The sequence below is a fragment of the Mesorhizobium norvegicum genome (assembly GCF_004919685.1).
GTDB lineage: Bacteria > Pseudomonadota > Alphaproteobacteria > Rhizobiales > Rhizobiaceae > Mesorhizobium > Mesorhizobium norvegicum.
Map to the genome: position 1 here is coordinate 1 of NZ_SMYZ01000086.1, position 57,519 is coordinate 57,519.

Here is a 57,519-nt window from a genome sequence, read left to right on the forward strand (position 1 = left end):
AACTCATCTGCTTACGACATGAAGCGCCACACGGCTTGCGTTTGTCGCGCATCCCCTCTATATGCGCGCTCATTCCACACACGGACTTTGGTGTCTGCCCGGGAGAAATCCGGCTGAAACCTCCGGTGGCGTTCGAGGACAAAGTCCAAAAAATGCCTGTGTCCGTGGAGGCTAACCGGAAAGGAACTTTGAATGGCACTGCCTGATTTCAGCATGCGCCAGCTTTTGGAAGCTGGCATTCACTTCGGCCACCAGACCCACCGCTGGAACCCGAAGATGGCGCCCTACATCTATGGCGCCCGCAACAACATCCACATCATCGACCTGTCGCAGACGGTGCCTTTGCTGCACCAGGCGCTGAAGCAGGTTTCCGACACCGTCGCCAAGGGCGGCCGCGTGCTGTTCGTCGGCACCAAGCGCCAGGCCTCCGACATCGTCGCCGATGCGGCACAGCGTTCGGCCCAGTACTATGTCAACTCGCGTTGGCTCGGCGGCATGCTGACCAACTGGAAGACGATCTCCAACTCGATCCAGCGCCTGCGCAAGCTCGACGAGATGCTGGCCGGCGAGGCGCAAGGGTTGACCAAGAAGGAGCGTCTCAACCTCGACCGCGAGCGCGAGAAGCTCGACAAGGCGCTGGGCGGCATCAAGGACATGGGCTCGACGCCCGACCTGATGTTCGTCATCGACACCAACAAGGAAGCGATCGCCATCCTCGAGGCCAAGCGTCTCGGCATCCCGGTCGTTGCCATCATCGATTCGAACTGCGATCCGGACAAGATCGACTTCCCGATCCCCGGCAATGACGACGCGGCCCGCGCCATCCAGCTCTATTGCGATCTGATCGCCAAGGCTGCGATCGACGGCATCGCCCGCCAGCAGGGCGCGCTCGGTGTCGACATCGGCGCTTCGGTCGAAGCTCCGGTCGAGCCTGCGCTCGACCCGGCCCCGGCCCCAGCGTCGGAAGCCCCCGAAGCTTGACAATCGAAGGCCGGTTGCGGCCTTCATCTTTCTCATATTTTGGCACGCTAAACAGACGCACCATCGAACACCGATGGTGCGTCGGTGCATTCTAGACAAAGAGGCGACAATGAGCATTTCGGCTGCACAGGTCAAAGAACTCCGCGACTTGACCGGCGCGGGCATGATGGACTGCAAAGCGGCATTGACCGAGACCAACGGCAACATGGAAGAGGCCGTCGACTGGCTGCGCAAGAAGGGTATTTCCAAGGCCGACAAGAAGGCTGGACGTACTGCGGCGGAGGGCCTGATCGGCGTTGATTCCGGCGTTCGCGAGGCGGCCGTCGTCGAGGTCAATTCCGAGACCGATTTCGTTGCCCGTAATGCCGCGTTTCAGGAAATCGTCGCCAACGTTGCCAAGGTCGCCCTGGCCTATGGCACGACGGAGGCTGTGGCTGCCGCAAAGTATCCGGGTTCGGACAAGTCGGTTGCCGACACCATCAAGGACGCTGTCGGCACCATCGGCGAAAACATGGGCTTCCGCCGCTCTGCCAAGCTGACCGTTCCGCACGGTGCCGTCGCTACCTACGTCCACAATGCGGTTGCCGACGGTCTCGGCAAGCTCGGCGTTCTGGTCGCCATCGAGACCACGGGCAACGAGCATGCGGCTAATGCCTTTGCTCGTCAGGTCGCCATGCATGTCGCGGCCACCAATCCGATGGCGCTGACCGCAGAGCAGATCGATCCGGCCGCGGTCGAACGCGAGAAGGCGATCTTCTCCGACCAGGCGCGCCAGTCCGGCAAGCCGGAAGCCATCATCGAGAAGATGGTCGAAGGCCGTCTGCGCAAGTTCTACGAAGAGGTCGTGCTCCTGAAGCAGGCCTTCGTGCTCAATCCCGACATCACCGTCGAGAAGGCGCTGAAGGATGCCGAGAAAGAGATCGGTGCGCCGGCCAAGATCACCGCTTACCTGCGCTTTGCGCTGGGCGAGGGCATCGAAAAGGAAGAGACCGATTTCGCGGCGGAAGTCGCGGCTGCGGTCAAGAAGTAAGCCGCCAACCGGCTTTTCGGCTCAGGCAACTCGGCCGGGCGCTCGCGAGGGTGTCCGGCCGATTTCTTGTGCGATGTCGACAAAGGCGCGCAGCTTCGGCGCCATCGCCGCCCGGCGCGGAAAGTAGAGAAACAAGCCTGGTTCCTCGATTGCCGACTGCGGCAGCACCTGGACAAGTCGACCGGCGGCCAGGTCGGCGCGCACCAGCGGCTCGAACACATAGGCCAGTCCCATCCCCGACAGCGCCAGGTCGATCGCGGCAAGGGAATCGGTGACGACGGCGGTGCCCCGCGTTTCCACGGCCACGTCCTTGCCGTCCTCCGTCAAATCCCAACGATAGAGTGCGCCGGATCGCACCAGGCGGTAGCCGATGCAATTGTGGGCGGCGAGATCGGCCAGGCTGCGCGGGCGACCACGCCGGCCGACATAGGCCGGCGAAGCGACGATGATCACTTGGAATGGCGGCGTCATTCGGATCGCGATCATGTCCTGCGCGATCATTTCGCCAAGCCTGATGCCGGCGTCAAAACCTTCGCCGACGATATCGACCAACCCTTCGTTGGCAAAGATTTCCACCGTCACATCCGGATAGCGCTCCGCCATGGCCGTCACCACCGGTGTCACCGCCATCGGGACGGCGACATGCGAAACGTTGATTCTGAGCAGTCCAGCAGGGCGACCCTTGATGCCGCGGATGCGCTCCATCCGCTCTGCGATATCCTGCAGCGCGGGCTCGGCTGTCGCGACAAGCGCCTGACCGGCCTCGGTCAGCGATACGCTGCGTGTCGTGCGCGCAAACAGCGGTTGGCCGATGCGCTCCTCCACCAGCCTGACCGCATGGCTGACCGCCGAAGGGCTCATGCCAAGCTCTGCCGCGGCAAGTGCAAAGCCGCCGCGCCGGGCCACGGCGACGATGACGGGAAGATGGCTGAGCAGATCGCGATCCATTCATGCATGATATCGCAGAGTCTATGCAGATAATGCAACATTATCAAACGAAGTGAGCAGGAGCATCTAACGCTGCATCAACGGCCGTTTGGCGAAGCAGCAAGGAGACGTTCCATGACCATGTCCTACTACACCCTTGGCAGCAGCGGGCTGCGTGTCACCCGGCTTGCACTTGGCACCATGACCTTCGGCACCGAATGGGGCTGGGGCGCCGACAAGGAGACGGCGCGCGCCATGGTCGATGCCTATGTCGAGGCAGGCGGCAATTTCTTCGACACGGCCGACGCCTATACCGGCGGCACCTCCGAGACTTGGCTTGGCGAGTTCATCGCCGAGCGCGGCCTGCGCGACAGAGCGGTGATCAGCACCAAGTTCAGCATAACTCTGGAGCAGGGCAATCCGAATGCCGGCGGCAACGGCCGCAAGAACATCATCCGCGCCGTCGAAAGCTCGCTGAAACGGCTCGGCACCGATTATATCGATCTCTATATCCTGCATGCCTGGGACAGGCTGACCTCACCGGAAGAAGTGATGCGGACGCTGGATGATCTGGTGCGCGCCGGAAAGATCCGGTATGTCGGCCTCTCCGACGTCCCCGCCTGGTACGCAAGCAGGGCGCAGTCCGTCGCCGAACACCGCGGCTATGAACCGGTTTCGGCGCTGCAGCTCGAATATTCGCTGGCCGAGCGCAATATCGAGCATGAATTCGTGCCGTTCGGCACGCGCTACGGCGCCGGCATCATGGTGTGGAGCCCGCTGGCCAGCGGCCTGCTGAGCGGCAAATATCGTTCAGATACAATCAGCAAGGCCGGCGGGCGACTGGAGACGATGCGCGGTTCGACCAATCCCGGTTTCCAGAAATTCACCGACCGCAACTGGGCCATCGTTGCCGAACTGGAAAAGGTCGCGGGCGAGCTTGGCCGCGGCATGGCCCAAATCGCCTTGAACTGGGCCGCGACACGGCCCGGTGTCGCTTCGGTGATCATCGGTGCGACGAGGCTCGATCAGCTCAAGGACAATCTTGGCGCGCTCGATTTCGAGATTCCCCAGGAGCTTCTGGCAAGGCTCGATGCGGTCAGCCAGCCGTTCACGCCGTTCCCGTACTCGTTCTTTGGTCCGGAAATCCAGGGCGGCCTCACCGGCGGCCAGGCGGTCGGCGACAAGCCGGCAGGCTACTTCCCGGACCTGCTCATGGAAGGGGCTTTTGCCGGCGTGAGTTGACAAAAGGCGAGAGAATTCCGGGTCGGGCGCCGCGTGACATCGCGGCGCCCTTCGTGTATCGGAACACGGCATCGCGCCATTGTTTCGGGGCGGCGCCTGCGCGAGGGTAGCCACCCGGAACGCGCCACATGCAAAATGAAGAGGCCCAGATGACGGCGAAGCCCCTCTACCGACGTGTCTTGTTGAAAGCGTCGGGCGAAGCATTGATGGGCGAACAGCATTTCGGCATCGACGTTTCGGTGGTCGATCGCATCGCAAGCGACATCGCTGAGGCGCGCGCACTGGGCATCGAGGTTGGCGTCGTCATCGGCGGCGGCAACATCTTTCGCGGCGTGGCCGTTGCCTCCAAGGGCGGTGATCGCGTCACCGGCGACCACATGGGCATGCTTGCCACGGTCATCAATTCGCTGGCGCTGCGCACGTCTCTGAACAAGATCGGTGTCGACGCCGTGGTGCTTTCGGCGATCGCCATGCCCGAACTTTGCGAGAGCTTTTCGCAGCGCCAGGCGACCGCCTACATGAACCAGGGCAAGGTGGTGATCTTTGCCGGCGGCACCGGCAATCCGTTCTTCACCACTGATTCGGCCGCCGCACTTCGCGCGGCTGAAATCGGCGCCGACGCGCTGTTCAAGGGCACTCAGGTCGATGGTGTCTACTCGGCGGACCCGAAGAAGGACCCGAATGCGACGCGTTTCGAGCGCATCAGCCATGGTGAAGTCATAAAACGCGGCCTTTCCATCATGGATACGGCAGCGATTGCACTTGCGCGCGAAAACAACATTCCGATAATCGTCTATTCGATCCACGAAAAAGGTGGTTTCGGCGGTATTCTGAGGGGCGGCGGCCGCTGCACGGTCGTCGCGGACGATTGATCGGGGGCCTGATCCCGAAAGGGGAAGCCGGTTTTCGACAATCAGGTTCGAACACGGCCCCGAAGCAGTGAACCCGCGTCAGACGGGTCGAGGAGATAAAGATGAGTGGTGAGTACGACGATCTCAAGCGGCGCATGGATGGGGCGATCGCCGCGTTCAAGCATGATCTGGCTTCGCTGCGGACTGGTCGCGCCTCCAGCAATCTGCTCGATGCGATCCAGGTGCAGGCCTATGGCACCACCATGCCGATCAATCAGGTCGCCAACGTCTCGGTGCCGGAGCCGCGCATGATTTCGGTGTCGGTCTGGGACAAGTCGATGGTCGGTGCGGTCGACCGCGCGATCCGCGAATCCAATCTGGGTTTCAACCCGATCGTCGACGGCACCAATCTCAGGATTCCGCTGCCGGAACTCAACGAACAGCGCCGCAAGGAACTGGTCAAGATCTCGCACACCTACGCCGAGAACGCTCGCGTCGCCGCGCGCCATGTGCGCCGCGACGGCATGGACTTCCTGAAGAAGGCGGAGAAGGACGGCGACATCAGCGAGGACGATCAGCGCAAGCGCTCGGACCAGGTCCAGAAACTTACAGACGAAACGATCAGCACCATCGACCACCTGCTTTCCGATAAGGAAGCTGAAATCATGCAGGTTTAGGGTCTTGGCCACCGGCTGACCCGAAAGCGAGAACATGGCAACGCCCGCGCATGTCGCGATCATCATGGATGGAAACGGACGCTGGGCCAAGGCGCGCGGCATGCCTCGTCTTGCGGGCCATCGTGCCGGCGTCGAGGCGCTGCGCAAGACGGTGCGCGCAGCACCCGGGCTCGGCATCTCCTACCTGACCGTCTACGCCTTCTCGTCGGAGAACTGGTCGCGGCCGAAGTCCGAGGTCAGCGACCTGATGGGCCTTCTGAAAATGTTCATCCGCCGCGATCTCGCCGAGTTGCATCAGAGCGGCGTGCGGGTCAGAATCATCGGCGACAGGGCAGGGCTGCAGTCCGACATCAGGGGCCTGCTCGACGAGGCCGAATCGCTGACCGCCGCAAATGAATCTCTGACGCTGGTGATCGCCTTCAACTATGGCGGACGCGACGAGATCGTTCGCACGGCGCAAAAGCTCGCGTCGGCCGTGGCGCGTGGCGAACTCGACAGCGAGGCGATCACCGCCGAGAGCTTTGCCGGCGCGCTCGACACGCAAGGCATTCCCGACCCGGAGCTGGTCATCCGCACCAGTGGCGAACTCCGGCTGTCGAACTTCCTTCTGTGGCAGGCCGCCTATAGCGAGCTCGTCTTCCTGCCTTGCTACTGGCCCGACTTCAGCCGCGAGCACCTTGCCGAGGCCTTGCGCGAATTTGCCAGCCGCGAACGCCGTTTCGGCGGAGTTGGGGGCCAGGACGTCGCTTCGCGACCGGCCGCAGGATGAGCAATCTCCAGCTTCGTGTCATTTCGGCGATCGTCCTTGCCATCATCACCCTTGGTTTGACCTGGCTTGGTGGCCTGCCGTTCCGGCTGCTGTGCGCCGTGATGGTGGCGGTGATCTTCTATGAATGGACCCGCATGTCGCGCCCGACCGGGGCCACGGGCCTGGGTTTCCTGCCGGAAACGCTGCTGGTTGTCTTCATTGGCGCCCTGATTGCCGGCCTTGCCGCCTCTTGGCTGCTGCCGCTTGTCGTGGTCACGGTTGCCGCAACGGCGATTGCCGCCTCGGTTCGCAAGGCCGGACAATGGGATGCGAGCGGCCTTGCCTATGCCGCGGTCTCAGGCCTGTCGCTCGCCTTGCTGCGCGATGGCGACCGTTCCGGCCTTGTCGCCATCCTGTTCCTGTTCGCGGTCGTCTGGGCCACCGATATCTTTGCCTATTTCGTTGGCCGTGCGGTTGGAGGCCCAAAGCTGGCGCCGGCGATCTCGCCTGGCAAGACACGCAGCGGCGCGCTCGGCGGTGCTGTCGGCGGCGTCGTCGCGGGGCTGGTCCTCGCCGCCGCTGCCGGTGTCGGCAATCTGGCATTGCTCGGCCTTGTGGCGCTCGTGCTGTCGATTGTCTCCCAAGCCGGCGACCTGTTTGAATCCTGGGTCAAGCGCCGTCACGGCCGCAAGGATTCGGGGGCGCTCATCCCAGGCCATGGCGGCGTCATGGATCGTGTCGACGGGCTTGTCGCGGCGGCTTTCGCCCTATACGTCATCGGTTGGATTTCGGCGACCGCCGATCATCCGGCGCAGGGTCTGTTTCCCGTTTGAATGGCACCATTTCTGGGTCCTATGCGCGGTGCGCCTTGGATTCGCCCGGATTGGTGTCACAGTCACGGCACACTCTGCGCCGTGGAAGAATTTGAGGGTTTGTCTTGAACGAGATTCTTCACGCGCTTTTCAGCACAGAAGGCTTTGTCCTCGGCACGCTCGTGCCGTTCGTGTTTGTGCTGACCGTGGTCGTGTTCGTCCATGAAATGGGCCATTACCTTGTCGGGCGCTGGTGCGGCATCGGCGTCAAGGTGTTCTCGATAGGCTTCGGCCCGGAACTCTTCGGCTTCAACGACAGCCACGGCACGCGCTGGAAACTGTGCGCGATACCGCTTGGCGGCTACGTCAAATTCGTCGGCGACATGAACGCCACCTCGAGCCAGCCCACGTCGGCAGAGATCGAAACGCTGACCGAGGCGGAGCGCAAGGTCGCCTTTCACACACAGCCGATCTGGAAGCGCGCGGCAACCGTGGTGGCCGGGCCGCTGTTCAATTTCCTGCTCACGATCGTCGTCTTTGCCGTGCTGTTCACCACCTATGGCCGTTATGTCGCGGAGCCCATGGTGGCCGAGGTGACCGCCGACAGCCCGGCGGCGAAGGCCGGCATCCTGCCCGGTGACCGATTCGTCAGCGTCGACGGCAACAAGGTCGAAACCTTTGGCGACGTTCAGCGCCTGGTCTCGGGCCGCGCCGACGACATCATCACCTTCGTCATGCTGCGCGACGGCAAGGAGGTCACGGTGACCGCGGCGCCGCGGCTGATGGAACAGGAAGACGCGCTCGGCAACAAGGTCAAGGTCGCCGTGATCGGTGTCGTCAACAACAAGGAACTCGGCCAGCCGCGGCTCATAACCTACACTCCGGTCGGAGCGGTTGCGGCGGCAGTCGAGGAAACCGGACACGTCATCCAGCGCACCGGCCAGTTCCTGCAGCGCTTTGTTGTTGGCCGCGAGGACAAATGTCAGTTGGGCGGCCCGGTGAAGATCGCCGACATGGCCGGCAAGGCGGCGAAACTGGGGTTCGAATGGCTCGTGCAACTGGTTGCGCTGCTGTCGGTTGGCATCGGGTTTCTGAACCTTTTGCCGATTCCCCCCCTCGACGGCGGCCATCTCTTGTTCTACGGGGTGGAGGCCGTCATCCGCCGTCCAGTGTCGGAACGGATGATGGAAATGGCCTATCGGGCCGGGTTGCTTCTGGTGCTGTGCTTCATGGGGTTCGTTTTTTGGAACGATCTGTTTGGGTGCTGAAATCATGAAGAAATTTGGCTTCTGCATGGACGATGTTGAGACGCCGTTTACCATGCACGGGGATATGAGTGACGCGAAAGCCACGCCGCAGGGTTAAGTAAATACAAATTAACCAGAAGCCTTGCGTGTAGGGAAAATCCGGTTAATACGGTAGGGGAAATTACCGCACGTCCGGTTTTCTCGCCGTGGGGACTACGAGAAAAGGTTATTAAGCCCGATGAAGGCAGCATCCAAGTTTCTAAGCGCCGCGTCCGCGGTGACCCTGTCCGCGGCTCTGGTCGTGCCAGGCGCGCTCGCAGTGCAGTTCGTTGCCACATCGGCGGCCGAAGCCGCTGTCGTCAGCAGAGTCGAAGTGAGCGGCAACCAGCGTATCGACGCTGATACCATCCGCAACTACATCACCATCAAGCCGGGCAAGGCCTTTTCCAGCTCCGATATCGACAGTGCGGTCAAGGCGCTGTTCGGCACGGGTCTGTTCTCGGATGTGCAGATCAACCAGGTCGGCTCGACGCTGGTGGTCAAGGTTGCCGAGTACCAGGTCGTCAACCAGGTGCTGTTCCAGAACAACAAGAAGCTCAAGGACAATGCGCTTGCGGCTGCGGTGCAGTTGAAGCCGCGCGGGACGTTCTCGCAGGCGACGCTCGATGCCGACGTCGAATCGGTCAAGGCTGCCTACAAGCGTATCGGCCGCGACGATGTGACTGTGACCACGCAGGTCATGCAGCTTGGCGACAACCGCGTGAACGTGGTCTTCAACATTGCTGAAGGCGACCGCACACAGATCGCGGCGATCAATTTCGTCGGCAACAGCGCCTATTCCAGCCGCCGCCTGTCGGATATCATCAATACCAAGCGTTCGTCCTGGCTTTCCTTCGTCCTGCGTGACGACGTCTATGACGACGACAAGCTGCGCGCCGACCAGGAGCTGCTGCGCCGCTTCTATTACAATCACGGTTACGCCGATTTCCAGGTCGTATCCGCTGTCGGCGAGCTCGACAGCGCGACGAACAAGTACACGGTCACCATCACCGTCCAGGAAGGCGACCGCTACACATTCGGTGACGTCAGCGTCGAAAGCACGATCCCGGAAGTCGACAGCAAGTCGCTGGAATCGGTGGTCGAGACCCAAAAGGGCGACGTCTACAACGCCAAGGACGTCGAGGATTCCATCATCGCGCTGACCGAGAAGGTGGCCGGTTCCGGCTACGCTTTCGCGCAGGTGACGCCACGCGGCGACCGCAATTTCGAGAACCACACCATTTCTGTGGTCTACACGGTCGACCAGGGCACCAAGGCCTATATCGAGCGCATCGAAATCCGCGGCAACGACCGCACGCGTGACTATGTCATTCGCCGCGAGTTCGACGTCAGCGAAGGCGACGCCTTCAATCAGGTGCTCATCCAGCGTGCGAAGAAGCGTCTGGAAAACCTCAATTACTTTGACAAAGTCGATATCTCGACGGTGCCGGGCTCGCAGCCCGACCAGGTCGTGCTGGTGGTCGACGTGGTCGAGAAGTCGACCGGTGAATTCTCCGTCGGCGCCGGTTATTCGACCGGTGGCGACACGGCCGGTCCGTCCGTCGAAGGATCGATCACCGAGCGCAACTTCCTCGGCCGTGGCCAGTTCATCAAGCTGTCGGCCGGCGGCGGCAAGAATTCGCGCGACTACAGCCTGTCCTTCACCGAGCCCTATTTCCTCGGACGGCGCATCGCCGCCGGTTTCGACATCTACAAGCAGACGAGAACTTACGACAACTACGACAGCGATACCTTGGGCGCGACGGTGCGCTTCGGTCTGCCGATCACCAACAGCATCACGACGCAGCTGGCTTACAACATCTCGCAAGAGAAATATAAGCTGGATGATGGTTGCGTGACCGGTGGAGTTTATGACCCTCTTAAGTGCGACGTCTCTGCGGCTATCCTGGACGGCATCGAACAAAGCCCGTGGATCAAGTCGTCGGTCAGCCTGGGGCTGGTCTACAACACCATCGATGACATGAAGAACCCGCATGAGGGTATCTACGCTAATACGACTGTGGAAGTGGCAGGCCTCGGCGGCGACGCCAAGTTCGTCAAGGTCACGGGACGTGGCAGCATCTATCAGACGCTGTCGGAGCAGTACGATCTCGTTGGGCTCGTTTCGGCCGGCGCCGGTCATGTCGAGGGCTACGGCAGCGACGGCGACCTGCGCGTGTTCGATCACTTCCAGAGCACCGATCGCATGATCCGCGGTTTTGCTTATGGCGGTATCGGCCCGGTCGCGTCCGGCACCAGCGGCGACCATCTGGGTGGCACCACCTATTTCAACGCCTCTGCGGAAGCACAGTTCCCGCTGCCGGTCATTCCGGAGAGCTTCGGCCTGCGCGGCGCGGTCTTTGCTGACGCGGCGACGCTTTACGGCAGCAAGGTTGCCACCGGCTTGGTCAATCCGGACTCGACCGGCATGAAGCTTCGCGCCTCGGTCGGCCTCGGGCTGATGTGGGCCTCGCCGTTCGGCCCGATCCGTATCGACTATGCGATCCCGGTCAAAAAGGAAGCGTCCGACGACGTGCAGGAATTCAACTTCGGCATATCGACCCGCTTCTGATCGGCGGTTAACGATGCTCCTGGGTCTTTCAGGCCCGGGAGAAATGTTCCGACCCAGCTGGATATAGCTTCTGGAATGACCGATCCGGTGTTCTTCGCGCCATCACGCCGGTATACGGCGGGCGAAGTCGCGAATCTGACCGGCTCGGTGCTTGTCGATTCCGGCCACTCCGATATTTCGATAGAAGCGCTCGCGCCGGCCAGCGAAGGCGGCGAGAATGCACTCGTCTTTGTCGACGGCAGACGCAATTCCGCGCTGATGCCGTCGCTGCGGGCGGCCGCGGTTCTGTGCCCGGCGGAATTTGCCGGCAAGGCGCCAGCCGGCGTTGCCGTTCTGGTTCATCCGCGTCCGCAACAGGCCTTCGCGTTTGTCGGACGCCTGCTGTTTCCAAGGGCGGCTACGCCAGGGCCGATGACCAGTGAAACCGGTGTCTCGCCGCATGCTCATGTCGATGCGACCGCGCATGTCGAATCCGGTGCCGTCATCGAGGCCGGCGCGGTCATCGGGCCGGGGGCTTCGATCGGCAGCGGTACCGTCATCGCGCCCAATGCGGTCATCGGACAATCCTGCCAGATCGGCCGCGACGGCTATGTCGGCCCGGGCGCCAGCATCCAGTATGCCTTGATCGGCAACCGCGTCATCATCCATGGTGGCGCCAGGATCGGCCAGGATGGTTTTGGCTTCGTCGGCGGCGCCAAGGGGCCTGAACGCGTGCCGCAGATCGGCCGTGTCGTCATTCAGGACGACGTCGAGATCGGCTCCAACACCACGGTCGATCGCGGCGCCATGTCCGATACGATCATCGGCCAGGGCACCAAGATCGACAATCTCGTGCAGATCGCCCATAACGTCCGCATCGGCCGCAATTGCATAATAGCCGGGCTTTCGGGTATTTCGGGTTCCGTGGTCGTGGGCGACAATGTCACCATGGGCGGCGGCGTCGGGCTTGCGGATCACCTGACCATCGGGGCAGGGGCCAAGCTTGCCGCCAGAAGTGGATTTATGAGCAATGTCCCTGCAGGCGAGATCTGGGGCGGTTATCCGGCACAGCCGATGGCGGAAGCCATGCGGGAGATAGCCATGCTGCGCAGGCTCGCCAGGACCCGCAAACAGGGCGAGGGAGGCAATGGCTGACATGATCGCGTCGACGACGCTGGAAGCGGTCGACATTATGGGGCTGATGAAGCTTCTGCCGCACCGCTATCCGTTCCTGATGATCGATCGCATCGTCGACATCGATGGCGACGAGTCCGCCGTCGGCATCAAGAACGTGACCATAAACGAGCCGCATTTTCAGGGCCATTTCCCCGAGCAGCCGGTCATGCCCGGTGTGCTCATCGTCGAGGCAATGGCGCAGACCGCCGGCGCCATCTGCATCCGCAGCCTAGGCACTGAAAAACCGTCGCTGGTCTATTTCCTGACCATCGACAACGCCAAATTCCGCAAACCGGTCGTTCCCGGCGACCAGTTGAAGATCTATGTCAAGAAAATCAAGAAACGCGGCAACCTGCTCAAATTCGCTTGTGAAGCCATGGTCGACGGCGCCAAGGCGGCCGAGGCCGAGATTTCAGCCATGATGGTCACCAGCGACTGACGATCGAATGCTTATGAAAATCAAGACATCCATCCATGCTTCCTCCGTTGTGGAGGAAGGCGCCCAAATCGGCCAAGGTGTGCGCATCGGGCCGTTCTGCCACGTCGGCGCCGATGCGGTGATCGGCGACGACGTCGAACTGGTCAGTCATGTCTCGGTGATGGGCGCGACATCAATCGGTGCCTCGACCAAGGTCTACCCGATGGCGACGTTGGGCGCACCGCCGCAGAACACCAAGCACAAGGGCGGCCGCACCACCCTGGTCATCGGCAAGAACTGCACGATCCGCGAAGGCGTGACCATGCATCTCGGTACCGATTCCAGCCGCGGCGAGACGACGGTCGGCGACAATGGCAATTTCCTTGCCTACGCCCACATCGCCCATGATTGCGTCGTCGGCAACAACGCCACGTTCGCCAATGGCGCGACACTGGGCGGCCACTGCGAGGTCGGCAACAACGTCTATATCGGCGGCCTGACCGCTGTGCATCAGTTTGTCCGCATCGGCGATAACGCCTTTCTGGGCGGCTGCTCGGCGATCGTCGGCGATGTCATTCCCTATGCCATAGCGGTCGGCAACCGCGCCAGTCTGCGCGGCCTCAACATTATCGGCCTGAAGCGCTCCGGCCTGCCGAGGTCCGAAATCCTTGTGCTGCGCAAGGCTTACAGGATGATCTTCGATCGTTCCCGCACCGTTGGCGAGAACATCGAATTCGCCAAGGCGGAGTTCGCGTCGTCGCCGACCGCCATGAAGATCATCGATTTCATCACCAGTCGCGGCAAGCGGCACTATGCTGTGCCGTCGCTCAAGGGCGGCGATGGCGACGATGTCGATGACGAAGACTGAGGCAGCGGCGGCGCGTCTTGATCTCTCGCCGGGCTCCAAAGTCGGCATCATCGCCGGCGGCGGCAGTCTGCCGGTCGAAGTCGCGGCCGGTTCGACCGAACAAGGTTATCCACCCTTCGTCATTCTGATGGAAGGCGAGGCCGACCGGATGGCGGAGCTCTCCCGATATGAGCATGAGAGCCTCGCCCTGGAAGGTATCGGCTCGCTGATACCGTTGCTGAGGCAGCACCGGATCACCCATCTGGTGCTTGCCGGCGAGATCAAGCGCCGGCCAAGACTGACACAGCTGCGTCCAAGTCTCAGCCTGCTCGCAGTGATACCGGTTGTTGTCGCGGCGCTGGCGCGTGGCGATGATGGCCTGCTGAAGGTCCTGGCACGGGGCCTTGAAGCGCGCGGAATAAAGGTTGTCGGGGCGCATGAAATCGTGCCTAACCTTGTCGCCGCCGAAGGTGTCCTGACCAAAGCCATCCCGCGGAAATCGGACTGGCGCGACATCGAAGCAGGCCTTGCAGCGGCAAAGGCCATCGGGGCGCTGGATATCGGCCAGGCGGCGATCGCGGTCGGCGGTCGAACGATCGCGCTGGAAGGCATCGAGGGAACAGCCGGATTGCTCGACCGTGCGAAGCTGTTGCGTGGCCACGGCCGTATTGCGGGCAAGACCCGCGGCGTGCTGGTCAAGTGTGCCAAGCCTGGTCAGGAACTGCGCGCGGATCTTCCTTCCATCGGCCCGCAAACGGTCGAAGCCGCGCATGCGGCCGGGCTTGCCGGTATTGCCGTGGAGGCGGGACGTTCGCTGGTTCTGGAAGGCCCCGAAACCATCGCACGCGCCAACGCACTCGGTCTGTTCGTGATTGGCCTGCCTGCCGCGACGGAGCCGCACAATGGCTGACAGGGCCTTGAAGATCGCGATCGCTGCCGGAGAAGAGTCCGGCGATCTGCTCGGCGCCGACATCGTGCGTTCGCTCAAGCAGGCTACCGGGCGCGAGGTGCAACTCGTCGGCCTCGGCGGCCGCCATTTGCAGGCGCTGGGACTGGCATCGCCATTCGATGCCGGCGAGATCGCCCTCATGGGGTTCAGCGCCATCCTGCGCGACCTGCCGCGCCTGATGCGGCGGATCAGTCAGCTGGCCAGGACCGTTGCGGACGAAAAGCCGGACTGCCTCGTCACCATCGACAGTCCGGACTTTTCGTTGCGCGTCGCCAAGAAGGTGCGGGCGGCCAATCCGTCGATCCCGATCATCCATTATGTCTGCCCGAGCGTCTGGGCGTGGCGGCCGGGTAGGGCAGTGGCGATGAAACCTTATGTCGACCATATCCTCTGCATCCTGCCGTTCGAGGTGAAGGAGCTCGAGCGGCTGGGCGGCCCACCGGGCACCTATGTCGGGCATCGCCTGACGCATGATGCGGGCGTGCTCGCCGCGGCCAAGGCGCAGGACCTGCCGCGCGATCTTGCTGCGGACCGTGTGAAGACCCTGCTTGTCCTGCCCGGATCGCGGCGCGGTGAGGTGCGGCGCCTGCTCGACCCGTTCGGCGAGACAGTGTCGATGCTGCGCGCGCGCGGGCATCGCCTGCGATTGCTGCTGCCGACGGTTCCGCATGTCGCCGACCTGGTCAAATCCTCGGTCAACCGCTGGGATGAGAAGCCTGAGATCATCGTCGATCCCCAGCGCAAATGGCAGGCCTTCGGCAAGGCCGATGCCGCACTGATCGCGTCCGGGACCGTATCCCTGGAGCTGGCGCTGGCGGGTGTGCCTATGATTTCTTGCTACCGGCTCGACCCGGTCGCGCGCGTCGTAGCGCCGTATCTGGTTTCTGTCTGGTCGGCACTGCTGCCCAACCTGATCTCGGATCGAGCGTTGATCCCGGAATTCTACGATGAGTACGTCAAGCCGAACAATCTGGCCCGCCAACTGGAAGCCTTGTTCGCCGACAGCGGCATGCGCGCCTGGCAAAAGCAAGGCTTTGCCGACATCACGCGGCGCATGGCGACCGAAAAGCCATCTGGAGAGATCGCCGCGCAGGTGGTCATGCGGTATATCAAGAGAGCGAATAGCGAATAGGAAGAAGGCGGTTCTCACCGCTTCGGTCTATACAAAACTCCCTATTCGCTACTGGCTATTCCCTACTCGCTCTCATCAGCGCTTGGCGATCGGCACGTAGTCACGCTCCGGCGCACCGGTATAGAGCTGGCGCGGGCGGCCGATCTTCTGGCGCGGATCCTCGATCATCTCTTTCCACTGCGCGATCCAGCCGACGGTGCGGGCGACCGCGAACAGCACGGTGAACATGGTGGTGGGGAAGCCCAGCGCCTTCAGCGTGATGCCGGAATAGAAGTCGACATTCGGGTAGAGCTTCTTCTCGATGAAATAGGGATCCGTCAGCGCGATCTTTTCCAGTTCCATGGCGATGTCGAGCAACGGATCGTCCTTGATGCCGAGCTCACCCAGAACCTCGTGTGCCGTCTTCTGCATGATCTTGGCGCGCGGATCGTAGTTCTTGTAGACGCGGTGGCCGAAGCCCATCAGTCGGAACGGATCGTTCTTGTCCTTGGCGCGGGCGATGAATTCCGGGATGTGATCGACATGGCCGATCTCGCCCAGCATGTTGAGCGCCGCCTCATTGGCGCCGCCATGCGCCGGGCCCCACAGGCAAGCGATGCCGGCGGCGATGCACGCGAACGGGTTGGCGCCCGAAGAGCCGGCGAGACGCACGGTCGAGGTCGAGGCGTTCTGCTCGTGATCGGCGTGCAGGATGAAGATGCGCTCCATGGCGCGCGCCAGCACCGGGTTGATCTTGTATTCCTCGCACGGCACGGCAAAGCACATGTGCAGGAAGTTGGCGGCGAAATTCAGCTCGTTCTTCGGGTAAATGAAGGGCTGGCCGATGTGGTATTTATAGGCCATCGCCGCGATCGTCGGCATCTTGGCGATCAGCCGCATGGAGGCAACCATGCGCTGGTAGGGGTCTGAGATGTCGGTGGAGTCGTGGTAGAAGGCCGACAGCGCGCCGACCACGCCGCACATCACCGCCATCGGATGCGCGTCGCGGCGGAAGCCGGTGAAGAAGCGCGACATCTGCTCATGCACCATGGTGTGGCGCGTCACGCGGTAATCGAAATCGTCCTTCTGCGCCTTGGTCGGCAATTCACCGTAGAGCAGGAGGTAGCAGACCTCGAGGAAGTCGCCGTGTTCGGCCAACTGGTCGATCGGATAGCCGCGGTGCAACAGGATGCCGGCGTCGCCGTCGATGAAGGTGATTTCGGATTCGCAGCTTGCCGTCGACGTGAAGCCGGGATCGTAGGTGAAGGCGCCGGTGGTCGAGTAGAGCGAGGCGATGTCGATGACATCAGGCCCGACCGAACCGCTTCGCACCTTGAATTCGTGAGTCTTGCCGGCGAATTCAAGCGTTGCCGTGGCCTCCTGGGTCTTGCCGCCCAAATCCAGTTTTTTCGCAGCTTCGGTCATTGCAAACTCCTTCTTGTTTCCTCATGCCGGCAAAGGCAAAATTCTGCAAAGCGACACGTCGAAAATCACCGCAATGCGCGTATTCGCCACCGCATTTCAGGAGGTGCGTGCCAGATTGGGCCAAGGCCTAATGTTGCACTGCGAAACCCGCCTTTCAATGCCAATCTTCTTGGGCCAGTTTGCTCCTAATCGATTTGATCGGCTATGCGCGCCAGGCTTTCCTCGCGGCCGAGCACGGCAAGCACATCGAACACGCCCGGCGAGGTGCTCTTGCCGGTCAGAGCGGCGCGCAAAGGCTGGGCCACGGCGCCCAGCTTGTGGCCACCAGCGATTGCAACCTCGCGGATCGCAGCCTCCGCTGCAGCGGCCGTCCAGCTACTTGCAAGCCCGTTCAAAGCTTCGTGAGCACCGCGCAGGATCTTGCGGGCATCGTCGTTGAGCAGAAGGGCGGCCTTGTCGTCGATCGGCAGCGGTCGCGTGGCAAACAGGAAGGCTGCGCCATCGACGAGTTCGATCAGCGTCTTGGCGCGCTCCTTCAGGCCCGGAAGTGCTGCCAGCAACTGCGCCTTGTTGGCATCGTTCAGGCGTGCGGCCATTGCCGGACCGCCCTCGAGATAGGGCAGCGTGCCGATGAAGATATCGAACAGCTCAGCATCGCTCATGCGGCGCATATGCGCGCCGTTGATCGCCTCGAGCTTGGCGAAATCGAAGCGGGCCGCGCCCTTGTTGACGTCGCCGATGTCGAACCAGGAGATCATGTCCTTGATCGACATGATCTCGTCGTCGCCATGGCTCCAGCCGAGACGCGCCAGGTAGTTGAGCAGCGCCTCTGGCAGGTAGCCCATGGCGCGATAGGCCTCGACGCCAAGCGCGCCGTGCCGCTTCGATAGCTTGGCGCCGTCGGCGCCATGGATCAGCGGGATATGCGACATGGACGGAACGTCCCAGCCCATGGCGTCATAGATCACGGTCTGGCGGGCGGCATTGGTCAGATGATCGTCACCGCGAATGATATGGGTGACGCCCATGTCATGGTCGTCGACGACGACGGCATGCATGTAGGTCGGGTTGCCGTCCGAACGCAGGATGATGAAGTCGTCGAGATCCTTGTTGGGGAAGCGCACCTCGCCCTGGACACGGTCATGCACCACCGTCTCGCCCTCGGTCGGCGCCTTGATGCGGATGGCGCCCTTGGCGCCTGCAGGCGCCTCTGAGGGGTCGCGGTCACGCCAGCGGCCGTCATAGCGGGGCGGCAGGCCCTTGGCTCTGGCGGCCTCGCGCATCGCCTCCAGCTCGGCCGGCGTGGCATAGCAATAATAGGCCTTGCCCATGCGCACCAGCTCCTCGGCCACCTCGCGGTGGCGCGGCGCACGCTCGAACTGCGACACCGGCTCGCCGTCCCAGGTCAGGCCGAGCCAGGTAAGCCCGTCGAGGATGGCAGCCGTCGCGGCTGGGTTGGAGCGTTCGCGGTCGGTGTCCTCGATGCGCAGCAGCATCGTGCCGCTGGTGTGCTTTGCATACAGCCAGTTGAACAGCGCCGTGCGCGCACCGCCTATGTGCAGGTAGCCGGTGGGCGAGGGGGCAAAACGGGTGACGACCTTGTCGGACATGGAACTCTCGGAAACCATCTGAAGCGGGGTGCTGTCGCGCGGACTTTCGCGCGGTTGGCGTTCATGTAGCATAGGGTGTCGAGGGCGCAAGGGGCAGACCCGATGGCTGGACGAGGCCGGGGCTCGGATCAGGGCGAGGACGCCGCTATTGGCGTCAGCGAACGGTCCCTCTTTGCGCCTCTGCCAGCCTCGCCGCCGCCACCGTCGCCCCTTGTGCCGGCTCCCGGCAAAGCGCCGTTACAAGCGGATGTCGCCGCCTCTGTTCCAGTTGCCGAAACCGGCAGGATCGTGCGCGTGCGCCGGCAAATCGGCCTGATATCACTGCCTCGCCTGCGCAACAGCGTGGCCACGGCTGCGGGCCTGGAACTCGACCGAGGCGTGGCCTTCCTGCTGGTGCCGGTCTGCCTGGCGAGCGGAGCGATCGGCTACTTTTCGCTGACGGCGGAGCCCGACTTTGCCAAGCCCGTCGCGGTCGCCGCCCTGGCGGCGCTCTGTGCGCTGGTCTCGCGCTCATGGCCGAAGACCCATCTGTGCTTCATGGCGGTACTTTTGTGCGCGCTCGGCCTGCTCGCCGCAAAGGTCGAGATGTGGCGCGCGGGCACACAGATGCTGGGTTCGGAAATCTCGACGCAGGTGACCGGCCGGGTCGTCTCGCTCGACCGGATGGAGAGCGGTCGCATCCGGCTGACCATCGACGTGACGTCGACCGCAAGGCCGAAATTGCGCTATGCGCCGGAGCGGGTGCGGCTTTCGGCACGAAAGGTACCGGCAGACATAACGGCCGGCTCCCTGATCACTGGATATGCCAAGCTGTTGCCGCCGACCGGTCCGGTGCGGCCGGACAGCTACGACTTCTCCTTCGACAGTTATTTCGCCGGCATCGGCGGCAGCGGGTTCTTTCTCGGCAATCCAAAACTTGTCGTCACCGATGACGGCGACATGCCGCTATCGGCCCGTCTTTCCTCTAGCGTAGAAAATGCCCGTGAAGCGATTGCCGACCACATCAGGGGCAGCGTCGGTGGCGCCGAAGGCGAGATCGCCGCGGCGCTGATCGTCGGCGTGCGCGCCGGCATTCCCGATGAAATCAATGAAGCGATGCGGCGTACCGGCATCTACCACATCATCTCCATTTCGGGGCTGCACATGGCGCTGGTCGCAGGCACCATCATGGGTCTGCTGCGCGGCGCCTTCGCCCTGTTCCCGGACTTTTCCGCGCGCCGTCCGGTCAAGAAATATGCCGCCGTCGCCGCATTGTTCTCGATCGCTGCCTATCTCATCATCTCTGGCGTCGTCGTTGCCGCCGAGCGCAGCTTCATCATGCTGGCGGTGATGCTGATTGCCGTGCTGTTCGATCGGGCGGCACTCACCATGCGCAATCTGGCGATTTCGGCGATCGCCGTCATTGTGGTGTCGCCGCACGAGGTGGTCGGCCCGAGTTTCCAGATGTCCTTCGCTGCAACCGCAGCACTTGTCGGCGCCTATGCCGGCTGGTCGGATCATCGCGCCGGGAAAACCAGACCGCCGCCGCCAAAGCGATCTCTGCCCGGCTTCCTGACGCGAAAATTCCTGCTGGCGGCGGGTGGTCTTGCCATGACCTCCATCATTGCCGGCAGCGCCACGGCGCTGTTTGCCATCTGGCATTTTCAGCGTGTGTCGCCGCTCAGCCTGTTCGCCAATCTGGCAGTCATGCCGATCGTCTCGGTTGTCATGTTTCTGGGCGTTGCCAGCGCGCTGCTGATGCCGTTCGGATTGGACTGGCCAGCCCTCTATCTGATGGGCAAGGGCCTGACCGCAATGATTGCCATATCGGGTTGGATATCCGAGCGTTCGCCTGTCGACGGGGTTGGGCTCATTTCACAGCAGTCTGTCCTGCTGGTGACCATCGCCCTGGTCATCGCGACGATGGCGACGACATGGCTGCGGCTTGCGGCTCTTCCCTTCGCGCTTGCCGGCCTGTTGACCGTCTCGGATACGCGCACGCCGGACGTGCTGATCTCGGAGGACGCCCGACTGGTTGCGTTGCCGATCGGCGGCGGCGAGCTCGCTGTCAGCCGCGCACGGCCGAACGAATTCACGGTCGACAACTGGAAACGCGCACTGACATCCGAAACCATCGTCGTGCCGGAAATCTTCACCAAAGGCGACGGACAATTCGAGATCGCGGATGCCCCGGAACTGCCGCCGGGATCGCCGTTCTATTGCACTTCAGGCGTTTGTCTCGCCAAGCACACGTCCGGCGCGATCATTGCTTATGTCGAGGACCGCAAGGACACGTGGAAAGCCTGCGGCTTCGCCGAGCTGATCGTCATCAATGACGCGACGGCCTATGACGCTTGCCGCAATCCGCTGGTTCTCGTCATCACCAAGCGACAACTGGCTCGCAAAGGCAGTGCTGCCGTCTTCTTCGATCGCCAGTCGGCGACCACGCCGGCAACCGTCATCTTCGCGGTGGACAGGCCCTACCGGCCCTGGCACACGCAACGCAAATTCTCACGCGAGGCGAGGGGACTGCCGCCCTTCAAGAGACCCGAGAAGCCAGTGGTTGAACCGCAGCTGCCTCAGTAGCGGCGGATCAGGCCGACGAGCTTGCCTTGCACCTTGACCCTGTCCGGGCCGAAAATACGGGTTTCATAGGCTGGATTGGCGGCTTCGAGAGCAATCGAGGCGCCCTTGCGGCGGAACCGCTTCAGCGTCGCTTCCTCTTCATCCACCAGCGCCACGATGATTTCGCCGGGGCTCGCCGTGTCGGCGTTGCGGATGATGACGGTGTCGCCGTCAAAAATGCCGGCCTCGATCATCGAGTCGCCCTTGACTTCCAGGGCATAGTGCTCGCCGCCCATGATCATGTCCGGCGGCACCGAGATCGAATGCGTCTGATGCTGGATGGCATCGATCGGCACACCGGCGGCGATGCGGCCCATCACCGGGATCGACACGGCGGAGACCACGTCGTCGTCATTGCCGGCCGAAGACATCCGCGAAGGCGCCGGCTTGATCTGGCGGCCAAGGCCGCCTTGACCAAGACTGCCCTGGATGACGCTTGGCGAGAACTTCTTTGCCGCGTTGAGGCCGGGTGCGATCGAATCCGGCAGCCGCAGCACCTCCAGCGCGCGTGCCCGGTTGGGCAGCCGGCGAATGAAGCCGCGCTCCTCCAGTGCCGTGATCAGCCGATGAATCCCGGATTTGGAGGCAAGATCGAGCGCCTCCTTCATCTCGTCGAAGGATGGCGGAATACCGCTTTCCTTCAGGCGTTCATGGATGAACATCAGCAGTTCGTGTTGCTTGCGCGTCAGCATGGCGACCCCCGGGGTACCTGAAACCAGAATCAGAAAAACAAACCCAGAACAAACACTATCTGTTCCAGTTGTGTTCTGCAACCGTTTAAAGTTTAATGAATTTGTTAAGGTGGCGGAAATTATTCCGCGTTTGCAAGCGGGCCTCGTCGACGACTGCATCCCGTCACGGTGCGCTTTCCGGCATTGAAATTGTTATGGTTAATAGCCTGTGGCCCATCCCGAACTCAGGCTTGGCATGAGCTGCCGATAGGTCCCTCGACGGTGGGCATTCCAGCTTTCCGGGCGTTCGTTTGCCGTGAACGAAACGAAGCCAAAATGCCAACCTTGGTTAATTATCGCAGCCAGCGCTGGCCACCCAGCAGCGAACGCATTCGCGAGCTGGAAATTCGTCCCTCGGTCATACGTGTTTGGACCGGGGACATCGCGAACAGGTGTGCGAGGACATCGCGAACAGTTTGGCGTGCTTTGCGCCGGGAGGTTCGCGATGCCATTTGGGGACACCAGCGTGATGGATGGGAAGTTGGAGTTTGTGCGTCTTGGCGTGCAAGATGGCAGCAACGTCAGTGCGCTTTGTCGTCGTTTCGGGATCGGCCGCACCTGTGGTCACAAGTTGATTGCGCGGTATCGCGCTCATGGCGAGGCCGGGCTTGCGGAGCAATCGCGTCGCCCGGCGACGAGCCCGGCGCGCAGCACGGATACGGTCGAGGCGGCGGTTCTTGGCATGCGCCAGGCGCACCCGGCCTGGGGCGGCCGCAAGATCGCCAAGGTCCTGCAGCGCGAGGGAACCGGTTCGCCAGCGCCCTCGACGGTGACCGGGATCCTGCACCGCAACGGCGTCGAACTGGGCTTGCTCGGGGGTGGAGCCAAGCCGTTCGGGCGCTTCGAGCATGCCGCCCCCAACGATCTGTGGCAGATGGATTTCAAGGGCCATGTCGCATTGCAGCAGGGCGGCCGGCTGCATCCGCTGACCGCGCTCGACGACCATTCGCGCTTCTCTGTCGTGCTGCAGGCTTGCATCAACGAGACCGGCGAAACGGTCAAAGCCCACCTGATTGCCGCCTTTCGCCGCTATGGACTGCCGCAGCGCATGGCTTTCGACAACGGTCCGCCGTGGGGAGATGGCGGACGAAGCAACTTCACACGCTTCACCGTCTGGCTGATCGAGCACGGCGTCGCCGTCTCCCATTCCAGGCCCCTGCATCCGCAGACGCTGGGCAAAGAGGAACGCTTCCACCGCTCGCTCAAGGCCGAAGCGATGGCCGGACCTGCCTTCGAAAATCTCGAGCGCGCGCAGAAAGCCTTCGATGCCTGGCGCGACCTCTACAACGCCGAAAGACCCCACGATGGCCTCAAGGGCTGTGTCCCCCTCGACAGATACACACCCTCGCCGGGCTCTTTCAGCGAAGCCGTCGAAGCCTTCGACTACCCACAAGGCGCCATCGTTCGAAAGGTCCAGAAGGAGGGCCGCGTCGCCTTGTGCGGCTACATCCTGCGCCTCTCCAAGGCATTTGGCGGAAAAGCCGTGGCCTTCATCCCCACCGGCAAGGACGGCGTCTTCCAAGCCTTCTTCAGACATCAGAAAATAGAAACAGTCGACCTCAACCTCAGCAGACGATAAGTGACAAAACTGTTCGCGATGTCCTCGCACACCTGTTCGCGATGTCCCCGGTCCAAACAATACGACCAGGGGGAGAGCCGGCGACAACAGATCGTCGAGACGGCTGTGTCAGGTAACGGCCTCCTTGACGGCGAAACGCTGGTCCTTCCATGCACCCGTGCGCAGAATGTCTTCCAGCACCTCAACCGCCAGCCACACATCCTTGTAGCCGACATAGAGCGGTGTAAAGCCGAAACGGATGGTCGATGGCGCACGGAAGTCACCGATCACCCCGCGCTCGATCAGCGCCCGCATGATTTGATAGCCGTGATCGTGAAGGAACGACACCTGGCTGCCGCGCCTGGCCGCGTCGCGGGTGGTCTCCAGCGTGAGACCATAGGCGCCGCACTTCGCTTCGACGAGCTGGATGAACAGTTCGGTCAGCGCGACGCTTTTCTTTCGCAATGCCGCCATGTCGACGTCGTTCCAGATGGCAAGCGCGCCTTTGAGCGCCCGTATCGACAGGACCGGCTGCGTGCCGCACAGAAAGCGGCGGATACCGGTGCCGGCAACATAGCCCCGTTCGAAGGCAAAGGGCCGCGCATGCCCCCACCAGCCGCTGAGTGGCTGGCTGATTTCGCCATGGTGGCGCTGTGCGGCATAGATGAAGGCCGGCGCGCCCGGACCGCCGTTGAGGTACTTGTAGGTGCAGCCGATGGCGAAATCGGCATTTGCATGGTCGAGCTCGACCGGCAGAGCGCCGGCGGTGTGGCAGAGATCCCAGACGATCAGCGCTCCGGCTGCGTGAGCCTTGCGCGTCAGTGCCGCCATGTCGCGCAGTTCACCCGATTTGTAATTGACGTGGTTGACCAGCACCACCGCGACGCTTTCGTCGATCAGCTCTTCGATGGTTGGCGCGTCGACGCCCGCGAGGCGCAGCAGGACGCCATCCCGGGTCGAGGCCACGCCTTCGGCGATGTACAGGTCGGTGGGAAAACTGTCACCCTCGGCGACGATGGTCGCCCGGCCCGGCCGCATCTCCAGCGCCGCATGCAACACCTTGTAGATGTTGGTCGACGTCGTGTCGCAGACGACGGTTTGGCCGGCCGCGGCTCCGATCAGGCGTCCGAGCTGGTCACCGAGTTCGATCGGCATCTCGAACCATCCGGCCGTATTCCAGGCTCGGATGAGATCCTGGGCCCATTCCTGGGTCGCCGCCTGCTGCAGTTCGCCGAAAACGGCATGAGAGGCTGCCCCCAGTGAATTGCCGTCGAGATAGATCACCCCCTCCGGCAGAATGAAACGATCGCGCATGGCACGCAGCGGATCCGTGGCATCCATTGCTTCGATTGCAGCGAGATCGGGAATTCCACTCATGGTCAGTCAGTCCTCGGTTGTTCGCGAAGGGTTTTCCGCCACAGCGCGTCCCCTCGGTGAGCCTGTTTTCATTTCGATGATGTCAGAGCCTTGTGCGCACCGTCCACAGTTCCGGAAACAGCACGACCTCGAGCATCTTCTTCAGATACGAAGCACCCGACGTGCCGCCGGTGCCGCGTTTCAGGCCGATGATGCGCTCGACCGTGGTGACGTGGTTGAAGCGCCAGCGGCGGAAATAATCCTCGAAGTCGACCAGCTTCTCGGCCAGTTCGTAGAACATCCAGTAGCGCTGCGGATCGCGGTAGATGGTCTGCCAGGCGACAAGGACCTCTTCATTCTCGGTTCGCGTCTCACGCCAGTCAGTTCGCCTGGCATCGGCGCCGATGTCGAATCCGTTGCGCGCCAGAAGCAGCAGCGCTTCGTCGTAGAGCGATGGCTCGGCCAGGATCGCCTCCAGCTTTCCGCTGAGGTCCGGCCGGTGCTTGTGCGGCCCGAGCATTGCGAGGTTGCGGTTGCCGGCCATGAACTCGATGGCGCGATACTGCCAGGACTGGAAGCCCGAGGACTGGCCGAGCGCGTCGCGGAATTCGGTGTATTCGCTGGGCGTCATTGTCCGCAGCACGTCCCAGGCGTTGTTCAGCTGTTCGAAGATGCGCGCGACGCGCGACAGCATCTTGAAGCTCGGCTCGAGCCGGTCGGCGCGGATCGAACGGATCGCAGCGCCAATCTCGTGCAAAGCGAGTTTCATCCACAGTTCGGAGGTCTGATGCTGGATGATGAACAGCATCTCGTCATGCGCCGACGACAGCGGCGTCTGGGCCTCCAGCACTTTCTCCAGGTGCAGATAGTCGCTGTAGGACATGCGCTCATTGAACGACATCTGTGCGCCTTCGGACGCCGGATCGTATGGTTCGCTCAATTGATTTTCTCCGTGCGCAGCCGGAAGCGCTGGATCTTGCCGGTCTGGGTCTTGGGCAGAGCGGCGATGAATTTTACTGACCGTGGATATTTGTAAGGGGCGATCGTCGCCTTGACGTGGTCCTGCAGGCGCTTCGTGGTCAACGCGTCAGGCGCCACGCCTTGCACCAGCACGACATGCGCCTCGACGATCTGGCCGCGCTCGGCATCCTCGGCGCCGATGACAGCGCATTCGGCGACGTCCGGGTGCGACAGCAGCGCCGCCTCGACCTCGGGGCCGGCGATGTTGTAGCCGGCGCTGACGATCATGTCGTCGGAGCGCGCGGCGAAATGGAAGAAGCCGTCCTCGTCCTGCGTGAAGGTGTCACCGGTGAGGTTCCAGCCGTCGCGCACGTATTCCTTCTGCCTGTCATCAGCCATGTAGCGGCAGCCGGTCGGGCCGCGCACCGCCAGCCTGCCGGTCGCGCCACGCGGCAGTTCGCGCATCTCGTCATCGACGATGCGCGCCTCATAGCCGCCGACCGGCTTGCCGGTCGACGCAGGCTTCATGTCGCCAAAGCGGTTGGAGATGAAGATATGCAGCATTTCGGTGGCGCCGATGCCGTCAAGGATCGGCTTGCCGGTCTTTTGCGTCCACTCTTCGAAGACCGGGGCGGGCAGGGTTTCACCGGCCGAAACGGCGACGCGCAGCGATGACAGGTCGGCACCTTCATCCATGGCCTTCAGCATCGCGCGGTAGGCGGTCGGCGCGGTGAAGGAGATCGTCGCTTTGTAGGTCTCGATGATGTGGATCATGTTGGGCGGCGTCGCCTGCTCCAGCAGCGTCGCCGCCGCACCGAAGCGCAGCGGGAAGATGGCGAGCCCGCCAAGGCCGAAGGTGAAGGCCAGCGGCGGCGAGCCGACGAAGATGTCGTCAGGCGTCACCTGGAGGATTTCGCGGGCATAGGCGTCGGCGATGATCAGGAGGTCGCGGTGGAAATGCATCGTCGCCTTCGGCACGCCTGTCGTGCCCGAGGTGAAGCCGAGCAGCGCGACATCGTCGCGGCCGGTGTTGACGGCGGTGAACGTTACCGACTTGTCGAGAGCGGCACGATCGAGTTCGGCATCATGGTTGGCGGTGCCGTCGAAGCCGATAACCTGCTTGAGGAACGCGCTGTCCTTGGCGCAGGCGGTCATCTCGTCCATCAGCCTGGTGTCGCAGAGCGCGACGGTGATCTCCGCCTTGTCGACGATCTTGGCGAGCTCGCCGGCGCGCAGCATCGGCATGGTGTTGACGACCACGGCACCGACCTTGGTGGCAGCCAGCCAGCAGGCGACCATGGCGGGGTTGTTGGCCGAACGGATCAGCACCCGGTTGCCCGGCTTGACGCCATAATTCTCGACCAGCGCGTGGGCGAGCCTGTTCGTCCAGTCGGACAGTTCCTTGTAGGTGCGACGGCGGCCATTGCCGATCAGCGCGGTGTGGTCGCCGAGGCCTTTCTCGACCAGCCTGTCGGTCAGTTCGACACCGGCATTGAGGCGTTCGGGATAGTCAAAGCCATCGAGCAGGATATCCGGCCATTGCTCTGGCGGCGGCAGGTGATCGCGCGTGAACGTGTCGATATGCGCTGAAGGCCCAAGCATGTCGCCGCTATCCCGTCTGCTGGACGGCCAGTGCGCGAGGCGCCTGGCCGGATGTGGTGGATCTAAAGGTCCTGCTTTTGAGGAGGCTTCGTGCTGCCGTCGCACCTGCTCGGGGATACCCCCAGAAAGAGTGCATATCTGCAGGTTTTGGGCAGCACAGCAGACCTCCCATTGTCGGCTGTTCGTCAGGGCAGGATCGCACCAGTCGAAATTTGTTTCAAGCCTAAAATGTTTTTGTTCTGGAGCATTGACGCGCGGCATGGCGGTGGCCATTGCTAGCGCAGAAACGATGCCATTCCGGGGGAGGGTGCCGATGTTCGAACGTCACATTGCCGATTGGGACAGCGCCTATGCCAACGGCGCGAACATTGCCGGCAGCGATCGCTGGCCGGCAGCGTGGGCGGAACCCGCGCAAACGTTTCGCAACGCACTTTCGGCAGAGGGTCGGGCACGGCTCGACATCGCCTATGGTGACGGGCCGCGCAATCGGTTCGATCTTTTCCTTCCCAAAGCCGCTCCCAAGGGGCTCGTGGTGTTCATCCATGGCGGTTACTGGCTGGAGTCCGACAAGAGTACCTGGTCGCACCTCGCCAATGGCGCGGTCGGCAGCGGCTTCGCCGTGGCGATGCCGTCCTACACGCTGTGCCCGGACATACGCATCGCCGGCATCGTCAGCGAAATCGGCACGGCGATCGGCAAGGCGGCGGCAATGGTCGGGGGACCGCTGATGCTGACCGGACATTCCGCCGGCGGCCATCTCGCCAGCCGCATGGTGACCATATCAACGCCTCTGGCAGCCGATGTGGCGCGGCGCATACGCCATGTCGTCTCGATTTCGGGCCTGCATGACCTGCGTCCGCTCATGCGCACCGGCATGAACACGGCGCTGGTCATCGATGAACAGGAGGCACTGGCTGAAAGCCCGGCGCTGCTGCGGCCCATGGATGGCGCCCGCATCACCTGCTGGGCCGGTGGAGGCGAGCGCGCCGAATTCCTGCGCCAGAATGCGTTGCTTGCCAACATCTGGACCGGCCTTGGCGCCACCACCAGCACCGTGGTCGAGCCTGACCGGCATCACTACGACATTGTCGAAGGCCTTGCCGATCCGGCGCATCCGCTGACACGGACCTTGATCTCGGAGTAGCGCTGAGATCATTTTACGCCGTTTTATCAGAGGCTTGACTGACAGTTATTCAGCGCAGCATAAGCACGCTGCAAGCCTCGCCCGCGGCTGCTGCTCGGGCAAACGGCGCCCGCACGATCAGCCCGTTGGCGTCGGCCAGCATTCTCAGCATCGAGGAATCCTGGATGCCGAAGGGCGTCGCCACCAGCGCGCCGTCATCTTCCCTGATCACGGCCCGCACATAGTCCTGGCGTAGGTCATTGGCCTGCATTGCGGCGCCCAATCGCGCCGGGCGTATGTCCTGGCGATGATCGCGGCCGCCGAGCCGCGCCAGCAGCGGCTTCAGGAACAGCTGCGAGCAGACCAGGCTTGCCACCGGGTTGCCGGGCAGGCCGATGCACCTGATATCGCCGAGGCGGCCGAACATCAGCGGCTTGCCCGGGCGCATGGCGATCTTCCAGAAGCCGAGCGTCATGCCTTCGCCGGTCAGCACATCATGGATCAGGTCGTGGTCGCCGACCGAAGCGCCACCAAGCGTCACGATGACATCCGCGCCGGCCGCGACCGCTTGCCTGACCAGCGCGGCGATGGCCTCCTTGCGATCGGCGGCAATGCCGAGATCCAGCGCGCGGGCGCCAACTGACTGTGCGGTGGCGGCAACACCATAGGCATTGGACGAAATGATCTGGTCCGGCCCGAGTTCGCTGCCGGGTGGCAACAATTCGTCGCCGGTGGCGATGATGGCGACCAGCGGCCGTTTCACCACGCTAACCCGGGGGTGGTTGGCCGACGCCGCCAGCGACAGCGCCGCCGGATCGAGCACGCGGCCTTTTTCCAGCAGCACGTCGCCTTTCGAAAAGTCGAGCCCGATGCGACGAATGTTGCGCCCTTCGGCGGTGGGTTCGGTCACTTCGATGTCGCCGCCGCCGAGATCCCTGACATTCTCCTGGATGACGATGGTGTCTGCGCCTTCGGGCAGCGGCGCGCCGGTGAAGATGCGCACCGCCTGTGCCTTGCCGACCGTTCCGTCAAAGCCACGTCCAGCCGGTGCCATGCCGATCACCGAAAGCCGTGACGGCACCGGCGCCACATCGGCGGCACGCACCGCATAACCATCCATGGCAGAAGCGTTGAAGGGCGGTTGGGTGCGAAGTGCGACGACCGGTTCCGCCAGCACGCGATCCACGGCCTCGAAGAGCGGAACGCTTTCGCTGGCCAGCGGCGCAGCGCCTTCCAGCAGGCGCTCGAGCGCCTCCGCGACCGGAACCAGCGCCATTAGGAATTCGCCTTGTAGTCGCCCGACTTGCCGCCGGTCTTTTCGACCAGCCGGATGCCGGAGATGACCATGGCACGATCCACCGCCTTGGCCATGTCGTAGATGGTCAGGCAGGCGACGGAGGCGGCCGTCAAAGCTTCCATCTCGACGCCGGTCTTGCCGGTGACACGCGCAAGCGCGGTGACCTTCAAGCCGGGCAGGGCATGGTCAGGCTCGATGTCGACGGAAACCTTGGTGAGCAGCAGCGGATGGCAGAGCGGAATCAGCTCATGGGTCTTCTTCGCCGCCATGATGCCGGCGATGCGCGCGGTGCCGAGCACGTCACCTTTTTTGGCATTGCCGGCGAGGATCATGGTCAGGGTCTCGGGCTGCATCGCGACAAAACCCTCGGCGATCGCCGTGCGCGTCGTCTCCGCCTTGTCGCCGACATCGACCATGTTGGCCTCGCCCTGTGCGCCGAGATGGGTGAGGGCCGATGTCATCGTCAGACGGCCTCGGCCGATACCTTGCCCGTCAAAAGCAGGCGCGTGGCCGTGGTGACGTCCTGTTGCCGCATCAGGCTCTCGCCGACAAGGAAGGTGTCGATGCCGGTCTTCTGCATCCTGAGGCAGTCGTCATGGGTGAAAATACCGCTCTCGCTGACCAGCAGGCGGCCGCCCGGCACCATCGGCGCCAGCCGCTCCGAGGTCTTAAGGCTGGTTTCGAACGTTCTCAGATTGCGGTTGTTGATGCCGATCAGCTGCGACGACAGTTTTACCGCACGCAGCGTCTCTGCCTCGTCATGCACCTCGATCAGCGCATCCATGCCGAGTTCGAATGCCGTCGCTTCCAATTCGCTCGCCAGGGCATCATCGACACTGGCCATGATGATCAGGATGGCGTCCGCGCCCCAGGCGCGCGCTTCATAGACCTGATAGGGATCGAACAGAAAGTCCTTGCGCAGTGCGGGCAGGGCGACGGCCGCACGTGCCTTGGTGAGAAATTCCGGCGCGCCCTGGAAGGACGGTGCATCGGTCAGCACCGAAAGACAGGCGGCGCCGCCTTTCTCATAGGCCTGCGCCAGTGCCGGTGGATCGAAATCGACCCGGATCAGCCCCTTGGACGGGCTCGCCTTCTTGATTTCGGCGATCAGGGCGAAACCGCCCGATCTGTGCTTCGCCTCGAGTGCGGCGAGAAAGCCGCGCGGTGCGTCGGCATCTTTTGCCCGCGCCTTGATTTCGGCCAGCGGCATGCGTGCCTTTGCCGCCGCGATCTCGTCGCGCTTGTAGGCCTCGATCTTGCGAAGAATGTCAGACACGTTTTATCCGTTCGAAATCTCGACCAGCCTGTCGAGCACTTGCTGGGCCCGGCCGCTGTCGATGGCTTGCGCGGCGAGCGCGATGCCGTCACCAAGCGTCGTCGCTTTGCCCGCCACCACCAGGCCGGCGCCGGCATTCATCAGCACGGTGTCCCGATAGGCGCCGGCAGCGCCGCCCAGCATATCGCGCAATGCCGTGGCGTTGTAGGCCGCGTCACCGCCGCGCAATTCGTCCTTGGTGTGGCGTGCCAGCCCAACCGCTTCAGGGGTTAGCGTGAAGCTGCGGATCTCGCCGCCGATCAGTTCGGCGACCTGCGTCTCGCCGGTGGTGGTGATCTCGTCATAGCCATCGCCATGGGCAACCCAGGCATGCTCGGCGCCCAGCGCCTTCAGCGTCTCGGCCACCGGCAGGATCCATTCCGGCAGGAACACACCGACCATCTGCCGCTTGACGCCGGCCGGATTGGAAAGAGGCCCGAGCAGATTGAAGATGGTGCGGGTGCCGAGTTCGACGCGGGTCGGACCGACATGCTTCATCGCCGGATGGTGCGCGGGCGCGAACATGAAACCGACGCCCGCCTCATGGATGCAGCGGCCGATGAATTCGGGCGAGATGTCGATCTTGACGCCGAGCGCAACCAGCACGTCGGCGGCTCCTGTCAGCGACGACAGGCCACGATTGCCGTGCTTGGCAACCGGCACACCGCTGCCGGCGATGACGAACGCCGATGCCGTGGAAATGTTGACGCTGTGGGAATTGTCGCCGCCGGTGCCGACGATATCGATAGCGCCGTCCGGCGCGTCGACGCGCAGCATCTTGGCGCGCATGGTGGCGACGGCGCCGGAAATCTCGCTCACCGTCTCGCCGCGCACGCGCAGCGCCATCAGGAAGCCGCCGATCTGGCCGGGTGTGGCGTCACCCGACATGATGATGTCGAAGGCCTCGCGCGCTTCCTCGAAGGAAAGCGCGCTGCCGGTCGCGACCTTGGCGATATGGATTTTCAGCGCGCTCATCTTGTCGAGGCTTGGGCAATGGCGGCCTGATCGATGCGAACGTCGTACTGCGTCTGCAACTGCGCCACCAGCTGATCGAGCAGATCATCCGACATGCCGGAGGTGAAGGATTTCTGCGCATCGTCCGGCACCGAACTGGCATCGGCCCCGGCGGGCTCGAACACTTCGGCGACCTTGTACAGGATCTGGCCGTCGCCGGTGGGCGAGGGGATCAAGCCGGTGCCGCCTTCGCCGACGCCGAACATCGCTGCCGCGCCCTCCTTGCCGAAATCGACATCGTCGGCCTCGCGCTTGACGCCGCGCTTGGTCTGCTTCTCCAGCTTGAGTTCACCGGCAATGACGTCGAGCGTGGCACCGGCCTTGAGCCGCTTTTCAAGCTCGTCAGCCTTGGCGGCGAGCCGCTTGGTGGTCTCGGCTGCCGTCCAGTCGGCGACGGCTTTCTGACGAACCTCGTCCAGCGTGCGGTCGCGAGCCGGCGTGACAGAAGCCACCTCGTAGAAGACAAAACCATTGTCTGCCGTGGTCAAAGCTTCGTTCTCCGTGCCGGGTTCGGCGTCGAAGACAGCCTTGATCAGCTCCGGCGATTGCGGCAGGTCCTTGACGATGCTTGCGTCAGGCCGCAATCCGCTGCGATCGATGGCGTCGATGGTGATGAGCTTCAGCTTCAGCTTGGTGGCGGCGTCGGCCAGCGAACTGCCGGCGGCGCGGGTATCTTCATAGCTGTCACGCACGTCCAGAAGGATGCGGCTTGCCTCGCCCAGCGCCAGGTCCTTGCGAATCTGGTCGGACACCTCGGTCAGCGGCTTCACCACCTCGGGCTTGATTTCGGTGACGCGCAGCAGCACCGGGCCGAAGGCGCCCTGCACGACCTGGCTGACTTCATTGGCATTGAGCGCGAAGGCCGCGTCGGCGACCGCCTTGTCGGCGATCTTGTCCTTGGCCAGCGTGCCGAGCAGCGTATCGGCCGGGGTCTTGCCTTCCGCCGTGACGAGCTTGTCGAAAGTGGCGCCGGCCTTGAGCGAATCGAGCGCTGCTTTGGCCGCATCCGGCGTCTTGAACACAAGCTGCTCGATGGTGCGCAGTTCCGGCGTGGTGTAGCGCGCCTTGTTCTTGTTGTAGTCATCGCTGACCTGGCTGTCGGTGACGGCGGTCGTGTCCATGATGTCGACCGGTTCGAGGCGGACATAGGAGAATTTGCGGTATTCGGGCGCCGCGTATGTCTTCTTGTTTGCTTCGAAATAGGCCGAAAGCACGCTGTCGGACGGCGCCTGGATCGGCTCGACCAATGCCTTGGGCAGCGTCAAATAGTCGATGGTGCGGTCTTCGCCGCGATAGAGCGCAACTGCCTTGAAGAAAGTGTCCGGAGCCTTGAGGCCATCCGAGACCGCCTCGACGATCTGCTGGCGCACCGCCACCTGGGCACGGTTCTTCAGATAATCCTCGGGCCGCATGCCAACCTGGCGCAGCATGTATTCGAATGTTCTGCGGTCGAACTGACCGCCTGGGCCCTTGAAGGCCGGGTCTTCGCGCGTCAGCTCGGCCAGCCGGTCCTTGGAAAGTCCGAGGCCCAGTTTGCGCGCCTGTTCGTCAAGAACGGCACCCGAGACGAGCTGAGCCAGCACCTGGTTATCGACGCCGAGCGCCTTTGCCTGTTCGTGGCTGAGACGCTGGCCGAACTGCTGCGACATGACGGCGAGCTGGCGATCATAGGCGAGACGGTATTCGTTGATCGACACTTTGGTGCCGCCAGCGGTTATAACCGAATCGTGGCCGGCGAAACCGCCCATCAGCCGTCCGGAAATGCCCCAGACCAAAAAGCTGAGCACCAGCAACACCAACAGCCCCTTCGCGACCCAGGTGCCTGCCGCGCTTCTCAATATACCAAGCATTTTTACTTCCGATTTATGCGCATTTTCGCATGCGCCGAGTCTGAAACAAGCGCAATAGCGCCCTTCCGGTCCACTGTCGATTGCTTTGTGGCCTGATTTTGGTAGTGAGGGCCAGAGCCCGATATCGCCCGGAGGAGCAAACCCATGACACCAGGAATTCGCCCGCTCGTCGCCGGCAACTGGAAAATGAACGGCACCAGTGCCTCGCTCAACGAACTCAGGATGATCGGCAACGGTTTCATGAGCGGACTCGATGCGGAGACCGAAGCGCTGGTTTGCGTTCCCGCGACCCTGCTTGCCCACGCCGCGGAGATCCTGTCGCGCACGCCGGTCCATGCCGGCGGTGAGGATTGCCACACCAAGGAGAGCGGCGCCTACACCGGCTGCATCTCGGCGGAAATGCTGAAAGATGCCGGCGCGAGCCATGTCATTGTCGGCCATTCCGAATGCCGCGAGCAACGGGGCGAGGATGACGCAACGGTCCAGGCCAAGGCATCCGCCGCCTGGCGTGCCGGGCTTGTGGCCATCATTTGCATTGGCGAGACGCAGCAGCAGCGTGAGGCGGGCGCGACGCTCGACGTGCTGTCGCGGCAGGTCGACGGCTCGGTGCCGCCAAGCGCCACCTCGTCCAACACCATCATTGCCTATGAGCCGGTATGGGCGATCGGCACCGGCCTGACGCCGACCGCCGCCGATGTGGCCGAAGCACACGCACATATCCGCGAAAAGCTTTCGGAAAAGCTCGGCAGCGTCGCGGCGAAAGTGCGCATTCTCTATGGTGGCTCGGTCAAGCCCTCCAACGCGGTCGAACTGCTCGGCGTCAGGAATGTCGACGGCGCCCTGGTCGGTGGCGCCAGCCTGAAAGCGGCTGATTTTCTCGCCATCGCCGAGGCTTATCGCAATATCGGTTGAAGACATTCGCCCCGCTGGACAGGGCTTCCGGTGCCGGAAATCGTTGCAAAGGGCGGGTTGCTTCCCATATTCCGGCCACGGGCTTGGAAATGCCGTCAAAGCATTGTATTGAGCCGCCTCCAATTCACCGGTCGTGTCCGCGGCCGGGCAAGGCCTTGCCAGGATAAACTATGGAAACCGTACTGATCGTCATCCATCTCATGGTCGTGCTCGCCCTTGTCGGCGTGGTGCTGCTGCAGCGTTCCGAAGGCGGTGGCCTCGGCATCGGTGGCGGATCCGGCTTCATGACCGCGCGTGGTGCTGCCAATGCGCTGACGCGTGCGACGGCGATCCTGGCGGCTGCCTTCTTCGCCACGTCGCTGACACTGTCGATCGTTGCCCGCTACGGCGAGAAGCCGATAGACATCCTCGACCGTGTGCCGGCGACATCCGATGGTGCGGCAGGCAAGGGCGTGCTCAACCAATTGCCCGGCACGACCACCCCGGCGCCCGCCGGCAACGCCACGCCGACGCCGCCATCCGGCAACGACGCCGCGGCTCCGGCGGCTGCCCCGGCCACGGCGCCTGCCGCTGGTTCGACGCCGCCGGCAACCAATGGCGCCGCTCCCGCCGCGCCGGCGACCCCGCAGGTCCCGAACCAGTAGTCTTCGGCGCCTGAAGCCACGATCTGTGGTCGTTTGAACACAGTCGCGGCAAATGCAGCAAAATCACCAAGATTCGACTGGGTGAGGCACGACCTCACGCTTGAGGCGTCCGCGCTTATTCGACTATAGATTGCGCGCGGCATTTCCGGCGCCCTTGGGGGGCGCTGGGCGACGCCGTGGGCAACAAGCATAGAACGATCGGATCTTCGCCATGCAGCTTCGCAGCTTCATTTTCCTGGGACTTTGCGCCGCACTCGGCATGAGTTCCCCAGCCTTCGCCGGCGCGCCGGCAAATATGGCCGCACCTTCAGTTGAGAAAACCGGCGCCATCAATGTCGCCGTCAAGAGTGATGCGTCGCAATTGAAGCTTCTCAAGAAGAAGAAAAACCCGACGCCGGACGACCTCGCCCAGATCAAGAAGATCGAGGCCAAGATCGTTGCCGACAAGGAAGCCGCCAAAGCCAAGGCGCTCGAAGCCAGGAAACTGGCGATGCGCGAGGCGGCCAAGGCCAAGGCCGACGCGGAACGGCAGGCGTTCCTGGCCAAGAGGGGCAAGAGCACGCCGGCAACCGAGGTGGCCGATGCCAAGCCGGCCAAGAAGCAGGCGGCCAAGATCATCGAGCCAATCGAACCGATTGCGCCGATCCAGTCGGCCGAGCCGCTTCCGGCGGAGGCGATGAACGTCGCCTTGACCGGCAACAATGGCGAGCTGCGCAGCGAGGTCATCGGCCAGAAGCAGCCGAGCAGCGGCGGTCTGTTCGCCGGTCTCTTCGGCGGCACCTCGTCCGGGTCGTCGATCTCATATCTTCCCGAGACACGGGCTCTCGACCAGGCTCTCGCCAAGAAGGAAGCCAAGAAGCAGTTCAAGGTGAAGCCGGAATTCGTGCCGCAGGACGTGGAGTTTACCGGTTACGATGCCGGCACCATCGTCATCGACACCAGCGCGCGGCGCCTCTACCTCGTCGAATCGTCCTCCACCGCGAGGCGCTATGCCATTGCGGTCGGCCGCGAAGGCCTGCAGTTCAAGGGCACGGTTGCGGTCGGCGACAAGCAGGAATGGCCGCGCTGGATCCCGACGCTGGACATGCAGAAGCGCGAGCCGAAGCATTACGGCCAGTACAAGGACGGCATGCCCGGCGGTGGTCAGAATCCGCTCGGCGCGCGCGCCATCTATCTCTATGACGGCAAGAAGGACACGCATCTGCGCATCCACGGCACCATCGCACCGCAGTCGATCGGAACCAGCGCCTCGAATGGCTGCTTCCGCATGATCAACGAGCACGTGATGGACCTTTACAGCCGCGTCAGGGTTGGCACCAAGGTCGTCATCATCTGACGTTTTCGTCATCCTGCCGAAAGGGCCGGCTCAGCCGGCCCTTTTGTTTTGCCCTGTTCACGACCCAAGCGCCTTCTTGGGAAAAAACCTTCGCGGTGGTTTTTTCTCTGGCGGAATCAATCCGGCCGCGTTAAGCGATGACTCCCATGGCGCGATATGTATTCATCACAGGCGGCGTGGTTTCCTCACTTGGAAAAGGCATAGCCGCAGCGGCCCTTGGGGCTCTCCTGCAGGCGCGAGGTTATCGCGCACGCATTAAAAAACTCGATCCTTACCTCAATGTCGATCCGGGAACGATGTCGCCGTACCAGCATGGCGAGGTTTTCGTCACCGACGATGGTGCGGAAACCGATCTTGATCTTGGCCATTACGAGCGCTTCACAGGCCGCTCCGCCAATCAGCAGGACAACATCACCACCGGCCGCATCTACAAGAACATCATCGAGCGCGAGCGGCGCGGCGATTATCTCGGCGCCACGGTGCAAGTCATTCCGCACGTCACCGACGAGATCAAGAATTTCGTCCTCAACGGCAATGACGACTATGATTTCGTGCTGTGCGAGATCGGCGGCACGGTCGGCGACATCGAGGCGATGCCGTTCCTGGAAGCTATACGTCAGCTCGGCAACGACCTGCCACGCAACAACGCCGTCTACGTCCATCTGACGCTGATGCCCTACATCCCGACGGCGGGCGAGCTGAAGACCAAGCCGACCCAGCATTCGGTCAAGGAGCTGCGCGGCATCGGCATCGCGCCCGACATCCTGCTGGTCCGCGCCGACCGCGCCATCCCCAAGGAAGAGCGCAGAAAACTGTCGCTGTTCTGCAATGTGCGCGAAAGTGCCGTGATCCAGGCGCTCGACGTGCCGCATATCTACGATGTGCCGATGGCCTATCACAAGGAAGGGCTCGATTCGGAAGTGCTGGCCGCCTTCGGTATCGATCCGGCGCCAAAGCCGCGCATGGAGCCCTGGCAGGCGGTGTCCAACCGCATCCACAATCCCGAAGGCGAGGTCACCATCGCCGTGGTCGGCAAATATACCGGCCTCAAGGATGCCTACAAATCGCTGATCGAGGCGCTCTCGCATGGCGGCCTGGCCAACCACGTCAAGGTCAAGCTCGACTGGATCGAATCGGAGATCTTCGAAAAGGAGGATCCTACGCCCTGGCTGGAAAAGGTGCATGGCATCCTGGTTCCCGGCGGCTTTGGCGAGCGCGGCTCCGAAGGCAAGATCCTGGCGGCGAAGTTCGCGCGTGAGCGCAAGGTGCCGTATTTCGGCATTTGCTTCGGTATGCAGATGGCCTGCATCGAGGCGGCGCGGTCGCTGGCCGGCGTCGAGCATGCATCCTCGACCGAGTTCGGTCCGACCGAGGAACCGGTCGTCGGCCTGATGACCGAATGGCTGAAAGGCAACATGCTGGAGAAGCGCCGGGAAACCGGCGACCTCGGCGGCACGATGCGGCTCGGCGCCTATCAGGCCGAGCTCGCCAAGGGCTCCAAGATTGCCGAGATCTATGGCGACACGCAGATTTCCGAGCGCCATCGCCACCGCTACGAGGTCAATGTCGACTACAAGGAGCGGCTCGAGGATTGCGGCCTGGTGTTTGCCGGCATGTCGCCCGACGGCGTGCTGCCCGAAACGGTCGAGTACCCCGACCACCCCTGGTTCATCGGCGTGCAGTATCACCCGGAATTGAAAAGCCGGCCGCTCGACCCGCATCCGCTGTTCGCCAGCTTCATCGAGGCGGCGGTGGAGCAGAGCCGGCTGGTGTAGCAACCAGGCTGGCGGTAATGCAGACCTATGTCGCGCTGCTTTACAGCATCATCCTGAGTGAGGGGCGACGGCTCGTCATGGCCGATCTCAAGGCCATGGCGGAACAACTCGGGCTGAAGAACCCGCGCACGCTGGTGGCGACAGGCAATTTGGTCTTCGAGGCGCGGGCGACTGATATCGCCGATCTGGAACAGCGGCTGGAAGCAGCCTTCGAAAAGACCTTCGGCCGCCATGTCGATATCATCGTGCGTGGTGCCGAGGACTGGCTGAAGCTTGCCGCGGCCAATCCGTTCCCGGCCGAATCCGCCGAGGCGGGCGATCAGGTGGCCGTACGCGTGATGCGCGCGCCAGCGCCCATGGAGGCCGTGACGAGGCTCCAGGCCTATGCCGACAAGGACGAGAAAGTGACTTCGGTCGGCGGCGACATCTGGGTCGTCTTTTCGCGCGCGAGGCCAAGTTCGCGGCTGCTTGCGGCGATGAACCACAAGCGCATGGGCACCGGCACTTCGCGCAACTGGAACACGGTGCGCAGACTGGCCGAGATGGTGGACGGATAGGGTCTTCCCTTCTCCCCCTGTGGGAGAAGGTGTCGCCGAAGGCGACGGATGAGGGGTGTTCCAGCTTGGCATCGACGGCATTCCGTCACGCACCCCTCAACCGTCTCGGCGCTGCGCGCCGATCCACCTTCTCCCACAAGGGGAGAAGGGAAAAGTGCGTCAAGCCTTTGCCGTCTTCGCTCCAGCGCCGAGGGCGGCGGTGCGCAGCACGTAGTAGATGATGCCGCCGATCGCCACGCCGAAGAACCAGCCATAGACGCCCCACCACGACGGCAGCCAGTTGGTGAAGTTGGGCAGGATCGACGAGAAGGTCGCGCCGATGCTGGCGGCGATGAAGGCATTGACGTGCCAGCCGCCCTGGAAGCGGAACTCGCCATCCTCGCGATACAGCGCCTCGACGTCGACCTCGCCTTTGCGGATCAGGTAGTAATCGACCATCATGACGCCGAAGATCGGTCCCATCGTCGCGCCGATGATATTGACGAAATGCGCGGCGCCGCCGTCCCACGGCGCGAAAGGGTAGAGCAGCAGCGCGATCACGGCCGCGATGTAGCCACCCTTCTTGAAATCGATCTGACGCGGGAAGACGTTGGAGAAATCGAAGGCCGGAGACACGAAGTTCGCAACGACATTGATGCCCAGCGTCGCAACCGCGAAGGTCAAGGCAGCGAGCGCCGCCAGGAACCAGCTGTCGAACTTGGCCGAGATCTGGTCGGGGTGCAGCAACACTTCGTGATAGACGTCGTAGGCGGCAATGGTGGTGACGCCGGCGACCAGCGAGAACAGGATGAGGTTGACCGGCAGGCCCCAGATGTTGCCTTTCCGCAGCGACGCCTGGTCGGGCGCATAGCGCGCGAAATCACAGAAGTTGAGATAGAGCGCCGAGAAATAGGTCACCCAGATCGCGGCCACCGCAAACAGCGCTGTCCACGAGCCCGGCGTGCCCGGCACGCCGGCATCCTTGGTCTTCTCCAGGAGCACATCCATCGGAATGTCGCTGGTAAAGGCAAAGCTCCCCGATTTGACGCAGAGATAGATGGCCAGGAGCAGCATCATCACCCAGACGGCGGGCCCCGCCCAATCCTGGAACCGGCGCACGGTTTCCATGCCACGCTGGATGATCAGCAGCTGCAGCGCCCAGATGACGACGAAGCAGATTACTTCCAGCCCGGAATGGCCGAGGAAATGTGTGTTGGCGTTGAAGTCGGCGAACCATTGCGAGCGGATCAGCAGCGCCATGATGGCGCCTGAGGCGGCGGCCGTCTGTGCGCCATACCAGAAGCAGGCGACGATAGCACGCACCAGTGCCGGTATGTTGGCGCCCCATATGCCAAAGGAAGCGCGCGCCAGCACGGGGTAGGGCACGCCGGTCTTCACGCCGGCATAGCCGACCATGTTCATCAGCACGTAGATGATCAGCGAGCCGATGCCGATGGCGATGATGAAATTGACGAAGCCGCCGCAGAACAGGAACAGGCTGGCGGCGAGATAATAGCCCCACAAGCTATGGACGTCCGACGTCCAGACGTTGAAGATCGAAAACGGCCCCCAGTTTCGAACCTTGGCCGGAGCCAGATCCTCGTTGTACAGGTCAGGCGATGCGCCTTCTATGGTCACTGCAATATCCTCCCCTTGATTGGCCACGCGCCTCCACGCGATGACCGTGCAGGTTAAGCCTGACGCTGGGGAACCGGCAACCGATCCATTTGCCGGCTTTGGGCTTAAAGATATTCAATGCGAACCCCGATTATCGAGGGGTCGCAATGGTGGGCCGCTGTTGAATGCCACCGGTCGGGTGATTCGAATTTCGGTAATAGCGGCAACCTAAGTGATGGCCATCACCCGCTTATGGTCCTCGACTTCCGACAACAGCCAGTCCTGAAACAGGCCGGTGCCCGGCTTGTTGCCGATGCTGCGGCGCTGATGCAGGTAGATGCCGGCCGGATAAGTATGACGGGCCTGAAACGGCGCGACAAGTTTGCCTTGCTGCAGAAAATCCTGGGCCATCATCGTGTCGGCAAGCGCTATTCCGGCGCCATTGATCGCCTCGCGCATGATCAGCGTGCAGTCATCCAGCGTCGTACTGGATTTCGGCGTCGTGTCCAAAACGCCTTCCTGCTCCAGCCAACGCTTCCATCTCGTGCTCTCGCACTCATGGATCAGATGATGATTGACGAGATCGGCCGGCGATCGCAGTGGCACCGGCCCTTCGAGCAGTGAGGGTGCGCAGACCGGCGTCAGAACCAGCGGGATCATCAGCGTCAACGCCGGGCCGGCCTTGTAGACGAACTCGTCGACAATTGCCAAATCGAAGTTGGCGCGCTTGCCTGAGGTCGAGATCTCCAGCTCCACCGCCGGATGCAGCTTGCGAAAGTTCGGCAACCGGTCCGCCAGCCAAAGGTTCAGGACGGCCGGGACGCACAGGACCCGGACACGCTGGGTCCTGCTATGGGTTGGACCATCGGCGAGGCTGACATCGTCAGTGGCGCGCCAGATGGCCTCGAACGCTTCGGAGAGGCTGCGCGCATAGTAGGAGCCGCGAATGGTCGGCGTTATCTGGCGAAAGCCGCGTTCGAACAGGTCCTGGCCGAGATTCCTTTCAAGCGCACGGATGTGGCGGCTGACAGCCGAGGGCGTCAGATGCAACTCTTCCGCTGCGTCCTTGACGCTGCCGAGGCGAGCGGCGGCCTCGAAAGCGCGCATGCCGTTGAGTGAGGGTAGGGCCATTGGCCGATCATGAATTGTCGATTGAGTTTTTGTCAATCGACATGGACAGAATTGGCGTTTGATCGCCTGCCCCATTAGGGGATACCCAAAAGGCAAGAGCAACTAAGTCGTCTCAAGAAAAGGACTATTCGGGACACCGGCACCATACCACCAACGGCGGAGATCGGCTTGACCGCTCTCCACCGGTGGACAGCGAAGCTTTGCCCGGTATCGCCGCAATTGGAGAGAACACCCAGCCTATGCCTCAATCGCCAGCGCCGGTCTTCGAAACCGCGGACGAGATTTCAGCGGAAACCTCCGTCGTCGTGATTTTGCAAACTGCCCAAACAGGCTTTGGCCCCCGGGCGGCGGCTCTGGACGCGGAGATGAGCGGGATACTATCCCGTGCCTGCTCCGACCCGGCCGCCTTGGCCGAATCCGGCGCCTGCGTCGATCTTATCGCCCCGCAAGCAGTATCGACCAAGCGCGTGATCGTCCTGGCCTTGGGCAAAGCTGAAGCCGTAACGACCCTGTCCCTGGCGCGCGCCGGCGGTTTGCTTGCCGCGCATCTGGAAGGCAAGGGGGAATGCGCGGCCACGCTGGTCCTCGACCCGATCGCCGGCGTCGACCTGCCCGCTGCCGAGATCCTGGCGCGCGTCGCGCTGGGCATGCGGTTGCGGCGCTATCGTTTCGACATGCGCAACCGGCGGCAAGGGGCGGGAGCGGATCGAACCTTGCGGGTGAAACTGGTCGGGGCAGGCGGACCGGACCTGACCTCGGCGCTGGCTCGGATCAATGCCATCGCGGATGGCGTCGAATATGCACGGACCCTGGTCAACCTGCCGCCGAACCATCTCCACCCCGACAATTTCCACGACCATCTGGAACCGCTGCGTGAAGCCGGTATCGACATCGAAATGCTGGATGCCGCGCAACTGAAAGACCTCGGCATGAACGCGCTGCTGGCCGTTGGGTCGGGCTCGGCACGGCCGCCGCGGGTTGCCGTCCTGCGCTATCGCGGCAAGGGGGCTCCCGCCCAACCGCTCGCTTTCGTCGGCAAGGGCGTCTGTTTCGATTCGGGCGGCCTCTGCATCAAGGGCGGGACGCAGATGTTCGACATGAAGGCCGACATGGGTGGGGCAGCGGCCGTGGTCGGCCTGCTGATAGCGCTCGCCCGACAAGGCAGCCCAGTACACGTTGTCGGCGTTCTTGGCATCGCCGAGAACATGCCGTCCGGCACCGCGCTCAAACCGCGCGACATCATCACGACTGCCTCGGGACAGACCGTGGAAGTGTTCGACACGGATGCGGAGGGGCGCCTGCTTCTGGCCGACTGCCTCCACTATGCAGCCACGCGTTTCAATCCTTCGGTGATCGTCGATCTGGCGACGCTGACCTATTCGGTGACGCGTGGCCTGGGATCGATATTCGCGGGCCTGTTCAGCACCGACGATGCCATCGCGTCACAGATGATCGCGGCCGGAGAAACGGTCGGCGAACGGTTCTGGCGGCTGCCGCTCGACCGGGCCTACGACGAGGGTCTGCAATCGCCGTTCGCGGATCTGCGGCATCACGCCAAGGACATGGAAGACGGCGATGCTCCCTACGCCGCGGCCTTCCTGCGTCATTTCACGGAAGATCGCCCCTGGGTGCATCTCGACATCGCCAGCAAGGAACTGACCGACACCGATCGGCCTCTTGGCAGGCAAGGTGCCACTGCCTTCGGCGTGCAGATGCTGGAAGAGTGGGTGCAGCAAAAACTAAGTCGCGTCACGAGCAACAAGATGCCTTCAAACGCTGGGAACCGGAATGTCGTCTGAGATCATTGGCAGGGAAGGAAGAGCCCCCTTCGGCGCTTACGAGACCTGGTATCGGGTCAGTGGCGAACTCGGTGGCGAAAAGGCGCCTGTGGTGATCCTGCATGGCGGGCCGGGCGTCGCCCACAATTATGTCGACGCCTACAAGCTGCTTGCGCGAAGAGATCGCGCCGTCATCCACTACGACCAGTTGGGCTGCGGCAATTCCACCTTGCTGCCTGAGAAAGGCGCCGATTTCTGGACACCCCGGCTGTTCATCGACGAACTTGAAAACCTGGTCGACCATCTCGGCATTAGGACGGGCTTCCACGTGCTTGGCCAGAGCTGGGGCGGCATGCTGGGCGCCGAATATGCGGTCACGCGGCCACAGGGTCTGAAGTCGCTGACCATCGCCAACTCGCCGGCGTCCATGAAGCTGTGGGTCGAAGAGGCCAACCGGCTGCGAGCCGACCTGCCTGCGGATGTCCAGGAAACGCTGACCCGGCACGAGCAGGCCGGCACGACGGACGATCCGGCCTACCAGGCGGCGACGATGGCGTTCTACGAGCGGCATGTCTGCCGGGTCGTGCCTTTCCCACCCGAGGTGACGGAGACCTTCGCCCAGGTTGTGCGCAATCCGACGGTCTATCATGTGATGAATGGGCCGAACGAGTTCCATGTCATCGGAACGCTGAAGAACTGGAGCATCGTCGACCGCCTGCCGGCCATCGACGTTCCCACATTGATCATCTCCGGACGTCACGACGAGGCCACGCCCGCGACCGTGCAGCCCTACAAGGACGGCATCAGAGGGTCGCGCTGGGAGATATTCGAGCATTCCAGCCACATGCCACATGTCGAAGAGCAAGATGCGTGCATGCGGGTGGTGGGAGACTTCCTGGACAACAACGACAACTGAAAAAAGGGGAATCAAAACATGAAGAAACTGCTTCTGGCGGCGTCAGCCGCGGCATTGCTGGCCGGCACATGGCTGGCTCCGGCACAGGCCGAATATCTCAAAGAACACCGCGGCGGCACCATTCGCCTGCTGGCCCGCTCGGCAGCAGGAACGCTCGATCCGCACATCAATTACACGGACCAGGGCTGGCAGATGTACCAGCCGATCTATGATGGCCTGGTGGCCTTCCGCAAGGCCGAGGGCATGGACGGCTTCACCATCGTTCCCGATCTGGCCGAGGCCCTGCCGCAGGTCAGCAATGACGGCAAGACCTTCACCTTCAAGCTGCGCAAGGGCATCAAGTTCTCCAGCGGCCAGGATCTTGGCGTGAAGGACGTTGTCGCTTCCTTCCAGCGCATCTTCAAGGTTTCCGGGCCGACCTCCGGCACTTTCTATGCCGGCATTGTCGGCGCCGACAAATGCCTGGCCGACACCAAGAGCTGTACTCTGGAAGGCGGCGTTGTCGGTGACGAGGTGGCCGGCACCATCACCATCAACATCACCAAGCCGGATGCCGAACTGCTCTACAAGCTTGCCTTGCCCCATGCCGTGGTCCTGCCGGCGGATACGCCCGCGGAAGACATGGGCTCCAAGCCCATTCCCAGCACCGGTGCGTACATGATTTCCGCCTTCGACCCCAACAAGGGCATGACGGTTTCCCGCAACCCCAATTTCAAGCAGTGGAACGAGGACGCGCAACCGGACGGCTATCCGGATGTCGTTCAATATGATTTCGGCCTGTCCGAGGAAGCAGCCGTCACGGCGATTCAGAACGGCGAAGCAGACTGGATGTTCGACGCGCTGCCGAGCGACCGCCTGGGCGAACTTGGCAGCAAGTCCATGGACCAGCTGCACATCTCGCCGCTTTCGGCATGGTGGTATGCGCCGCTGAACAACCGTCTTGCTCCCTTCGACAACGAAAAGGCCCGCCAGGCCGTTGCCTATGCGATCGACCGTAACACGCTGGTCAAGCTGTTCGGCGGCAAGGTGCTGGCTTCGCCGGTCTGCCAGGTCCTGCCTCCGGACTTCCCCGGCCATGAAGACAATTGCCCCTTCACCAAGGACCCCGGTGCCAAATGGTCGGCGCCCGATCTCGACAAGGCAAAGCAGCTCGTCGAGGACTCCGGCACCAAGGGCCAGAAGGTGACCATCATCGTCGAGGACACCGCCATTTCGCGGTCCATCGGCGTCTATCTGCAGAGCGTGCTGACCAGCATCGGTTATGTCGCCGACGTCAAGCCGATCTCGTCCAACATCCAGTTCACCTACATCCAGAACACCAACAACAAAGTGCAGATGTCGGTTACCCAATGGTACAAGGACTATCCTGCGGCTTCGGACTTCCTGAACATCCTGTTCAGTTGCGCCTCCTTCCGTGAAGGTTCGGATGCTTCGATCAACATCGCCGGCTTCTGCGACAAGGAGATCGACGCCAAGATGCAAAAGGCGTTGGACCTCGGCGTCACCGACCAGAAAGCCGCCGACAAATTGTGGGCCGAAGTCGACAGGCAAGTTACGGACAAGGCACCGGCCGTCGGTCTCTTCACACCGAAGCGGCTTGACTTCGTCAGCAAACGGCTTGGCAATTTCAAGTTCAACCGGCAGTTCAACTGGATGATCACCCAGTCCTGGGTGCAGTAACGAACTGCGGAGGGGCACGCCCGTGTCGAACATAGCTGTCGCCGCGCCGCGCAAGACGCGAGGGCCCTGGGCCGTCGCGTTTGCGAAGCTGGCAAGGGACAGGGCTGCCATGGCATCCCTGGCCGTGTTCCTCCTCATCGTCCTTGCCTGTCTCAGTGCGCCTCTCTATGCGAAGTGGGCAGGCGTGGACCCATTCGCCTCGACGCTCGACGCCGTCATCCAGATCGACGGCGCCGACGTTCCGGTGATGGAACAGTCAACGGAAGGGCTCGGGCTTGGCTACACACCGCTCGGCCCGACCTGGCGGCTCGGCAATTACTTCCTCGGCGCCGACAGCCAGGGGCGCGATGTCATGGCCAGGATGCTCTATGGCGGGCTCAGCTCACTGTTGATCTCCGGAGCAGCCACCATCTTCACCCTGATCCTGGGCACGGCGGCGGGATTGATCGCCGGCTATTTCGGCGGCATCACCGACACGGTGCTGTCGCGCTTGCTGGATGTGCTGTGGGCGTTTCCGATCTACCTGCTGGCGATTTCACTTTCCATCGTCACCATCGCGCATGGCATCACGATCGGGTCGATCCAGATCGAGTCCGGCAGTCTGTGGCTGCCGGTCATCATCATCGGCATCGTCTACGTGCCTTATGTGGCGCGCCCGATACGCGGGCAGGTCCTGTCGCTGCGCCATAGCGAATTCGTGCTGGCCGCGATCAATCTGGGCGTGCCGGGATGGCGCATCCTGTGGCGCGATATCCTGCCCAACGTCACCACCACGCTCATCGTCTTCGTGCCGCTGATGATGGCGCTGAACATGCTTACGGAATCAGCACTCTCCTTCCTTTCGATCGGTGTGCAGCCGCCCGCCGCGAGCTGGGGCACCATCATCCAGGACGGACAGGCGCTGCTTTACACCAGGCCACTGGTGGCGCTGGTGCCGGGCCTGGCGATCGCGGTTTCCGTCATGGCGCTCAATGTCTTCGGCGACGGGCTGCGCGACGCGCTCGACCCGCGCTCCAAGGTTCGGTTGGGGCGCGACTGATGATCTACGCAATCCTGCGCCGTTTCGGTCAGATGCTGTTCGTGATGTTCGGCATCTCGGTCATCGTCTTCCTGATTTTCTTCGCAACGCCGGGCGCCGACCCGGCGGCGCGCATCGCCGGCCGCAATGCATCGCCCGAAGTGCTGGAAGCGGTGCGCCACAGCTTCGGCTTCGATCGCCCGCTCTACGTGCAATATGTGAAGATGATGGAGAAGATCTTCGTCACGGGCGATCTCACCTCCTTCGTCAATCGGGGCTGGAAGGTGGTGCCGGCGGTGCTGGATTCGATCCCGGTCACGCTTTCGCTGGTGTTCGGGGCGGCGATCCTGTGGGTCGTCGTCTCCATCGTCATCGGCATCGTCGCCGCCGCCACGCGCGACAGCTGGCTGGACAAGCTTCTGATGGCGCTGGGGCTTCTCGGCATTTCCATGCCGGTCTACTGGCTGGGCGAGGTGATGAACCTGATCACCCAGAGCCGCTACCACGACAGCTGGGCGTTCTCCTGGGTGCCACCGCTCGGCTACAAGAATTTCTCCGACGATCCGAAAGGCTGGTTCCTGACCCTCGTCATTCCGTGGATCACGCTGGCCATCCTCTACATCGGCATTTACGGGCGCGTGCTGCGCGCGGCGATCATCGAAACCCTGCAGGAAGACTATATCCGTACGGCCCGGGCCAAGGGCCTGTCGGAGACCCGCATCCTGCTGCGCCATGCCTTGCGCACGTCGCTCATTGCGTTCGTCACCCTGTTCGGCCTGGACTTCGGCGCGTTGGTGGGAGGCTCCGCTTTGCTGACGGAGGTGGTGTTCGGGCTGCACGGCATCGGCAAGCTCACCTATGACGCGCTGCAGAATCTCGATCTGCCGATGATCATGGCAACGGTGATGTACGCGTCCATGTTCGTGGTCATCGCCAATGCGGTCATTGATTTCGTCTACATCCTTCTCGATCCGCGCCTGAGGACATCATGATACTGTCGGTGCGCGACCTCAGAGTGTCTTTCCGCACCAATGACGGCCTGGTGCGGGCCATCGATGGCGTTTCCTTTGACCTCGAAGAGAGCGAGATCCTCGGTGTCGTCGGCGAATCCGGTTCCGGCAAGACGGTGTCGCTGCTGGCCGTCATGGGCCTCATCACCGATCCCAACGCCGACATAGAAGGCTCGATCCGCTACAAGGGCCGCGAACTCGTGGGACTGCCCGCGCGCGAACTCAGGCGGCTGCGCGGCAACGAGATCGCGATGATCTTCCAGGATCCGATGACCGCGCTGACGCCGGTCTACACGGTCGGCTGGCAAATCGCCGAACAGATCCGCGCGCATCGCAACATCAGCAAGTCCAAGGCGATGGATCGCGTGGAGGAACTGCTGGCCGAGGTGAATTTTCCGAACCCACACGAGGCGATGTCGCGCTACCCGCACCAGCTTTCGGGCGGCATGCGTCAACGGGCGGTGATCGCCATGGCTTTGTCCTGCAATCCGGCACTGCTGGTGGCCGACGAACCGACCACGGCGCTCGACGTCACGGTGCAGGCCGGCATTCTCGACCTGGTGCGCAAGCTGCGCGCGACGCACAAGTCGGCTGTGGTCTTCATCACGCATGACATGGGCGTGGTCTCCGAACTCGCCGACCGCGTCATGGTCATGTATGCGGGCCGTGTGGTGGAGCGCGGCAGTCGCGCGGAGCTGTTTTCCGACCCCCGACACCCCTATACACGGGCGCTGCTCGGTTCGATCCCGCCACTGACCGGCGAGAAACCACGGCGCCTGCCGGCCATTCCTGGTTCGCCGCCGTCGTTGCTGCGATTGCCGCAAGGCTGTGCTTTCGGCCCGCGATGCCCGGTTCACTACGAGCCCTGCGCGACCGGCAAGCCCGACCTTGGGGGCGGCACCCACGCCGCCGCATGCTTCAGGGTGGCACAGGCATGAGCGGACCGATGACCGACAAAGACCGCCCGATCCTCGAGACGCGTTCGCTGGGAAAGCGTTTTTCGATCGGCACCCGTTTTTCCGCCGAAGGCAAGCGAACCGTGCATGCGGTCGACAATGTTTCCCTGACCGTGTGGCGTGGCGAGACGGTCGGGCTGGTTGGCGAATCCGGATGCGGCAAGTCCACGCTGGCGCGCTGCCTGGTGAGGCTCCACGACATATCGGACGGCGAGCTTCTGTTCGAAGGTGAAGACATCACCTCGAAGTCTCTGTCCGAACTCCGGCCGCTCCGGCGCCGCCTGCAAATGGTTTTCCAGGACCCGTCGGCGTCGCTCAATCCGCGTCGGCGCGTCGGCGACCTGGTGGCCGAGCCGCTGCGTATCCATAGCAAGCTTTCGTCGAACGAGATCAAGAAACGCGTCGCGGAACTGTTCGACCTCGTTGGATTGCTGCCGGATCATGTCATGCGGTATCCGCATGAATTTTCCGGCGGACAGCGCCAGCGTGTCGGCATAGCGCGGGCCATTGCATTGAACCCCGACCTCGTCGTGTTGGACGAACCCGTCTCCGCGCTCGACGTGTCGGTGCAGGCGCAAATCGTCAACCTGCTTGCCGATCTGCAGGAGAAGCTGAACCTCACCTACATCTTCATCGCCCACGACCTGTCCGTCGTGCGTCAAGTGTCGACCCGCATAGCGGTCATGTATCTCGGCTCGATCGTCGAGGAAGGGCCGGCGGAGGAGGTGTTTGCCACACCAGCCCATCCTTACAGCCAGGCGCTGATCTCGGCGGTTCCCGTCGTCGAGACGACGCCCAGCGGGACGCGCAAGCGCATTATCCTCACCGGCGACGTGCCGAGCCCGCTCAAGCCGCCATCCGGGTGCCGTTTCCACCCCCGATGCCCGATCGCAGCGGAGCGCTGCCGCTCGGAGCGGCCGCAGCTGAGGGAATACCGACCCGGTCGCAAAGTCGCGTGCCACTTCCCGACGGTATAGCCGACATTCATGATCGCATTCGGCTGGCAGATTTTTAAAAATTCTATTTTCTGCGTGGAACCAACAGGCGGATAGCCCGTTTCATTGGGTTCGATCGAGCGCATCGCGGTCGACCGGGAGGAACGATGGACTATTTGCATTTCTTTTCGCCCGTGCGGATTTCGCGTGGGCAGGGACATCCTGCTGAAGAAGTCGATAGTGTTGCCGAGGCCATGGTGTTCTTGCGGAAATGGCCGACGGGACGGCGCGGTCCGGTCTATCAGTGCGCGCTGAATTGCTGCTCGGCCGCCTTGTCGGGCCAGATGTCGGCCGAGGAAGCAAGGAAAGCGTTCACAGGCTTTGCCCGCATCACGCGCCTGCTCGATGACGACATGGCGTTGCCGGTGGCTGGCGAAAGCATGGCGAGCGTGCACGCGCTGCGGCGGTAGGCGCCTGTTGTCTTGACGCTCTTGCGAGGTCTCGCGCCATGGCGGCGCGGGTTTTGTTTTGCGATGCGCTTCGGAGCTAACCACTCTAACTCTTTGTTTTGACGCAATTCCCAAGGGAAAGCGCTATGCGCTTTTCCCAGGAAGGCCGTTTCACACCTTTCCTGGAATTGCTCTAGGTGACGGAATAACGGTCGATCGCCCAAAGCCAACTGCCATCGGCTTGCCGCCGGGCAACCTCGCTGGTCACGTCGCCGTCGGGAAGTCGGGTCGATGTGAGCGCAAGGTCGCCGCAAACGAGCGCCGGCCGTTGCTCTCCCACGGCGAACTTCCGTCCTGACGCGGCGATTTCGGCATAGTAACCGCGAATGGCCTCCCGGCCGTGCAGCAAGCGTCCGTCACCACAGTCGATAACCGCATCCGGTTTCGAACAGGGCGGTCATGCCGTCGACATCGCCCGCATGCTGCCGCGAAATCAGCAGGGGCTCCAGTTGCTGGGGATCGTAGACAGGTTTTCTCTCTGCTGGGTCGCCCATGTTGACCTCCGCTGCGCTTCCAACGAAATCCTATCGCAAACCCTTTCACCCGTCCGTGACAGGTCGAGGAATTTTCTGGATCAGCGTTGCCACCCACCGGCGGCCTCAAAAGCCCGGCGGTTGAAAGAAGCGGCAAATAGGCTAAATAGGCGCCGCAATGGCCCGATTTGGCCGACCTCGATTGGACGACATGCTGGAAGCAAAGCTTGCCATAGCACCTATGATGGATTGGGCGGACAAGTAAGTAAAATCAAATAGTTATGGGAGACCGTGTGCAAAAACTGCACACGAAAGTTCTGCTTCTATTCCATTTCCGATCCTGCGATAGACCCGCCGATCAGTCTTTTGCCTGGCCGTGTGCCGCTACCAGTCGCCAGTTCGACCACGAGGATCGCCGCCGTATCCACCCCCAGCCGTCTGTTGCCAGGTTGGTGTTCTGCGGCCAATCGCGCGTCTCCGACGGGGTTGAGCCAATAAAGCGCTGTTGCGTCTCCGCTGCGAGCATCCAGTTCCCTGGGGTTCTTGGAAGCTTTTCGGACTTTCTGCCTTGCGCCTCCGTCCGAATCGCATGTGCTTGTGAAGGAGATTGGGGGCACCAGGACATACTTTTGGGCACGCTTGATTATCGCACTCGCTCTGGACCTGAATGCCCTCGGCTACCCAGACGTCGCGATCGATCGCCTGCCGGGGGTTCGAGTCGGAAGAGCGCTACCGCCTTTCCCCCCACTCACTGAATTGCCAGTTCCGGCTTCGCTGCTACGGCTGAGCGATTTGAGCCCATCTAAGTACGAATCTGGTGGGGCATAGCAAGACGACGAGCCTCTCGCCTTTATAGCCGTTCTGCTCCCTCTCTAGACGCCCACCTCGTCGGCGGTGGATTCCATGCCAGGTGGGCGGCTTCGAGACATCCTGACGATCTCGGGGCGGACCGTGATCTGTGTATCGCGAAATGCCTGGCGGAACGCGCGTGGTGATTGACCGAACTGGGCGGTGAAAGCCCGGGTGAAAACCGAGGGGTAGGAAAAGCCGCAAGCATAGGCGACATCCTTGATTTCACGCTCTTCGTAGAAAAGCAGGTTGCGCGCCGCCTGCAGGCGCGAGCGCAGATAGAGCTGGTTCGGGGTCTGGTTGAATTGCCGAAGACAGCAGCGCTCCAGTGTCCGCACCGAAATACCGAGGTGGCGCGCAAGGCTCTTCGGCGACAGCGGGAAATCGAGATTGTCTTCCATCAACGCCACGATCCTGTGGGACAAGGAAGGTCGTGCTTCGCCAATCGCATCATCGTCCGTTCGCTGCGGATGAATACCTTCGCGCGGCGTATGAATGAGCGCATTGGCGACTTCCTTGGCGAGGCTCGCCCCGCGCAGCCTTCCGATCAGATCGAGCATCATGTCGAGCGTTGCCACTCCGCCCGCGCAGAAGGCAAGTTGACGATCGATGAAATAGATCTGGTTCTTTGTCTCGGCCGCCGGAAAATGCTCAAGGTATGATGACACCGCCTCCCAGTGCACCACCGCCTCGCGATCGCCCGTGAGGCCAGCTGCCGCAATGGCAAAGGCGCCCGTGTCGACGCCTATGATCATCGATCCATGCCGGTACGCATTGCGCAGGGCTCCGCGCACGTTGGCCGATATGTTTTGCGTCGGCAGATTGCCTTCCAGGACAACCAGAAAGTCGCAGCGCGGAAAGTTGGCCAGATCGTGGTTCGCGGCAACCCACATGCCGTTGCTGGCGCGTACCGAGTCGCCCGAATCCGAAATCATGATCCATTCGAAAAGATGCTGACCGCTGTTCTGATTGGCTATGCGCAGCGTCTCGGTCGCCATGATCAGGGCATTCATGGGAAATTCGGGTTGCAGCAGGAAGGCGAACCGCGGCCGGCGGTTGGAGGCGGCTGCGATGACGAGATTCGTATCTGCGACCATGACAAGCGTCCGAGAAAATTGCCGATGACGTTCCAGATATATTGTGTGACGCTGTGGATCAACTCTTGGGCGGCCGATTGGCCAACACTGTCACTACGCCGAGAGCACGTTCTGGGACGATCTCGACGAGGGAACATAGAAAAATAAGCTCTAACAGAGCGTGGTGAGCGCCTAGCGCATGCCGCGTGGGAGATTGTCATGGATTTGACTTCATTGAACAAATCGACTTTTGCCCTGAACCGCAGAACACTTTTGAGGTCGGCTGCGGCCGCTGGGGTCGGTCTTGCCGTTCCGCACATCTGGACCGGCCGCGCCTCGGCCGCCAACCCGATCGAGATCGTGCATTGGAGCTGGCTATCGGCTTCGGACGGCGAGGTGTGGGCCAAGATGATCGCCGCCTTCAACGACGCGCACAAGGACAAGGGTGTCCAGATCCGCATGGAGGTGGTTCCTGAGGAGCAATATGTAACCAAGGTGCTTGCGGCCTCGGCCACCGGCAAGGCGCCAGACTTTGGCTGGGGCACGGCCGGTAAGTCGGCCCAGTTGGCGCGCGACGAGGTCATCATACCGCTCGACGATCTCATCGCCGGCTCGGGTCTCGATCTTGCCGACTTCAGTACGACGTCGATCGCCGGGTCCCGCTATCCGAAATACGACAACAAGGTCTTCATGATCCCCATGGACCTGATGAGCCTTCAGCCTGAAATCAACCTCGATCATGTCAAGGAAGCTGGCCTCGACGCCAGCAAGCCGCCACTGGATGGCGACACACTGCTGGAATGGGCGATGGCCATGACCAAGCGTGAAGGCGACAAGGTCACTCGCTCGGGGATCATGATGACTGGTTCTGGCGTTCAGCCGACCGTCACCTGGGGGATCGTTGCGGAACAGATGGGCTTCCAGCGTGCCAGTGACGATCTGAAGACAGCTTGCGTGAACCCCGATGCCGGCAAGGCGGCGATGCAATGGGTGCTCGACCTTTTCGACAAGCACATGGTTTCGACCCGCGACGTCACCGACCGCTACAAGGCTTTCGGAACCGGGCAGGGCTCGATCTTCTGGACCGGCCCTTGGACACTTGCCGGCTACGTGGCACAGAAACTGCCATTCAAGACGGTGCTGTTTCCCAAGATCGGCGCCAAGCACGTGACATATCTCGAGATGGGTGGCCTGGAATTCTACAAACAGGCTGACCCAGGGCGCCACGAAGCTACAATGGCGGCCGTCAAATGGCTGTCGGATAACAGCTTCCTGTGGACGACGGTTGGGCGCGGCGCCTCTCCACGCAAATCGATCCTGGAGCGTCCGGATTACAAGACCGCTGGCAGCCCGTGGGATATCCGCGGCGCCTTCGTCGACGGAATGAGCTTTGCCACCATCGGCGAGATCCCGGTGGTGAATGGTCCCAACTTCACGATCTACTCAGGTGGAAATTTCCTCGCCAAGACGCTCGAGGGCGTATGGTCGGGACAGACGACGATCGACGCGGCGATGCAGCAGATCCAGACGCAGTGGCAGTCCGACTTGGACGAAGGCTGATCCCGGGATACTTTTCCGGGACCCTGACTGATCCCTTGCCCGTCGCGCCGAACATCGCGACGGGCCCCTCCTGACCATTGCCGCAAGGCGGACAGATCGACATGACAACGGCAATCTTGCAAGGCCAGGCTGACTTCGGAGCCGAGCGCCATCAGACTGATCGGGCCGGCTATCTGCTCGTTGCCTTTTTCGCGCTGCCGTTCTTCCTGTTCAACATCCTTCCGGTGCTGTTCGGCGTCTATGTCTCGTTCACGCGCTGGAGCATCGTTGGCACGCCGAAATGGGTGGGCCTCGACAATTTCCACAAGGCGTTCACCGACCAGTGGGTCGCGGTCGCCTTCAAGAACGTCTTCCTCTACGGCCTCGTCATCGTTCCCTGCGTGACCGGGCTCGGCTTGCTGTTCGCGCTTTTCGTGAACAAGCGCTATCCGCTATCGGGTCTGGCGCGCACGCTGTTTTTCGCCCCCACGGTGGTGTCCGCGACGGTGATTGGGCTTGTATGGGTCTGGATGCTCGACACCCAGTATGGGCTCGTCAATTACTACCTGTCATTTCTCGGTTTCGACGACATCCCCTGGCTCACCTCCACGCGCTGGTCGCTGATCGGCATCAGCATCGCCTCGGTCTGGTGGGATCTGGGCCTTGCCTTCGTGCTGTTCCTGGCCGCCTTGCAGGATATTCCAGGCGAGATCATCGATGCGGCGCGGGTGGATGGCGCCAACCGCTGGCAGCGCTTCAAGCATGTGATCCTGCCGCATCTGCGACCCGTCATCAGCATGGTGGTGACGCTGCAGCTGATCTCCACGCTACGCATCTTCAGCCAGGTCTACGTCATGACCAATGGCGGCCCGGCCAGTTCCTCGTCCTCGCCGATCCACTATATCTACAATCTCGCCATCGTCAGGAACCTGTTCGGCTACGCCGCCGCGGTGTCCCTCTTGCTGTTCGTGCTGATCCTGGCGATCACCGTGGTCCAGCGCTTTCTTCTCAGGGAGCGTGCATGATGACCGCCTGGCTGGACCAAAAGCTCGAGGCGCGCGGCCTCGAGAGAGCGGATCTCTTCATCTGGCCGCTCGGCATGGCCATCGCCGTTCTCTGGGCGTTGCCCTTCGTCTGGATGGTGTCGACTTCCTTCAAGTTTCCGGGCGATGTCATGACCAAGGACATCGAATGGCTTCCCCACCGCGTCACCCTGAACAACTACATCAAGGTCTTCGATTACCCCGTCATACGCTGGGGCTTCAACAGCGTCGTGCAGGCGACGGTATCGACCTTCCTTTGCGTCCTGTTCGGCGCGATGGCCGGCTATGCATTAGCGCGCATGCGGTTTCCCGGTCGGGATACGCTGTTCTACGTCTTTCTCGCTTCGCTGATGATACCCACCGAGGTTTCGGTGATCCCGCTGCTGCTTGGCTTTGTCAAAATCGGCTGGGCAAGCAGCTATCAGGCCCTCATCTTGCCATCGATCGGCAATGTCTTCAGCGTCTACATCTTCCGCCAGTTTTTCCTGTCGTTCCCCAAGGAACTGGAGGAGGCCGCGAAAATGGACGGTGCGGGACCGTTCAACCTGTTCTTCCGCATTGCGCTCCCGCTCGCCCGGGCGCCGGCAATCGCGGCTTCCGTCATCATCTTCACCCTGAACTGGAACAATTTCCTGTGGCCGCTGCTGGTCACCTTCGACGAGTCAATGAAGACGCTTCCGGTCGGCATAGCAGCCTTCACGCCAGTGGTCGGAACGCAGACCCAGATCGAGGGCTATAGCGTCGCCATGGCGGCGGTGACCATCCTGAGTATCCCCAGCCTGCTGCTGTTCTGTTTCCTGCAGCGCTATTTCATCCAGGGTCTTTCCCAGGGCAGCGTGAAACAATGACGGTACAAACCTATTCCCGCACCGATCTTGTCGATCCTTTGCCGGCCCAGCATTTCATCGAAGGCAAGTGGCAGAAATCCACTGAGGGTCGAACATTCGAAACGATCGACCCCAGCACAGAAGCGGTGTTGGCAATCGTGGCGCGCGGCGACGCTGGCGATATCGACATTGCGGTCAGGGCCGCGCACCGCGCACTGCATGGCGACTGGCGCGGCTTGAGCCCGGCCGAGCGCGGACGGCTGCTCTTCAAGCTCGCGGATTTGCTGGAATCGGACGCCGAACGATTTGCACTACTCGAGACGCTCGATGTCGGCAAGCCGGTCAAGGAGGCGCTCGGCGACATCAGGGGAGTGTGCGCGACGCTGCGTTACAATGCCGGCGCCGCCGACAAGATGGAAGGGTCGACGATCCCGCTGGGTCGCGATGTCGTCGACTTCACCATGCTGGAGCCGGTCGGCGTGACCGGCCATATCGTGCCATGGAACTATCCGCTGGGCATGGTCGCGCGCTCGGTGGCGCCGGCACTTGCCGCGGGCTGCACGGTCGTGATCAAGCCTGCCGAGCAATCACCGCTGACGGCGCTGGCCTTTGCCGAACTGTGCCAGAGAGCGGGATTGCCCGATGGCGTGGTGAATGTCGTGGCGGGCTTTGGCGAAGAGGCCGGCGCGGCGCTTGTCTCGCATCCACTGGTGCGCGGCATCACCTTCACCGGCTCGGTCGAAACCGGGCGCAAGATCTACGCTGGCGCGGCACTGGGCCTGAAGCCCGTGGTCCTCGAACTCGGCGGCAAGAACCCCATGGTGGTGTTCGAGGATGCCGATCTGGAAAGGGCCGCTTTCGACGCGCTTGACGGCGCTTTCGGCAACAGCGGCCAGGTCTGCTCGTCG

General features: G+C 62.5%; 52 protein-coding genes (1 of these 52 only partly in view). 35 read left to right on the forward strand and 17 right to left on the reverse strand.

All coding sequences use genetic code 11. The features are described 5' to 3' along the window. The 3 genes from FCU66_RS41715 to tsf form a co-directional block, all read left to right on the forward strand. Positions 1-206, forward strand: a 206-nt coding sequence (locus tag FCU66_RS41715) for a hypothetical protein (protein WP_206077116.1), incomplete at its 5' end; no start/stop codon positions are given. Further along, positions 193-981: a 30S ribosomal protein S2 gene (gene rpsB, locus FCU66_RS31965; protein ID WP_023812937.1), complete on the forward strand. Its 789-nt coding sequence runs from the start codon at positions 193-195 to the stop codon at positions 979-981. The genes FCU66_RS41715 and rpsB, both read left to right, overlap by 14 nt. 109 nt (positions 982-1,090) lie before the next feature. Then, positions 1,091-2,011 (forward strand): translation elongation factor Ts, encoded by a 921-nt coding sequence (tsf, locus tag FCU66_RS31970; protein WP_136617823.1) that lies wholly within the window; start codon positions 1,091-1,093, stop codon positions 2,009-2,011. 21 nt (positions 2,012-2,032) lie between these two features. On the opposite strand, the gene FCU66_RS31975 is transcribed toward tsf, so the two are convergent. Next, positions 2,033-2,959, reverse strand: a complete 927-nt coding sequence (locus FCU66_RS31975) for a LysR family transcriptional regulator (protein WP_136617822.1) — start codon at positions 2,957-2,959, stop codon at positions 2,033-2,035. A gap of 114 nt (positions 2,960-3,073) precedes the next feature. On the opposite strand from FCU66_RS31975, the gene FCU66_RS31980 reads away from it, so the two are divergent. From FCU66_RS31980 to lpxB, 12 genes are all read left to right on the forward strand, one after another. Then, positions 3,074-4,180, forward strand: a complete 1,107-nt coding sequence (locus FCU66_RS31980; RefSeq protein ID WP_136617821.1) for an aldo/keto reductase — start codon at positions 3,074-3,076, stop codon at positions 4,178-4,180. Between the two features lie 149 nt (positions 4,181-4,329). Next, positions 4,330-5,052, forward strand: coding sequence for a UMP kinase (pyrH, locus tag FCU66_RS31985; protein WP_136617820.1), 723 nt, complete (start codon positions 4,330-4,332; stop codon positions 5,050-5,052). A 101-nt stretch (positions 5,053-5,153) separates the two neighbouring features. Then, a complete protein-coding gene (gene frr, locus FCU66_RS31990) occupies positions 5,154-5,708 on the forward strand; it encodes a ribosome recycling factor (RefSeq protein WP_013531759.1) in 555 nt (184 codons plus the stop codon). Positions 5,709-5,742: 34 nt separating this feature from the next. Next, the gene (locus tag FCU66_RS31995) at positions 5,743-6,477 is read left to right on the forward strand and encodes an isoprenyl transferase (protein ID WP_136617819.1); all 735 of its coding nucleotides are present in this window, start codon (positions 5,743-5,745) and stop codon (positions 6,475-6,477) included. Then, a complete protein-coding gene (locus FCU66_RS32000; RefSeq protein ID WP_136617818.1) occupies positions 6,474-7,289 on the forward strand; it encodes a phosphatidate cytidylyltransferase in 816 nt (271 codons plus the stop codon). The genes FCU66_RS31995 and FCU66_RS32000 overlap by 4 nt, the downstream gene beginning before the upstream one ends. Positions 7,290-7,393: 104 nt before the next feature. Continuing rightward, positions 7,394-8,536: an RIP metalloprotease RseP gene (gene rseP, locus FCU66_RS32005; protein WP_136617817.1), complete on the forward strand. Its 1,143-nt coding sequence runs from the start codon at positions 7,394-7,396 to the stop codon at positions 8,534-8,536. A 217-nt stretch (positions 8,537-8,753) separates the two neighbouring features. Beyond that, positions 8,754-11,126: an outer membrane protein assembly factor BamA gene (gene bamA / locus FCU66_RS32010; RefSeq protein WP_136617816.1), complete on the forward strand. Its 2,373-nt coding sequence runs from the start codon at positions 8,754-8,756 to the stop codon at positions 11,124-11,126. A gap of 75 nt (positions 11,127-11,201) precedes the next feature. Further along, a complete protein-coding gene (gene lpxD, locus FCU66_RS32015; RefSeq protein ID WP_136617815.1) occupies positions 11,202-12,260 on the forward strand; it encodes a UDP-3-O-(3-hydroxymyristoyl)glucosamine N-acyltransferase in 1,059 nt (352 codons plus the stop codon). Beyond that, positions 12,253-12,720: a 3-hydroxyacyl-ACP dehydratase FabZ gene (gene fabZ / locus FCU66_RS32020; RefSeq protein WP_027036657.1), complete on the forward strand. Its 468-nt coding sequence runs from the start codon at positions 12,253-12,255 to the stop codon at positions 12,718-12,720. The genes lpxD and fabZ overlap by 8 nt, the downstream gene beginning before the upstream one ends. A gap of 13 nt (positions 12,721-12,733) precedes the next feature. Beyond that, positions 12,734-13,567: an acyl-ACP--UDP-N-acetylglucosamine O-acyltransferase gene (gene lpxA, locus FCU66_RS32025; RefSeq protein ID WP_136617814.1), complete on the forward strand. Its 834-nt coding sequence runs from the start codon at positions 12,734-12,736 to the stop codon at positions 13,565-13,567. Beyond that, positions 13,539-14,456: an LpxI family protein gene (locus tag FCU66_RS32030; RefSeq protein WP_136617813.1), complete on the forward strand. Its 918-nt coding sequence runs from the start codon at positions 13,539-13,541 to the stop codon at positions 14,454-14,456. The genes lpxA and FCU66_RS32030 overlap by 29 nt, the downstream gene beginning before the upstream one ends. After that, the gene (lpxB, locus tag FCU66_RS32035) at positions 14,449-15,627 is read left to right on the forward strand and encodes a lipid-A-disaccharide synthase (protein WP_136617812.1); all 1,179 of its coding nucleotides are present in this window, start codon (positions 14,449-14,451) and stop codon (positions 15,625-15,627) included. Before FCU66_RS32030 ends, lpxB begins: the two co-directional genes overlap by 8 nt. A gap of 75 nt (positions 15,628-15,702) precedes the next feature. Here the strand turns inward: lpxB and gltA are convergent, their stop codons facing one another. After that, positions 15,703-17,031 (reverse strand): citrate synthase, encoded by a 1,329-nt coding sequence (gene gltA / locus FCU66_RS32040; RefSeq protein ID WP_136617811.1) that lies wholly within the window; start codon positions 17,029-17,031, stop codon positions 15,703-15,705. Positions 17,032-17,216: 185 nt separating this feature from the next. Beyond that, complete coding sequence (gene gltX, locus FCU66_RS32045) at positions 17,217-18,641, reverse strand: glutamate--tRNA ligase (RefSeq protein WP_136617810.1); 1,425 nt, start codon at positions 18,639-18,641, stop codon at positions 17,217-17,219. 102 nt (positions 18,642-18,743) lie between these two features. On the opposite strand from gltX, the gene FCU66_RS32050 reads away from it, so the two are divergent. Further along, positions 18,744-21,206, forward strand: a complete 2,463-nt coding sequence (locus tag FCU66_RS32050) for a ComEC/Rec2 family competence protein (protein ID WP_136617809.1) — start codon at positions 18,744-18,746, stop codon at positions 21,204-21,206. Here FCU66_RS32050 and lexA read toward each other — a convergent pair. Further along, positions 21,200-21,937 carry a transcriptional repressor LexA gene (gene lexA / locus FCU66_RS32055; RefSeq protein WP_136617808.1) on the reverse strand — a complete coding sequence of 246 codons (738 nt, stop codon included), beginning with the start codon at positions 21,935-21,937 and terminating at the stop codon, positions 21,200-21,202. The two genes, FCU66_RS32050 and lexA, sit on opposite strands and share 7 nt — an antisense overlap. 484 nt (positions 21,938-22,421) lie before the next feature. On the opposite strand from lexA, the gene FCU66_RS32060 reads away from it, so the two are divergent. Further along, the gene (locus FCU66_RS32060; RefSeq protein ID WP_136617830.1) at positions 22,422-23,555 is read left to right on the forward strand and encodes an IS481 family transposase; all 1,134 of its coding nucleotides are present in this window, start codon (positions 22,422-22,424) and stop codon (positions 23,553-23,555) included. Positions 23,556-23,663: 108 nt separating this feature from the next. Here the strand turns inward: FCU66_RS32060 and kynU are convergent, their stop codons facing one another. The 3 genes from kynU to FCU66_RS32075 all read right to left on the reverse strand — a co-directional run bounded on the left by kynU (position 23,664) and on the right by FCU66_RS32075 (position 27,452). Further along, a complete protein-coding gene (kynU, locus tag FCU66_RS32065; RefSeq protein ID WP_136617807.1) occupies positions 23,664-24,911 on the reverse strand; it encodes a kynureninase in 1,248 nt (415 codons plus the stop codon). 82 nt (positions 24,912-24,993) lie between these two features. Further along, positions 24,994-25,830 (reverse strand): tryptophan 2,3-dioxygenase, encoded by an 837-nt coding sequence (gene kynA / locus FCU66_RS32070; RefSeq protein WP_013531744.1) that lies wholly within the window; start codon positions 25,828-25,830, stop codon positions 24,994-24,996. Then, entirely contained in the window at positions 25,827-27,452 is a 1,626-nt protein-coding gene (locus FCU66_RS32075) for an AMP-binding protein (RefSeq protein WP_136617806.1), read from the reverse strand. Before FCU66_RS32075 ends, kynA begins: the two co-directional genes overlap by 4 nt. A 313-nt stretch (positions 27,453-27,765) precedes the next feature. Between FCU66_RS32075 and FCU66_RS32080 the strand changes: the two genes are divergently transcribed. Continuing rightward, complete coding sequence (locus tag FCU66_RS32080) at positions 27,766-28,596, forward strand: alpha/beta hydrolase (protein ID WP_136617805.1); 831 nt, start codon at positions 27,766-27,768, stop codon at positions 28,594-28,596. Between the two features lie 49 nt (positions 28,597-28,645). On the opposite strand, the gene FCU66_RS32085 is transcribed toward FCU66_RS32080, so the two are convergent. Genes FCU66_RS32085 through FCU66_RS32105 form a run of 5 tightly spaced genes read right to left on the reverse strand, consistent with a single transcriptional unit; the run spans position 28,646 to position 34,051 of the window. Beyond that, positions 28,646-29,851: a molybdopterin molybdotransferase MoeA gene (locus tag FCU66_RS32085; protein WP_136617804.1), complete on the reverse strand. Its 1,206-nt coding sequence runs from the start codon at positions 29,849-29,851 to the stop codon at positions 28,646-28,648. Then, on the reverse strand, positions 29,851-30,333 hold the full coding sequence (gene moaC, locus FCU66_RS32090; RefSeq protein WP_136617803.1) for a cyclic pyranopterin monophosphate synthase MoaC: 483 nt from the start codon (positions 30,331-30,333) through the stop codon (positions 29,851-29,853). The genes FCU66_RS32085 and moaC overlap by 1 nt, the downstream gene beginning before the upstream one ends. A gap of 2 nt (positions 30,334-30,335) precedes the next feature. After that, on the reverse strand, positions 30,336-31,148 hold the full coding sequence (gene trpC, locus FCU66_RS32095) for an indole-3-glycerol phosphate synthase TrpC (RefSeq protein WP_136617802.1): 813 nt from the start codon (positions 31,146-31,148) through the stop codon (positions 30,336-30,338). 3 nt (positions 31,149-31,151) lie between these two features. After that, positions 31,152-32,162 (reverse strand): anthranilate phosphoribosyltransferase, encoded by a 1,011-nt coding sequence (trpD, locus tag FCU66_RS32100; protein WP_136617801.1) that lies wholly within the window; start codon positions 32,160-32,162, stop codon positions 31,152-31,154. Next, positions 32,159-34,051, reverse strand: coding sequence for a SurA N-terminal domain-containing protein (locus FCU66_RS32105; protein WP_136617800.1), 1,893 nt, complete (start codon positions 34,049-34,051; stop codon positions 32,159-32,161). Before FCU66_RS32105 ends, trpD begins: the two co-directional genes overlap by 4 nt. A gap of 144 nt (positions 34,052-34,195) precedes the next feature. Between FCU66_RS32105 and tpiA the strand changes: the two genes are divergently transcribed. The 5 genes from tpiA (at position 34,196) to FCU66_RS32130 (ending at position 39,275) form a co-directional block, all read left to right on the forward strand. Beyond that, positions 34,196-34,963: a triose-phosphate isomerase gene (gene tpiA / locus FCU66_RS32110; RefSeq protein ID WP_136617799.1), complete on the forward strand. Its 768-nt coding sequence runs from the start codon at positions 34,196-34,198 to the stop codon at positions 34,961-34,963. 170 nt (positions 34,964-35,133) lie between these two features. Then, positions 35,134-35,607 carry a preprotein translocase subunit SecG gene (gene secG, locus FCU66_RS32115; protein WP_136617798.1) on the forward strand — a complete coding sequence of 158 codons (474 nt, stop codon included), beginning with the start codon at positions 35,134-35,136 and terminating at the stop codon, positions 35,605-35,607. Positions 35,608-35,818: 211 nt separating this feature from the next. Continuing rightward, a complete protein-coding gene (locus FCU66_RS32120) occupies positions 35,819-36,943 on the forward strand; it encodes a L,D-transpeptidase (protein ID WP_136617797.1) in 1,125 nt (374 codons plus the stop codon). 137 nt (positions 36,944-37,080) lie between these two features. Beyond that, entirely contained in the window at positions 37,081-38,718 is a 1,638-nt protein-coding gene (locus FCU66_RS32125; protein WP_013531733.1) for a CTP synthase, read from the forward strand. 17 nt (positions 38,719-38,735) lie between these two features. Next, the gene (locus FCU66_RS32130; RefSeq protein WP_136617796.1) at positions 38,736-39,275 is read left to right on the forward strand and encodes a DUF1697 domain-containing protein; all 540 of its coding nucleotides are present in this window, start codon (positions 38,736-38,738) and stop codon (positions 39,273-39,275) included. 159 nt (positions 39,276-39,434) lie between these two features. Here the strand turns inward: FCU66_RS32130 and FCU66_RS32135 are convergent, their stop codons facing one another. After that, the gene (locus FCU66_RS32135; RefSeq protein ID WP_136617795.1) at positions 39,435-40,892 is read right to left on the reverse strand and encodes an NCS1 family nucleobase:cation symporter-1; all 1,458 of its coding nucleotides are present in this window, start codon (positions 40,890-40,892) and stop codon (positions 39,435-39,437) included. A 207-nt stretch (positions 40,893-41,099) separates the two neighbouring features. Further along, positions 41,100-42,002, reverse strand: a complete 903-nt coding sequence (locus FCU66_RS32140; protein ID WP_136617794.1) for a LysR substrate-binding domain-containing protein — start codon at positions 42,000-42,002, stop codon at positions 41,100-41,102. Positions 42,003-42,241: 239 nt separating this feature from the next. On the opposite strand from FCU66_RS32140, the gene FCU66_RS32145 reads away from it, so the two are divergent. The 8 genes from FCU66_RS32145 to FCU66_RS32180 all read left to right on the forward strand — a co-directional run bounded on the left by FCU66_RS32145 (position 42,242) and on the right by FCU66_RS32180 (position 50,765). Beyond that, a complete protein-coding gene (locus tag FCU66_RS32145; RefSeq protein ID WP_136617793.1) occupies positions 42,242-43,801 on the forward strand; it encodes a leucyl aminopeptidase in 1,560 nt (519 codons plus the stop codon). Further along, a complete protein-coding gene (locus FCU66_RS32150; protein ID WP_136617792.1) occupies positions 43,791-44,696 on the forward strand; it encodes a proline iminopeptidase-family hydrolase in 906 nt (301 codons plus the stop codon). The genes FCU66_RS32145 and FCU66_RS32150 overlap by 11 nt, the downstream gene beginning before the upstream one ends. Before the next feature lie 18 nt (positions 44,697-44,714). Then, positions 44,715-46,376: an ABC transporter substrate-binding protein gene (locus tag FCU66_RS32155; RefSeq protein ID WP_136617791.1), complete on the forward strand. Its 1,662-nt coding sequence runs from the start codon at positions 44,715-44,717 to the stop codon at positions 46,374-46,376. A 22-nt stretch (positions 46,377-46,398) separates the two neighbouring features. After that, complete coding sequence (locus tag FCU66_RS32160; protein WP_136617790.1) at positions 46,399-47,415, forward strand: ABC transporter permease; 1,017 nt, start codon at positions 46,399-46,401, stop codon at positions 47,413-47,415. Then, positions 47,415-48,386 carry an ABC transporter permease gene (locus FCU66_RS32165; protein ID WP_136617789.1) on the forward strand — a complete coding sequence of 324 codons (972 nt, stop codon included), beginning with the start codon at positions 47,415-47,417 and terminating at the stop codon, positions 48,384-48,386. Before FCU66_RS32160 ends, FCU66_RS32165 begins: the two co-directional genes overlap by 1 nt. Then, entirely contained in the window at positions 48,383-49,342 is a 960-nt protein-coding gene (locus FCU66_RS32170; protein ID WP_136617788.1) for an ABC transporter ATP-binding protein, read from the forward strand. Before FCU66_RS32165 ends, FCU66_RS32170 begins: the two co-directional genes overlap by 4 nt. An 8-nt stretch (positions 49,343-49,350) precedes the next feature. Next, positions 49,351-50,337 carry an ABC transporter ATP-binding protein gene (locus tag FCU66_RS32175; protein ID WP_136617787.1) on the forward strand — a complete coding sequence of 329 codons (987 nt, stop codon included), beginning with the start codon at positions 49,351-49,353 and terminating at the stop codon, positions 50,335-50,337. Between the two features lie 125 nt (positions 50,338-50,462). Further along, complete coding sequence (locus FCU66_RS32180) at positions 50,463-50,765, forward strand: DUF982 domain-containing protein (RefSeq protein WP_136617786.1); 303 nt, start codon at positions 50,463-50,465, stop codon at positions 50,763-50,765. Between the two features lie 172 nt (positions 50,766-50,937). On the opposite strand, the gene FCU66_RS42335 is transcribed toward FCU66_RS32180, so the two are convergent. The 3 genes from FCU66_RS42335 to FCU66_RS32190 form a co-directional block, all read right to left on the reverse strand. After that, entirely contained in the window at positions 50,938-51,153 is a 216-nt protein-coding gene (locus FCU66_RS42335; protein ID WP_246094120.1) for a Cif family virulence factor, read from the reverse strand. Positions 51,154-51,160: 7 nt separating this feature from the next. Continuing rightward, on the reverse strand, positions 51,161-51,298 hold the full coding sequence (locus tag FCU66_RS42340) for a hypothetical protein (RefSeq protein ID WP_246094121.1): 138 nt from the start codon (positions 51,296-51,298) through the stop codon (positions 51,161-51,163). Positions 51,299-52,149: 851 nt separating this feature from the next. Then, positions 52,150-53,124 carry a GlxA family transcriptional regulator gene (locus tag FCU66_RS32190; protein WP_168991856.1) on the reverse strand — a complete coding sequence of 325 codons (975 nt, stop codon included), beginning with the start codon at positions 53,122-53,124 and terminating at the stop codon, positions 52,150-52,152. Positions 53,125-53,421: 297 nt separating this feature from the next. Here FCU66_RS32190 and FCU66_RS32195 point away from each other — a divergent pair, with 297 nt between their 5' ends. The 4 genes from FCU66_RS32195 to FCU66_RS32210 form a co-directional block, all read left to right on the forward strand. After that, complete coding sequence (locus FCU66_RS32195; RefSeq protein ID WP_136617784.1) at positions 53,422-54,762, forward strand: extracellular solute-binding protein; 1,341 nt, start codon at positions 53,422-53,424, stop codon at positions 54,760-54,762. A 101-nt stretch (positions 54,763-54,863) separates the two neighbouring features. Further along, positions 54,864-55,766 (forward strand): carbohydrate ABC transporter permease, encoded by a 903-nt coding sequence (locus FCU66_RS32200; protein WP_136617783.1) that lies wholly within the window; start codon positions 54,864-54,866, stop codon positions 55,764-55,766. Then, positions 55,766-56,632, forward strand: coding sequence for a carbohydrate ABC transporter permease (locus tag FCU66_RS32205; RefSeq protein ID WP_168991855.1), 867 nt, complete (start codon positions 55,766-55,768; stop codon positions 56,630-56,632). Before FCU66_RS32200 ends, FCU66_RS32205 begins: the two co-directional genes overlap by 1 nt. Beyond that, positions 56,629-57,519: the 5' portion of an aldehyde dehydrogenase family protein gene (locus tag FCU66_RS32210; RefSeq protein WP_136617781.1), read on the forward strand. The gene runs 579 nt beyond the window's last position; only the first 891 of its 1,470 coding nucleotides appear in the window; the start codon lies at positions 56,629-56,631; the stop codon falls past the right edge of the window. Before FCU66_RS32205 ends, FCU66_RS32210 begins: the two co-directional genes overlap by 4 nt.

Bases quoted from the DNA above. Each gene is read 5' to 3' on its own strand.
- lpxA (WP_136617814.1), top strand. From the start codon at position 12,734: ATGAAAATCAAGACATCCATCCATGCTTCCTCCGTTGTGGAGGAAGGC.
- gltA (WP_136617811.1), bottom strand. From the start codon at position 17,031: ATGACCGAAGCTGCGAAAAAACTGGATTTGGGCGGCAAGACCCAGGAG.
- FCU66_RS32165 (WP_136617789.1), top strand. From the start codon at position 47,415: ATGATCTACGCAATCCTGCGCCGTTTCGGTCAGATGCTGTTCGTGATG.
- FCU66_RS32145 (WP_136617793.1), top strand. From the start codon at position 42,242: ATGCCTCAATCGCCAGCGCCGGTCTTCGAAACCGCGGACGAGATTTCA.
- FCU66_RS32050 (WP_136617809.1), top strand. From the start codon at position 18,744: ATGGCTGGACGAGGCCGGGGCTCGGATCAGGGCGAGGACGCCGCTATT.
- FCU66_RS32030 (WP_136617813.1), top strand. From the start codon at position 13,539: ATGGCGACGATGTCGATGACGAAGACTGAGGCAGCGGCGGCGCGTCTT.
- FCU66_RS32155 (WP_136617791.1), top strand. From the start codon at position 44,715: ATGAAGAAACTGCTTCTGGCGGCGTCAGCCGCGGCATTGCTGGCCGGC.
- FCU66_RS32105 (WP_136617800.1), bottom strand. From the start codon at position 34,051: ATGCTTGGTATATTGAGAAGCGCGGCAGGCACCTGGGTCGCGAAGGGG.
- lpxB (WP_136617812.1), top strand. From the start codon at position 14,449: ATGGCTGACAGGGCCTTGAAGATCGCGATCGCTGCCGGAGAAGAGTCC.
- lpxD (WP_136617815.1), top strand. From the start codon at position 11,202: ATGACCGATCCGGTGTTCTTCGCGCCATCACGCCGGTATACGGCGGGC.
- FCU66_RS31995 (WP_136617819.1), top strand. From the start codon at position 5,743: ATGGCAACGCCCGCGCATGTCGCGATCATCATGGATGGAAACGGACGC.
- pyrH (WP_136617820.1), top strand. From the start codon at position 4,330: ATGACGGCGAAGCCCCTCTACCGACGTGTCTTGTTGAAAGCGTCGGGC.
- FCU66_RS32060 (WP_136617830.1), top strand. From the start codon at position 22,422: ATGCCATTTGGGGACACCAGCGTGATGGATGGGAAGTTGGAGTTTGTG.
- FCU66_RS32200 (WP_136617783.1), top strand. From the start codon at position 54,864: ATGACAACGGCAATCTTGCAAGGCCAGGCTGACTTCGGAGCCGAGCGC.
- kynU (WP_136617807.1), bottom strand. From the start codon at position 24,911: ATGAGTGGAATTCCCGATCTCGCTGCAATCGAAGCAATGGATGCCACG.
- FCU66_RS42340 (WP_246094121.1), bottom strand. From the start codon at position 51,298: ATGGGCGACCCAGCAGAGAGAAAACCTGTCTACGATCCCCAGCAACTG.
- gltX (WP_136617810.1), bottom strand. From the start codon at position 18,641: ATGTCCGACAAGGTCGTCACCCGTTTTGCCCCCTCGCCCACCGGCTAC.
- FCU66_RS32170 (WP_136617788.1), top strand. From the start codon at position 48,383: ATGATACTGTCGGTGCGCGACCTCAGAGTGTCTTTCCGCACCAATGAC.
- FCU66_RS32000 (WP_136617818.1), top strand. From the start codon at position 6,474: ATGAGCAATCTCCAGCTTCGTGTCATTTCGGCGATCGTCCTTGCCATC.
- frr (WP_013531759.1), top strand. From the start codon at position 5,154: ATGAGTGGTGAGTACGACGATCTCAAGCGGCGCATGGATGGGGCGATC.
- FCU66_RS32150 (WP_136617792.1), top strand. From the start codon at position 43,791: ATGTCGTCTGAGATCATTGGCAGGGAAGGAAGAGCCCCCTTCGGCGCT.
- FCU66_RS32205 (WP_168991855.1), top strand. From the start codon at position 55,766: ATGACCGCCTGGCTGGACCAAAAGCTCGAGGCGCGCGGCCTCGAGAGA.
- FCU66_RS32085 (WP_136617804.1), bottom strand. From the start codon at position 29,851: ATGGCGCTGGTTCCGGTCGCGGAGGCGCTCGAGCGCCTGCTGGAAGGC.
- bamA (WP_136617816.1), top strand. From the start codon at position 8,754: ATGAAGGCAGCATCCAAGTTTCTAAGCGCCGCGTCCGCGGTGACCCTG.
- lexA (WP_136617808.1), bottom strand. From the start codon at position 21,937: ATGCTGACGCGCAAGCAACACGAACTGCTGATGTTCATCCATGAACGC.
- tpiA (WP_136617799.1), top strand. From the start codon at position 34,196: ATGACACCAGGAATTCGCCCGCTCGTCGCCGGCAACTGGAAAATGAAC.
- tsf (WP_136617823.1), top strand. From the start codon at position 1,091: ATGAGCATTTCGGCTGCACAGGTCAAAGAACTCCGCGACTTGACCGGC.
- moaC (WP_136617803.1), bottom strand. From the start codon at position 30,333: ATGACATCGGCCCTCACCCATCTCGGCGCACAGGGCGAGGCCAACATG.
- fabZ (WP_027036657.1), top strand. From the start codon at position 12,253: ATGGCTGACATGATCGCGTCGACGACGCTGGAAGCGGTCGACATTATG.
- FCU66_RS32140 (WP_136617794.1), bottom strand. From the start codon at position 42,002: ATGGCCCTACCCTCACTCAACGGCATGCGCGCTTTCGAGGCCGCCGCT.
- rpsB (WP_023812937.1), top strand. From the start codon at position 193: ATGGCACTGCCTGATTTCAGCATGCGCCAGCTTTTGGAAGCTGGCATT.
- FCU66_RS32120 (WP_136617797.1), top strand. From the start codon at position 35,819: ATGCAGCTTCGCAGCTTCATTTTCCTGGGACTTTGCGCCGCACTCGGC.
- secG (WP_136617798.1), top strand. From the start codon at position 35,134: ATGGAAACCGTACTGATCGTCATCCATCTCATGGTCGTGCTCGCCCTT.
- FCU66_RS32075 (WP_136617806.1), bottom strand. From the start codon at position 27,452: ATGCTTGGGCCTTCAGCGCATATCGACACGTTCACGCGCGATCACCTG.
- FCU66_RS32130 (WP_136617796.1), top strand. From the start codon at position 38,736: ATGCAGACCTATGTCGCGCTGCTTTACAGCATCATCCTGAGTGAGGGG.
- FCU66_RS32080 (WP_136617805.1), top strand. From the start codon at position 27,766: ATGTTCGAACGTCACATTGCCGATTGGGACAGCGCCTATGCCAACGGC.
- FCU66_RS31980 (WP_136617821.1), top strand. From the start codon at position 3,074: ATGACCATGTCCTACTACACCCTTGGCAGCAGCGGGCTGCGTGTCACC.
- trpD (WP_136617801.1), bottom strand. From the start codon at position 32,162: ATGAGCGCGCTGAAAATCCATATCGCCAAGGTCGCGACCGGCAGCGCG.
- FCU66_RS32190 (WP_168991856.1), bottom strand. From the start codon at position 53,124: ATGGCGACCGAGACGCTGCGCATAGCCAATCAGAACAGCGGTCAGCAT.
- FCU66_RS32125 (WP_013531733.1), top strand. From the start codon at position 37,081: ATGACTCCCATGGCGCGATATGTATTCATCACAGGCGGCGTGGTTTCC.
- FCU66_RS31975 (WP_136617822.1), bottom strand. From the start codon at position 2,959: ATGGATCGCGATCTGCTCAGCCATCTTCCCGTCATCGTCGCCGTGGCC.
- FCU66_RS32175 (WP_136617787.1), top strand. From the start codon at position 49,351: ATGACCGACAAAGACCGCCCGATCCTCGAGACGCGTTCGCTGGGAAAG.
- FCU66_RS32195 (WP_136617784.1), top strand. From the start codon at position 53,422: ATGGATTTGACTTCATTGAACAAATCGACTTTTGCCCTGAACCGCAGA.
- FCU66_RS32180 (WP_136617786.1), top strand. From the start codon at position 50,463: ATGGACTATTTGCATTTCTTTTCGCCCGTGCGGATTTCGCGTGGGCAG.